At 73.5% G+C, this 55,156-nt stretch carries 56 protein-coding genes, 1 tRNA gene and 3 pseudogenes (1 of these 60 cut by a window edge); 35 read left to right on the top strand and 25 right to left on the bottom strand.

The features are described from left to right. The 3 genes in view from MUU72_RS27885 to MUU72_RS35945 are tightly spaced (at most 27 nt apart) and all read right to left on the bottom strand, a layout consistent with a single transcriptional unit that may run on beyond the window. On the bottom strand, window positions 1-2,691 hold the 5' portion of the coding sequence (locus MUU72_RS27885; RefSeq protein WP_248016176.1) for a putative T7SS-secreted protein. It extends 1,737 nt beyond the left edge of the window; the window shows 2,691 of its 4,428 coding nt (coding positions 1-2,691); it begins with the start codon at window positions 2,689-2,691; its stop codon lies beyond the left edge, outside the window. Between the two features lie 27 nt (window positions 2,692-2,718). Then, window positions 2,719-3,168 (bottom strand): WXG100 family type VII secretion target, encoded by a 450-nt coding sequence (locus tag MUU72_RS27880; protein ID WP_248016175.1) that lies wholly within the window; start codon window positions 3,166-3,168, stop codon window positions 2,719-2,721. Next, entirely contained in the window at window positions 3,168-3,554 is a 387-nt protein-coding gene (locus MUU72_RS35945; RefSeq protein WP_372503268.1) for an SseB family protein, read from the bottom strand. Before MUU72_RS35945 ends, MUU72_RS27880 begins: the two co-directional genes overlap by 1 nt. Before the next feature lie 1,046 nt (window positions 3,555-4,600). Between MUU72_RS35945 and MUU72_RS27875 the strand changes: the two genes are divergently transcribed. Continuing rightward, window positions 4,601-5,389 carry a GntR family transcriptional regulator gene (locus MUU72_RS27875; RefSeq protein ID WP_248016195.1) on the top strand — a complete coding sequence of 263 codons (789 nt, stop codon included), beginning with the start codon at window positions 4,601-4,603 and terminating at the stop codon, window positions 5,387-5,389. An 8-nt stretch (window positions 5,390-5,397) separates the two neighbouring features. Next, window positions 5,398-6,156, top strand: a complete 759-nt coding sequence (locus MUU72_RS27870; RefSeq protein ID WP_248016174.1) for a glycosyltransferase family 2 protein — start codon at window positions 5,398-5,400, stop codon at window positions 6,154-6,156. 60 nt (window positions 6,157-6,216) lie between these two features. On the opposite strand, the gene MUU72_RS27865 is transcribed toward MUU72_RS27870, so the two are convergent. Together MUU72_RS27865 and MUU72_RS27860 are read right to left on the bottom strand one after the other, a co-directional pair. Next, the gene (locus tag MUU72_RS27865; protein ID WP_248016173.1) at window positions 6,217-7,140 is read right to left on the bottom strand and encodes an FkbM family methyltransferase; all 924 of its coding nucleotides are present in this window, start codon (window positions 7,138-7,140) and stop codon (window positions 6,217-6,219) included. A 69-nt stretch (window positions 7,141-7,209) separates the two neighbouring features. Next, a complete protein-coding gene (locus MUU72_RS27860; RefSeq protein WP_248016194.1) occupies window positions 7,210-8,445 on the bottom strand; it encodes an amidohydrolase family protein in 1,236 nt (411 codons plus the stop codon). A 337-nt stretch (window positions 8,446-8,782) separates the two neighbouring features. On the opposite strand from MUU72_RS27860, the gene MUU72_RS27855 reads away from it, so the two are divergent. Further along, on the top strand, window positions 8,783-9,244 hold the full coding sequence (locus MUU72_RS27855; protein ID WP_248016172.1) for a DoxX family protein: 462 nt from the start codon (window positions 8,783-8,785) through the stop codon (window positions 9,242-9,244). Between the two features lie 51 nt (window positions 9,245-9,295). Here the strand turns inward: MUU72_RS27855 and MUU72_RS27850 are convergent, their stop codons facing one another. The 3 genes from MUU72_RS27850 to MUU72_RS27840 all read right to left on the bottom strand — a co-directional run bounded on the left by MUU72_RS27850 (window position 9,296) and on the right by MUU72_RS27840 (window position 12,572). Beyond that, a complete protein-coding gene (locus tag MUU72_RS27850; RefSeq protein ID WP_372503267.1) occupies window positions 9,296-11,212 on the bottom strand; it encodes an ABC transporter ATP-binding protein in 1,917 nt (638 codons plus the stop codon). 185 nt (window positions 11,213-11,397) lie between these two features. Next, window positions 11,398-11,574, bottom strand: coding sequence for a hypothetical protein (locus tag MUU72_RS27845; RefSeq protein WP_248016171.1), 177 nt, complete (start codon window positions 11,572-11,574; stop codon window positions 11,398-11,400). A 233-nt stretch (window positions 11,575-11,807) separates the two neighbouring features. Next, entirely contained in the window at window positions 11,808-12,572 is a 765-nt protein-coding gene (locus tag MUU72_RS27840) for an Lrp/AsnC family transcriptional regulator (RefSeq protein ID WP_248016170.1), read from the bottom strand. Window positions 12,573-12,578: 6 nt separating this feature from the next. Here MUU72_RS27840 and MUU72_RS35940 point away from each other — a divergent pair. Continuing rightward, window positions 12,579-13,211: pseudogene (locus MUU72_RS35940) on the top strand (MFS transporter); the annotation flags it as partial. A gap of 35 nt (window positions 13,212-13,246) precedes the next feature. Here MUU72_RS35940 and MUU72_RS27835 read toward each other — a convergent pair. Then, window positions 13,247-14,152, bottom strand: a complete 906-nt coding sequence (locus tag MUU72_RS27835) for a LysR family transcriptional regulator (protein ID WP_248016169.1) — start codon at window positions 14,150-14,152, stop codon at window positions 13,247-13,249. Window positions 14,153-14,275: 123 nt separating this feature from the next. Between MUU72_RS27835 and MUU72_RS27830 the strand changes: the two genes are divergently transcribed. Further along, complete coding sequence (locus MUU72_RS27830; protein WP_248016168.1) at window positions 14,276-14,782, top strand: nuclear transport factor 2 family protein; 507 nt, start codon at window positions 14,276-14,278, stop codon at window positions 14,780-14,782. A gap of 94 nt (window positions 14,783-14,876) precedes the next feature. After that, the gene (locus MUU72_RS27825; RefSeq protein ID WP_248016167.1) at window positions 14,877-15,611 is read left to right on the top strand and encodes an SDR family oxidoreductase; all 735 of its coding nucleotides are present in this window, start codon (window positions 14,877-14,879) and stop codon (window positions 15,609-15,611) included. A 39-nt stretch (window positions 15,612-15,650) separates the two neighbouring features. Here the strand turns inward: MUU72_RS27825 and MUU72_RS27820 are convergent, their stop codons facing one another. From MUU72_RS27820 to MUU72_RS27810, 3 genes are all read right to left on the bottom strand, one after another. Continuing rightward, a complete protein-coding gene (locus tag MUU72_RS27820) occupies window positions 15,651-18,296 on the bottom strand; it encodes a terpene synthase family protein (protein ID WP_248016166.1) in 2,646 nt (881 codons plus the stop codon). A gap of 201 nt (window positions 18,297-18,497) precedes the next feature. Further along, the gene (locus MUU72_RS27815; protein ID WP_248016165.1) at window positions 18,498-19,415 is read right to left on the bottom strand and encodes an ATP-grasp domain-containing protein; all 918 of its coding nucleotides are present in this window, start codon (window positions 19,413-19,415) and stop codon (window positions 18,498-18,500) included. Next, window positions 19,412-20,287, bottom strand: coding sequence for an ATP-grasp domain-containing protein (locus MUU72_RS27810; protein WP_248016192.1), 876 nt, complete (start codon window positions 20,285-20,287; stop codon window positions 19,412-19,414). The genes MUU72_RS27815 and MUU72_RS27810 overlap by 4 nt, the downstream gene beginning before the upstream one ends. Before the next feature lie 863 nt (window positions 20,288-21,150). Between MUU72_RS27810 and MUU72_RS27805 the strand changes: the two genes are divergently transcribed. Beyond that, complete coding sequence (locus MUU72_RS27805; protein ID WP_248016191.1) at window positions 21,151-22,440, top strand: amidohydrolase family protein; 1,290 nt, start codon at window positions 21,151-21,153, stop codon at window positions 22,438-22,440. A gap of 66 nt (window positions 22,441-22,506) precedes the next feature. Here the strand turns inward: MUU72_RS27805 and MUU72_RS27800 are convergent, their stop codons facing one another. From MUU72_RS27800 to MUU72_RS27790, 3 genes are all read right to left on the bottom strand, one after another. Further along, a complete protein-coding gene (locus tag MUU72_RS27800; protein WP_248016164.1) occupies window positions 22,507-23,025 on the bottom strand; it encodes an RICIN domain-containing protein in 519 nt (172 codons plus the stop codon). Between the two features lie 114 nt (window positions 23,026-23,139). Beyond that, complete coding sequence (locus tag MUU72_RS27795) at window positions 23,140-24,657, bottom strand: MFS transporter (protein WP_248016163.1); 1,518 nt, start codon at window positions 24,655-24,657, stop codon at window positions 23,140-23,142. Continuing rightward, complete coding sequence (locus tag MUU72_RS27790) at window positions 24,654-25,553, bottom strand: GntR family transcriptional regulator (protein ID WP_372503266.1); 900 nt, start codon at window positions 25,551-25,553, stop codon at window positions 24,654-24,656. The genes MUU72_RS27795 and MUU72_RS27790 overlap by 4 nt, the downstream gene beginning before the upstream one ends. Before the next feature lie 250 nt (window positions 25,554-25,803). Here MUU72_RS27790 and MUU72_RS27785 point away from each other — a divergent pair, with 250 nt between their 5' ends. From MUU72_RS27785 to rocD, 3 genes are all read left to right on the top strand, one after another. Beyond that, window positions 25,804-26,364: an Lrp/AsnC family transcriptional regulator gene (locus MUU72_RS27785; protein WP_248016162.1), complete on the top strand. Its 561-nt coding sequence runs from the start codon at window positions 25,804-25,806 to the stop codon at window positions 26,362-26,364. 159 nt (window positions 26,365-26,523) lie between these two features. Beyond that, on the top strand, window positions 26,524-27,492 hold the full coding sequence (locus MUU72_RS27780) for a dimethylarginine dimethylaminohydrolase family protein (protein ID WP_248016161.1): 969 nt from the start codon (window positions 26,524-26,526) through the stop codon (window positions 27,490-27,492). Continuing rightward, window positions 27,489-28,721, top strand: coding sequence for an ornithine--oxo-acid transaminase (rocD, locus tag MUU72_RS27775; protein ID WP_248016160.1), 1,233 nt, complete (start codon window positions 27,489-27,491; stop codon window positions 28,719-28,721). Before MUU72_RS27780 ends, rocD begins: the two co-directional genes overlap by 4 nt. Window positions 28,722-28,798: 77 nt before the next feature. On the opposite strand, the pseudogene MUU72_RS35720 reads toward rocD, so the two are convergent. The 4 genes and pseudogenes from MUU72_RS35720 to MUU72_RS27755 all read right to left on the bottom strand — a co-directional run. Further along, window positions 28,799-28,930: pseudogene (locus tag MUU72_RS35720) on the bottom strand (hypothetical protein); the annotation flags it as partial. A gap of 128 nt (window positions 28,931-29,058) precedes the next feature. Beyond that, the gene (locus tag MUU72_RS27765) at window positions 29,059-29,424 is read right to left on the bottom strand and encodes a hypothetical protein (RefSeq protein ID WP_248016159.1); all 366 of its coding nucleotides are present in this window, start codon (window positions 29,422-29,424) and stop codon (window positions 29,059-29,061) included. Then, window positions 29,424-29,705, bottom strand: a complete 282-nt coding sequence (locus MUU72_RS27760) for a hypothetical protein (RefSeq protein WP_248016158.1) — start codon at window positions 29,703-29,705, stop codon at window positions 29,424-29,426. Before MUU72_RS27760 ends, MUU72_RS27765 begins: the two co-directional genes overlap by 1 nt. Window positions 29,706-29,976: 271 nt before the next feature. Beyond that, window positions 29,977-30,579 (bottom strand): TetR/AcrR family transcriptional regulator, encoded by a 603-nt coding sequence (locus MUU72_RS27755; protein ID WP_248016157.1) that lies wholly within the window; start codon window positions 30,577-30,579, stop codon window positions 29,977-29,979. 114 nt (window positions 30,580-30,693) lie between these two features. Between MUU72_RS27755 and MUU72_RS27750 the strand changes: the two genes are divergently transcribed. Next, window positions 30,694-31,164 (top strand): nuclear transport factor 2 family protein, encoded by a 471-nt coding sequence (locus MUU72_RS27750; protein WP_248016156.1) that lies wholly within the window; start codon window positions 30,694-30,696, stop codon window positions 31,162-31,164. Window positions 31,165-31,242: 78 nt separating this feature from the next. On the opposite strand, the gene pdxR is transcribed toward MUU72_RS27750, so the two are convergent. Then, a complete protein-coding gene (gene pdxR / locus MUU72_RS27745; RefSeq protein WP_282504767.1) occupies window positions 31,243-32,739 on the bottom strand; it encodes a MocR-like pyridoxine biosynthesis transcription factor PdxR in 1,497 nt (498 codons plus the stop codon). Between the two features lie 265 nt (window positions 32,740-33,004). Here pdxR and MUU72_RS27740 point away from each other — a divergent pair, with 265 nt between their 5' ends. Beyond that, on the top strand, window positions 33,005-34,003 hold the full coding sequence (locus tag MUU72_RS27740) for a methyltransferase domain-containing protein (protein ID WP_248016155.1): 999 nt from the start codon (window positions 33,005-33,007) through the stop codon (window positions 34,001-34,003). Here the strand turns inward: MUU72_RS27740 and MUU72_RS27735 are convergent. Beyond that, window positions 33,898-34,719, bottom strand: coding sequence for a helix-turn-helix transcriptional regulator (locus tag MUU72_RS27735; RefSeq protein ID WP_248016154.1), 822 nt, complete (start codon window positions 34,717-34,719; stop codon window positions 33,898-33,900). The two genes, MUU72_RS27740 and MUU72_RS27735, sit on opposite strands and share 106 nt — an antisense overlap. 263 nt (window positions 34,720-34,982) lie before the next feature. Here MUU72_RS27735 and MUU72_RS27730 point away from each other — a divergent pair, with 263 nt between their 5' ends. From MUU72_RS27730 to MUU72_RS27720, 3 genes are all read left to right on the top strand, one after another. Beyond that, window positions 34,983-36,365, top strand: coding sequence for an MFS transporter (locus MUU72_RS27730; protein WP_282504776.1), 1,383 nt, complete (start codon window positions 34,983-34,985; stop codon window positions 36,363-36,365). Between the two features lie 176 nt (window positions 36,366-36,541). Further along, on the top strand, window positions 36,542-36,793 hold the full coding sequence (locus tag MUU72_RS27725) for an NfeD C-terminal domain-containing protein (RefSeq protein WP_248016152.1): 252 nt from the start codon (window positions 36,542-36,544) through the stop codon (window positions 36,791-36,793). Window positions 36,794-36,804: 11 nt separating this feature from the next. Beyond that, window positions 36,805-37,983, top strand: coding sequence for a flotillin family protein (locus MUU72_RS27720; protein ID WP_248016151.1), 1,179 nt, complete (start codon window positions 36,805-36,807; stop codon window positions 37,981-37,983). Window positions 37,984-38,004: 21 nt separating this feature from the next. Here MUU72_RS27720 and MUU72_RS27715 read toward each other — a convergent pair whose 3' ends face one another. After that, window positions 38,005-38,502: a MarR family winged helix-turn-helix transcriptional regulator gene (locus tag MUU72_RS27715; protein ID WP_248016150.1), complete on the bottom strand. Its 498-nt coding sequence runs from the start codon at window positions 38,500-38,502 to the stop codon at window positions 38,005-38,007. 195 nt (window positions 38,503-38,697) lie between these two features. Here MUU72_RS27715 and MUU72_RS27710 point away from each other — a divergent pair, with 195 nt between their 5' ends. The 10 genes from MUU72_RS27710 (at window position 38,698) to MUU72_RS27665 (ending at window position 45,277) form a co-directional block, all read left to right on the top strand. After that, entirely contained in the window at window positions 38,698-39,909 is a 1,212-nt protein-coding gene (locus tag MUU72_RS27710) for a cytochrome P450 (protein WP_248016149.1), read from the top strand. A 58-nt stretch (window positions 39,910-39,967) separates the two neighbouring features. Continuing rightward, entirely contained in the window at window positions 39,968-40,162 is a 195-nt protein-coding gene (locus MUU72_RS27705; RefSeq protein WP_248016148.1) for a ferredoxin, read from the top strand. Window positions 40,163-40,313: 151 nt separating this feature from the next. Further along, window positions 40,314-41,369 (top strand): NAD(P)-dependent alcohol dehydrogenase, encoded by a 1,056-nt coding sequence (locus MUU72_RS27700; protein ID WP_248016147.1) that lies wholly within the window; start codon window positions 40,314-40,316, stop codon window positions 41,367-41,369. Between the two features lie 201 nt (window positions 41,370-41,570). Continuing rightward, complete coding sequence (rpmF, locus tag MUU72_RS27695; protein ID WP_248016146.1) at window positions 41,571-41,741, top strand: 50S ribosomal protein L32; 171 nt, start codon at window positions 41,571-41,573, stop codon at window positions 41,739-41,741. Between the two features lie 166 nt (window positions 41,742-41,907). After that, the gene (locus MUU72_RS35715; RefSeq protein ID WP_248016145.1) at window positions 41,908-42,387 is read left to right on the top strand and encodes an LAETG motif-containing sortase-dependent surface protein; all 480 of its coding nucleotides are present in this window, start codon (window positions 41,908-41,910) and stop codon (window positions 42,385-42,387) included. Window positions 42,388-42,413: 26 nt separating this feature from the next. After that, on the top strand, window positions 42,414-43,112 hold the full coding sequence (locus tag MUU72_RS27685; RefSeq protein WP_248016144.1) for an RNA polymerase sigma factor: 699 nt from the start codon (window positions 42,414-42,416) through the stop codon (window positions 43,110-43,112). After that, entirely contained in the window at window positions 43,109-43,705 is a 597-nt protein-coding gene (locus MUU72_RS27680) for a hypothetical protein (RefSeq protein ID WP_248016143.1), read from the top strand. The genes MUU72_RS27685 and MUU72_RS27680 overlap by 4 nt, the downstream gene beginning before the upstream one ends. A 58-nt stretch (window positions 43,706-43,763) precedes the next feature. Further along, window positions 43,764-44,045: a hypothetical protein gene (locus MUU72_RS27675; protein ID WP_248016142.1), complete on the top strand. Its 282-nt coding sequence runs from the start codon at window positions 43,764-43,766 to the stop codon at window positions 44,043-44,045. 179 nt (window positions 44,046-44,224) lie between these two features. Further along, a complete protein-coding gene (locus tag MUU72_RS27670) occupies window positions 44,225-44,524 on the top strand; it encodes a type II toxin-antitoxin system VapB family antitoxin (protein ID WP_248016141.1) in 300 nt (99 codons plus the stop codon). 120 nt (window positions 44,525-44,644) lie between these two features. Next, window positions 44,645-45,277 carry a LytR C-terminal domain-containing protein gene (locus tag MUU72_RS27665; RefSeq protein ID WP_248016140.1) on the top strand — a complete coding sequence of 211 codons (633 nt, stop codon included), beginning with the start codon at window positions 44,645-44,647 and terminating at the stop codon, window positions 45,275-45,277. Window positions 45,278-45,350: 73 nt separating this feature from the next. Here the strand turns inward: MUU72_RS27665 and upp are convergent, their stop codons facing one another. Then, a complete protein-coding gene (gene upp / locus MUU72_RS27660) occupies window positions 45,351-45,986 on the bottom strand; it encodes a uracil phosphoribosyltransferase (RefSeq protein WP_248016139.1) in 636 nt (211 codons plus the stop codon). A gap of 220 nt (window positions 45,987-46,206) precedes the next feature. Here upp and MUU72_RS27655 point away from each other — a divergent pair, with 220 nt between their 5' ends. The 5 genes from MUU72_RS27655 (at window position 46,207) to MUU72_RS27635 (ending at window position 49,743) form a co-directional block, all read left to right on the top strand. Next, window positions 46,207-46,743, top strand: coding sequence for a tRNA adenosine deaminase-associated protein (locus tag MUU72_RS27655; RefSeq protein ID WP_248016138.1), 537 nt, complete (start codon window positions 46,207-46,209; stop codon window positions 46,741-46,743). Window positions 46,744-46,816: 73 nt separating this feature from the next. Beyond that, window positions 46,817-47,317, top strand: coding sequence for a tRNA adenosine(34) deaminase TadA (tadA, locus tag MUU72_RS27650; RefSeq protein WP_248016137.1), 501 nt, complete (start codon window positions 46,817-46,819; stop codon window positions 47,315-47,317). Between the two features lie 56 nt (window positions 47,318-47,373). Continuing rightward, a tRNA-Ser gene (locus tag MUU72_RS27645) sits at window positions 47,374-47,458 on the top strand. A gap of 473 nt (window positions 47,459-47,931) precedes the next feature. Further along, a complete protein-coding gene (locus MUU72_RS27640; RefSeq protein WP_248016136.1) occupies window positions 47,932-48,762 on the top strand; it encodes an SLATT domain-containing protein in 831 nt (276 codons plus the stop codon). A 231-nt stretch (window positions 48,763-48,993) separates the two neighbouring features. Further along, the gene (locus tag MUU72_RS27635; RefSeq protein ID WP_248016135.1) at window positions 48,994-49,743 is read left to right on the top strand and encodes a DUF4232 domain-containing protein; all 750 of its coding nucleotides are present in this window, start codon (window positions 48,994-48,996) and stop codon (window positions 49,741-49,743) included. Window positions 49,744-49,871: 128 nt separating this feature from the next. On the opposite strand, the gene MUU72_RS27630 is transcribed toward MUU72_RS27635, so the two are convergent. Both MUU72_RS27630 and MUU72_RS27625 read right to left on the bottom strand, forming a co-directional pair. Next, window positions 49,872-50,372: a hypothetical protein gene (locus tag MUU72_RS27630; RefSeq protein WP_248016134.1), complete on the bottom strand. Its 501-nt coding sequence runs from the start codon at window positions 50,370-50,372 to the stop codon at window positions 49,872-49,874. Window positions 50,373-50,401: 29 nt separating this feature from the next. Next, a complete protein-coding gene (locus MUU72_RS27625; protein ID WP_248016133.1) occupies window positions 50,402-51,181 on the bottom strand; it encodes a DUF2127 domain-containing protein in 780 nt (259 codons plus the stop codon). 661 nt (window positions 51,182-51,842) lie between these two features. On the opposite strand from MUU72_RS27625, the gene MUU72_RS27620 reads away from it, so the two are divergent. The 5 genes and pseudogenes from MUU72_RS27620 to MUU72_RS27600 all read left to right on the top strand — a co-directional run. Beyond that, window positions 51,843-52,007 carry a hypothetical protein gene (locus tag MUU72_RS27620; protein ID WP_248016132.1) on the top strand — a complete coding sequence of 55 codons (165 nt, stop codon included), beginning with the start codon at window positions 51,843-51,845 and terminating at the stop codon, window positions 52,005-52,007. A 55-nt stretch (window positions 52,008-52,062) separates the two neighbouring features. Further along, window positions 52,063-52,356, top strand: coding sequence for a Dabb family protein (locus tag MUU72_RS27615; RefSeq protein WP_248016131.1), 294 nt, complete (start codon window positions 52,063-52,065; stop codon window positions 52,354-52,356). 263 nt (window positions 52,357-52,619) lie between these two features. Beyond that, complete coding sequence (locus tag MUU72_RS27610) at window positions 52,620-53,429, top strand: RNA polymerase sigma factor SigF (protein ID WP_248016130.1); 810 nt, start codon at window positions 52,620-52,622, stop codon at window positions 53,427-53,429. Window positions 53,430-53,619: 190 nt separating this feature from the next. Then, entirely contained in the window at window positions 53,620-54,459 is an 840-nt protein-coding gene (locus tag MUU72_RS27605; RefSeq protein WP_248016129.1) for an RNA polymerase sigma factor SigF, read from the top strand. Window positions 54,460-54,705: 246 nt separating this feature from the next. After that, window positions 54,706-55,156 (top strand): annotated as a pseudogene (locus MUU72_RS27600) (hypothetical protein); the annotation flags it as partial.

The following is a 55,156-nucleotide window of genomic DNA, read 5'->3' as shown; positions in this document are numbered from 1 at the left end:
CGTTACTGTTTCGCCGGCGCCGTTCGTGCGGGCAACCAGCCGACCGGCGGCGTCGTGGCTGTACGTGAGAGTCCGGCCGTTGAAATCCGTTTCGGCTGTGAGGCGGCCCGCCGGATCGTATTCGTATGTCCAGGTCAGGCCCTGCGGATTAGTGACGCGGGTGAGCCTGAGTTCGGTGTCATACGAGAAAGTGTGAGTTCGCCCCTCAGCGTCCGTGCGCGTCGCGCGCTCGTCGAAGTGCGTATGGGTGTAGCGGGTGGCGTTCCCGGCCGGGTCGGTGTGGGAGACGAGATTGCCCTCGGCATCCCATTCCCAGCTCTCGCAGGTGCCGTCTGGGGCTTTGAGCCATGCCGGCTTTCCCTCCGGGGTCCAAGTCATGAAGGTGGTGCGCCCAAGTGGAGCGAAAATCGCTGTGGGTCGGCCGAACGCATCACGCTTCACGGTGGTGGCTTGACCGAGTGCGTCGGTCACCGTGGACGGCAGGCCAGCGGCGTTGTTCTGGATCCAGCGCGTGTTCCCGAGTGCATCCGTGACACCTGCCAAGTGGCCCTGAACGTCGTATGTGTAGCGCGTCTGGGCACCCATGGGATCGGTGACGGTAAGCCGGTTTCCGTATGGGCCGTACGTGTGTCGCCAGACGGCGCCACTCGGCTCCGTGATCCGCACGGGCTGGCCGTAGTGATCGTAGGCCGCGGAGGCGACAGAGCCGTCGGGGAGGGTGATACGGGTGACGTTGCCCTGCTCGTCGTGCTCGTAATGAGTGGTGTGGCCGAGCGGGTCGGTGACGGCTGCAATGGCGCCGCTTGTCATGTCGTAAGTGGTGTGAGTGGTGTGGCCCAATGAGTCAGACTCGGCGATGACCTTGGACGCTTGGTTGTAGCGGTAAGTCGTCGTGTGTCCGAGGGAGTCGGTGTAGACGGTGATGCGTTCGGCTTCGTCGTAGTGGAAGCTGCCGGACAGGATGCCGTTGTCCGGGCCGACGGTGTGCTTGACGCGGCCGCGGTGGTCGTAGAGGTAGCCGAAGCTGGTGCCATTGCGGTCGGTCCAGGACGTGATCCGGTCGGCCTCGTCATAGGTGAACTTCATCGGCAGGCCCGAGGAGTTGCGGACCTCCGTGAGGTTGCCCGTCTCGTCGTAGCCGTACGACATCACCAGCGTGCCTGGGGCTTGCGGGTCGGCCGGGTCCACGACGCGGAGGGCGGTGATGCGCGGCATCTCGGGGTGCGTTTCCAGAACTACTCGGTAGCCGCCGTGGTGGTGAATCTCGGTGGGTCGGCCGGTGCCCGAGTCGTAGAGAAAGTCGATGTGACGGCCAGCCCGGTCCTCAATCGCGACCAGAGGTATACCTGTCTCGCCGTCGTGGCCAGGACGCGGCGTGAAGATAAGAGTGCGGCCGGTGGGCAGGTCGGTGGTGATGGCGTAGGTGCCCTCGGCCGGATCATGGGTCAGAGGCCAGCGCGGTCCTGCCTGCGGGTATGCCACGGTGCCGGGCTCGGGGTGGGGGTAGGCCAGGAGAATGCCGTCCTCGCCGGCGAACACAACGCCCTCTTCGTCGATTTCCAGGTGCTGATCGAGGGTGGCGGCCCAACTCGGACCGAACCAGCCGCCCGCGGTGTAGGCAGACAGGTGCGTGCGTTCCAGGACCAGGGGGAGAGAGCCGGGCAGGGTGAGGTCGGTCTCGGGGAGCATCATCTCGCCGTTGACTGGGTTCACTGGCTCACCACACGTGGGCCGCTTTTTTACTGGCTCACCGTTCTCTTCCAGACGGCTGGCGACCTTCTTACGTCCCGCCAAGCCGTCACGAAGCCGGGAAAGCCGGCGAGCGGCCCGGCTGCCCTTCCCGCCAGCGGCAGCGGCACCACCGCCCCCGGTGAGCAGGTCCAGCACGATGTCGGGAGCAAGCTGGCCGGCAGCGCGGGCGGGCTGCTGGGCCCACATATCCCAGTTCACCAGCCCCTTGGCGAACTCCTTGGGGTGCTGAACGCCGTAGCCGATGCCATCTAGGGTGGTAGCGATGGTCATCGCGTTCTTCTCGATGTTCCACGGCTGGGTGACCACAGAGGCAAGGTCCATCATGGCGTCGGCACCTTCGTAGACGCCCTGGAGGAACTCACGGCCCTTGTCGAACAGGTTCTCGAAGAAGCCCGGCTCATCCGGTGCTGCGTCGGCCGCGTCCCGCAACTTGCGTGCACAGTCACGCGCAGCCTCGGCGACCTCTTCGCGAAGGTGATTGAGGCGCTCCACGCAGTGGTTCATCGCCGTAGCGCCGGGATCGGTTTCCGGCGGTCGTTGCGGAAGTTGTTCGGCTTCGGCGTCGACGGCGTTGTTGTAGTCGTCGACCTGCTGCTGGTATTTGCGAGAAGCGGCGCGCGCCTCGGCCGCATCCTCGATGATCGGTCCGGCCTTGGCTTGTGCGAAGCGCAGGATGTCGGCGTAGTAGGCCAAAGCGTGGGCGGCTTTGCCAAATTCCTCGTGTGCAGAGGCCAGAGTGGTGGGCAGTTTCCTGACGGCCTTGCGGAATTCGATGGCCGCGGTGCCGCTCCACTCGGCTTCGTCGACCTTCTTCAGGTTCCTTTGCGAGTCCCCGAACGCCTGAGCGTAGGTGTTCAGAATGTGGACAAGATCGGCCACCGCTTCCGGATCCCCCGGGATCAGGTCCTTCTTACTCGCATCTGCCGATATGCCGCTCATGCTCGTGCTTCCCCGAGGTTTTCCACGTTATCCAAATGCCCAGTCTTCAAAGTCCCGTTGGGCGTCATCGATGCCGCTGGGCGCGTCCGATGGCGGCTTGTCCCCGCGCATAAGCTGCTGACCTTGGAAGACCTTCTTTCCCAGGCCCTCGCTCGGCATCATCGACAGATTGTCTTCGCTCGGCTTGAAACCCTTGACGCCGTACTGCTCCGCCGCCTCGTACGCCTCGATCGTCTGGTTTAGTTTCGTCACGATCTCCTCGGCGTACTGCGCCAGCTGACCCATGCCATAGCCCCACTGCTCCAGGAATGTCTGCCCGCTGTCGCGCACGTCTTCCGCGCCCGGGTCCTTAAGGTATGCCTGAAGCTCGTCCTTCTCGTTCTTGATGCGCTTGGCCGCTGCCACCGAGTCGACCAGCGGGATAAGCACTCGCGCCAAGGAATCGATCTCAACCTTGTAGTCCGCACCGTCGCCCATCAGGCCCCCTGTTGGCTACCGCGAGGAGTTCCCGGTGCGGGGTCGAAGAACTGCGGGTGCGGTCCCATCGCATCCAATATGAACCGGTATCCGGAAGGCGCCAGCTCGGCCAGATCTGCGCCCGGTGCGGAAGCCCATGCGCACACACCGGCGTAACGGGCCAACTCCACAAGAGAGGAGAAGACCGGAATCACGCCTCCATCGCCTCCGGTGGGGTCAGCGACAGCAAGGAAGCCGGGCCGCTCCGGCCGTTGGAAGAACAGCTCAGCCCGTGAGAATGCCGCGGCGAACTCTGCACTCGTACACTCCCCGGCAGCGAACTCAGCCGCCTTCTCCGGCAAAGATGCGCTGGTCGCGCTAGGTGTTCCGCCCCCGTCTACATGCATGATCTGGACCCTTACACAGGGCAACAGCAGCATGCAACATGCATCTCAGACAGCTGCTGACCGTCCTTGCACTGCGGCGAGGTCAGACAGGCAGCGACAGGCGAATAGACGAGACGCGAGGGCGGAAGTTCGACTGGGTGGCTGGCCCTGCTCCGGAGGTGTGGTCCGGTGTGTCGAAGCCCCAGCTGCTACGGGCAACAGAAGGCAACACCGACAGAGTGGCCACCTGCTGCTGCCATCATCTGCGATGCCTTCTCGAAAGCCACCGCGTCGAAACGCCAGGTCAGCTGTCTTGCCGTGCGTGAGCGATGCGTGAGCGGACGCCCCCCGAAGGGGCGTCCGCAGATGGATCACGGAGCATGACCGCCTCTGCCCAACCGGTGGAAAAAAGGCAACGAAGCACCAATCATCACGACTCATCATGCTCCGGGTAGGGCTTTTAAGCCACCGGCGCGGGATCTGAGGCGCATCAGACCCGCAAGCTGCGGCGAAAGACACCGTCACCACCAGCCTGAAAGGCTCGCCGGTTCATGACAGCACCAGCGAACTCTCCGGTCCCCTACCGACCCAGAGAGCACGACATAGCTGGTCCGCCAGCCGCTCCCGGCTGAGGTCTCGCGGGCCGTCCAAGGGGCGCTGACCAGCGACGACCGGCGGATCTCTGGTCTCAGTTCTGGTCTCATTCGCCCCCGTCCAGCCCTGTTCGACATGCTCTCCCCCAAGCAAGAAGCCACAGGTCAGAACACCCACGTCCCGCCCCGAACCCCCGTACGAACATTTGGAAAGCGTGTTGGGGGCAACCCCTCACGAGTTCGAATCTCGTATCCTCCGCCGGTCCAGAGGGCCGGACCGCGACAGCGGTCCGGCCCTCTGGCGTTTCTCCGGCCTGATCGACCGCTCGGCGAAGCGGCGGCCCGGAGCCTTGGCGCACAACGGTGGTCGCAGGGGTGAGACGGGCGTCACCCGGCCGTGCGGCAATCATCAGGTCCTCTTGAGGAGTCGGCCCTATGCTGGCAGCGTGTCCGGACGGGAGCGGTGAGCACCAGATGGGTAAGGCGTACGAGAAGATCGCGAACTCACTGCGAGCGGCCATCCGGGCCGGTCACCTGGGGCCGGGCGACCGGCTCCCGGCCGAGACCGCCTTGGCGGAGCAGCACGGGAAGAGCGTTCCGACCGTCCGCGAGGCGCTGCGGCTCCTGCGGGACGAAGGGCTGATCGAGAAGCAGCACGGCCGCGGCACCTTCGTCCGGAGACCGCGCACCCGGGTACGCCGCGCGAACCTGCGCTACCAGTGGGAGAAGGACCGGGCTCACGAGACCGAGTGGACGCGTCTGCAATCCGGGGCCACGGAGCACGACACCGGCCTCCAGGTGGACGATCTGGTCTTCCGCATCTCCTACGGTGAGGCCACGGCGGACGCGTCCCTGGCGGAGGCGTTCGGCGTCCCCGAGGGCACGCCCCTCGTCGAGCGCGTCTACCGGACGCGGTACGCGGCGGAGACCGCTCCCTTCGCCCTCGTCAGCTCCTATCTGGTGCGCGAGACGGTCGCGGTGAACCCGGACCTGCTGGACGAGGCGAAGGAGCCCTGGCCCGGAGGCACCCAGAACCAGCTCCTGACGATAGGGATCGAACTCGATCGCATCGAGGAGCGCATCACCGCGCGTCCGCCGACGCCCGAAGAGGCAGAGGAGCTGGAGCTGCCGCCCGGGACGTCGGTCATCGTCCTCCGCAAGATCTCCTACGACACCGACGACCGCGCCGTGGAGATCTCCGACGTGACGCTGGCCGGCGATCGCACGGAACTGTTCTTCACCACTCCCCTGGAAAGGTGGTGAGTGCTGTCGTGAGCCGGCGCATCATCGTCGTCACCGCAGTGCACGCGCCGTCGGCGCGTTTCCTGCCGGAGGCGTACGAGTCGCTGTGCGCGCAGCGGCTTCCCGCCGGATGGGAGTGGCGCTGGGTCGTCCAGGAGGACGGCAAGACCGACCAGGTCGCTCCGTTCGTCCCGGACGACGAGCGGGTGACATTCCGCCAGGGGCGGCCGGGTGGGCCCGGCACCGCGCGCATGATGGCCATGGCCCACGCGGACGGCGACTACGTCAAGGTGCTGGACGCCGACGACCAGCTGGCTCCCGGAGTGCTGGCCCGTGATCTGGCCGCACTCGAAGCCGACGCGTCGATCGGATGGGCGACCTCGCGCGTGCTCGACCTGCTGCCGGACGGGTCGACCGCCGGCTTCCCGGGTGACCCGGAGCCCGGCGCGATCGAGCGCGGTACGGTCCTGGAGTACTGGAAGGCGCACGGCTTCCGCGCCCCGGTGCACCCGGCGACGCTCTTCGTCCGCAAGGGCCTGCTCCTCGCCCTGGGCGGCTGGATGGCGCTGCCGGCGTCAGAGGACACCGGGCTGCTGATGGCCCTGGATGCGACGAGCCGCGGCTGGTTCTCCGCCGAAGTGGGGTTGCTGTACCGCAAGTGGCCCGGGCAGGTCACTAGTCAGCCGTCGCACTCGGAGGCCGCCGAGCGCGACGCGCGCACGGCGGTCGTCCAGGCCCGGGCCGAGGCACTGGCAGCCCTCCCCTGGCACTACCCCGCCGGCGGCTGAACGGGGGCTCGCGGCCGGGCCGGGCCGCTCCGGGGCTGGGGAGTGGGTCCGGGGAGCACGTCAGGGCAGGCTGTCCGCGTCGATCTTCGAGAAGACCAGATCGTTCTCGCCCGTGACGGGGCCCCTCAGCCGCTCCGGCACCCGGGCCGTGCCGCGGAGCGCTGCCGCATAGCTCTCGGGCGTGTAGGCGTTGACGAGCCGGTACGCGTGGAAGCCGTGGGCCCGCATCGTTTCCATGAGCTCCCCGGCGGAGTCACCGAGCCGCGCCATCCGCGCGGGGGCGACCTCCACCGTGATCTCGGCGTCCGGGCGGAGCCGGGGAAGCATCGGCCTCATGCCGCGCACCACGCTCCCCTCGGCCCCTTCGACATCGATCTTGATCACGCGGGCCCGTGTGATCTCTCCCTCCGCGAGGAGAGCCGGCAGCGGCCGTGCCGCGATGTCGAACGCCGCCTCGGCCGGCCCGACGTACGGGACGATGCTGTTCGCGCCCGTGTTCGCGGAACTCGCGAGCACGAACGACAGGATTTCGTCGGTGTCCGAGACGGCGCGGTTGACTGCGCGGACGTTGCGGAACTCGTTGAGCGCGACGTTCCGCAGGAGGTGCCGGTGGAGTGCCGGCGATGCCTCGATGGCGACCACATGGCCTCCCTCCCCTACGAGGTGGGCGGCGAGGAGGGTGTGGTAGCCGATGTTGGCACCCACGTCGACGTACGTGTCCCCGGGGCGCAGACGCCGCCGGAGCCAGCGGGTCATATGCGGCTCCCAGACCCCGAACAGGTAGAGGTACCGCTGGATGAGGTCACGGGTGTCGACGGCGACCCGGACGCCGAAGCGCGTTCCGGTCACCCGCCGGCGGGGGTGCTCCCTCAGGCGCGGGGACAGCACGCGGCCCGCGAGCAGGGCCTTGCCGACCGGCACGGGGGCGCCCCGTACGTACCGGCGCCCGAGGGTCACCAGGGCCTCCACCACGGGAGCGGACATCCGCCTGCCTCTCCGGGAGCTGTCGGAACCGCAGTGGTCCACCGCGAGCCGGGCACTGCGCGGAGCGGGTCACCGCCCGCGGTCGAACGGCAGGTCCAGCATGCGGATGGCGTTGCCGCGGAGGAGTTTGTAGGCCGTGTCCGCCGGGAGGTGGCCGACGTGGTCGGCCGCCACCTGCGCGGTGTGCGGCCAGGTCGAGTCGACGTGCGGGTAGTCGGTCTCGAAGGTGGCGTTGTCCACGCCGACGGTCTCGATGGCCTCGATGCCGTGCCGGTCCCGGAAGAAGCAGCAGAAGATCTGGCGGTAGTAGTAGGTGGAGGGCGGTTCGGGGACCAGGTCCTTGACCCCGCCCCAGGCGCGGTGCTCCGCCCAGACGTCGTCGGCCCGCTCCAGCGCGTACGGGATCCAGCCCATCTGGCCCTCGCTGTAGGCGAGTTTGAGCCGCGGGAACCGCACCAGCACCCCGCTGAAGAGGAAGTCCATCATCGAGGCCATGGCGTTGTTGAAGCTCAGCGACGCCTGGACGGCGGGCGGGGCGTCCGGGGAGGCGGCCGGCATCTGCGACGACGACCCGATGTGCATGTTCACCACCGTCCCGGTCTCCTCGCAGGCCGCGAAGAACGGGTCCCAGTAGCCGGAGTGGATCGACGGCAGCCCCAGGTAGGTGGGGATCTCGCTGAAGGTGACCGCGCGGACGCCGCGGGCGGCGTTGCGGCGGATCTCCGCGACCGCGAGCCCGACGTCCCACAGCGGGATCAGGCACAGCGGGATCAGCCGGCCGCCGCTGTCCCCGCACCACTCCTCCACCATCCAGTCGTTGTACGCCCGCACGCAGGCCAGCGCGACCTCCTTGTCGTCGGCCTCGGCGAAGGTCTGGCCGCAGAAGCGCGGGAAGGTCGGGAAGCAGAGGGACGCCTCGACGTGGTTGACGTCCATGTCCGCCAGGCGCGCCGCCGGGTCCCAGCAGCCGCGGCGCATCTGCTCCCGGGTGATGCCGTCGAGCGTCATCTCGTCGCGGGAGAAGCCGACGGCGGCGATGATGCGCTTGTACGGGAAGAGCAGCCCCTCGTACTCCCACCAGTCGGTGATCTGGCCTTCCGGGTCGGTGGTGAAGCGGTACTTCCCGCCCACGTAGGCCAGTTCGCCGATGCCGGCGGTGAACGGCTTCGGGCCGCGGTCCCGGTACTTGCGCGGCAGCCAGGTCTCGAAGAGGTGGGCCGGCTCGATCACGTGGTCGTCCACGCTGATGATCTTCGGGAGCCCGGCGGCCTCCGGATGCCCGGTCCTCTCCGGAGGCTCGGTGATCTCCGGGCGCTCGGCGGTGCCGCTGGTGCTGGTGTTGCCGCTGGTCACGCTGTACCCCCAACTGCCGTGCCGGTGCGTCACGCCGGTACCGAATGAAGCTGACGGGCCATCAGTTCTTACGTGCGGAGGGTAGGAGTTCACCCTTGCGACCACAAGGGAAGGAGGGGCGGAAAGTCGGCGCGGGGCGCCCCCCCACGGCACTCCCTGCCGCCCCTTCCCTCATCCGCCCCCCTCCCCCTCCCCGGCCCCTTGCGCCGCTCGGGTGCGTCCGCTGAACTGACGGTCCATCAGATTTGTGCGGGCCGGCGGACGACGCCGGGACGAGAGGGGCAGCGGTATGCACACGATCTGGCTCACCGGCGCCGAGTGGGCCGCCGTCCTCCGCATCGGCCTCGGGCTGTGGTGGCTGGAGAGCTGGCGGCACAAGGACAAGAAGACCTGGTTCGCCGGCGGGGGGATCCGGTGGGCCGCGGGGATCGCGGCGGAACACCGCTGGCCGGTGGTGCGGACGGGCTTCGACCGGATCGTCCGGCCCCGGCCGCGGCTGATGGCGCACGTCGTCGCCCATGCGGAGCTGGCGCTGGGGCTCGGCCTGGTCACCGGACTGCTGACGCCGGTCGCCCTGGCCGCGGGGCTGGTGCTCAACCTGATCTACCTGGCGCTGATGATCCACGACTGGGCGGAGCAGGGCCAGAACCTGATGATGGCGCTGATATCCGCGGTCGGCTTCGCCACGGTGAGCTGGCAGAACTGGTCGCTGGACGCGGTTCTGGGGGTGTTCGGGGCGGCGGCGGGGTGAGCGGCAGGGGGAGGGGGCAGGGCGGCCCAGGGGCACCCCCGGCCTCCGCCCCTACGCCCCACCCTCGAAGAGTTCCGCATAGAGCCCGCCGCGGGCGAGGAGCTGGGGGTGGGTGCCGGATTCGGTGAGGTGGCCTTCGTCGAGGACGAGGATGCGGTCGGCGGTGGTGGCCAGGTCGAGGTCGTGGGTGATGACGAGGGTGGTGCGGCCGGCGGCGAGGCGGTGGAGTGGGGCCAGGATGCGCTGGGCGGCGAGGGTGTCGAGGCCGGTGGTGGGCTCGTCGAGGAGGAGGACGGGGGCGTCGCGGAGCATCGCGCGGGCGATGGCGACGCGCTGGAGCTGGCCGCCGGAGAGGGCGGCGGTGGCGGGGGCGATGACCGTGTCGTAGCCGTCCGGGAGGGCGGAGACGAAGGTGTGGGCGTCGGCGGCCTGTGCGGCGCGGACGACCTCGTGGTGGGTGGGGGCGGGGTCCTCGCGGCCGCAGGCGATGTTGCGCTCGATGGTGTCGTGCAGGACGAGCGTCTCCTGGGGCAGGAGGGTGATGTTGCGGCGCAGGTCGGCCAGGGAGAGGCGGTCGAGCGGGATGCCGTCGAGGCGGAGGGTGCCGGCGTCGGGGTCGTAGAAGCGCAGCAGGAGCGCGGCGAGGGTGGACTTGCCGGCGCCGCTGGGGCCGGTGATGACCAGGAACTGGCCCGGTTCGGCGGTGAAGGACAGGGAGGTGAGGGCGGGGTGGGGGGAGCCGGGGTAGCGGAAGGTGACCTGGCGGGCCTCCAGGGCGCCGAGGGCGCGGTGCGGGAAGGGGGTGGTGCGGGACGGCGGCGGGTCGGCGACGGCCGGGCGGGCGTCGAGGATCTCCAGCAGGCGGTCGGCGGCGGCGGTCGCGGCGGTGGCGGTCAGGCCCAGGCGGCCCAGGGAGCGGATCGGCGGGTACAGGTAGCCGATGAAGGCGGCGAACGCCAGGAGCTGGCCCAGGGACATCCGGCCGGCCGAGATCTCCCAGGCGCCCAGGCCGATGATGGCCAGCACGCACAGGGTCTCCAGGATCTCGATGAGCTGGTCGTAGAGGGCGTTGAGGCGGGCGCTGGCCACGGAGGCGCGCAGCCACCGGAGGGCCTCCCGGCCCAGGCGCTCCTCCTCGTCGCGCTGGCGGTTGTACGCCTGGGTGAGGACGACGTTGACGAGGGTTTCCTCGACGACGGAGGTGAGTGCGCCGTCGGCGGCGCGCTGGCGGCGGGAGACCTCGCGCAGCCGGCCGGTGAAGCGGCGGGTGGCGGCGAAGAAGAGGGGGGCGGCGACGAAGGTGGCCAGCGCCAGTTCCCAGCGGATCCACAGGGCGGCGGCGCCGTAGAAGAGGGTGGCGAAGAGGGCCGCGCAGGCGCCCACCAGGCCGCTGACCACGAGGCGTTCGATGGCGTCGACGTCGCCGGTGAGCCGTTCGACGAGGTCGCCGCGGCGGTTGCGCTGGAAGAAGTGCGGCGGCAGCGTCTGGAGGTGGGTGAAGACGCGGGCGCGCAGGCGCAGCAGGAAGCGTTCGGCGGTCCAGGCGGCGAGGGAGTTGCCGAGGTAGCCGACGAGGGCGCCGATGACGGCGACCGCGAGCCACTTGCCGGCCGGGGACCAGAAGGCGCTGACCGAGCCCTCCTTGAGGGCGTGGTCGGTGAGTTGGGCGAAGAGCAGGATCGCGGCGGTCTCGGCCAGGGCCGCCACGACGGCGCACAGGCCGACCAGCAGCATCCAGCGGCGGTCGCCGCGGGTCAGCGGCCAGAAGCGGTGGAACGCCTCCACGGGGCCGACGTGGCGGGTCAGGATCGGCGTGTCGGCGGGCAGCGGGGCGGCAGGGGAAGAGGCTGCGGGGGCCGGGAGTTGGCGGGGGGCCGGCGCCCGTGGCGCCTGGTCCGCCGGCGGGGGCGGGGCGGTGCGGGTGGCCGGGTCCGGGCCGCGGTTGCGGCGGCTGCTGCGCAGGTCCATGGTCGTCAGGAACGGACCTGCCCACGAGGCGGTTCGCGCTTGGCTGCGCGGCGCCCCGCTGTGTGGGTCAGGTCCGTATCAGGGGTCGGTGATGTCTGATGGTTTCGGCGCCGCGTGAGGCGCCTTCGGACGGAGGGACGCGTCCGGCCGGCGAGGGCCGGCACGTCACGGACCGTCAACGGAGGTCAGAACCTGCCGATGATGACGAAGTCGCCACGTCCGCCACGGCCACCGTAGTCGCCTCCGCGGCCGCCGTAGTCGTCCCCGTGTCCGTGCCCGTAGTCGCCGTCGCCCCAGTCGCCACCACCGTGGCGGCTGCGGTCGTTCCTGCGGCTGCGGGGGAAGAACACCTTGAAGGTCATCTTCTCCTCCTGCTGTATCGGGCTTCGCCGCGGTCTTCTCCGGACCGTTCTCCGGTGGCGATTCGGTGTGCCCGTCCGGCCGCTCCTGGTGGGGCGTGTCGGCGGACCGGAAACCACGGCAATTCCGACCCTACGACGGGCACATGAGACCAACAAGGGGTTTGCGTGAAAATTCAGGCAAAACGGACAGGTCACCGTGGGTGCGCCACCGGTCGCCGGCGGTCCCGGCCCGCTCACCTGATCGCGGTCTCCCCCGCCGCACCGGCCGGACCCGCCGGATACGGCGGCCGGGACACCCCGCCCGGCTCCGCCGCCACCCCCGCCCGCTTGTACGTCCGCAGCAGCAGGGCCGCCTCCGCGCCGGTGACACCGTCGAGTCGGGCGAAGACCCGGGCGGTGAACGCGTGCAGCTCCTGGGCGGAGCGGTGGCTGGAATAGCCCTGCACATTGCTGGGGCCGGTGGTGACGACGAGGTGGCGGGCCTCCGGTTCCCCGGCCAGCCGGCGCACCGCGGCGTCCAGGCAGCGGTGCGCGACGGTGAGCCGGAAGCGGGCCTCGACCGGGAAGCCCAGGACCGCCGGTTCGGCGTACAGCCGCAGGTGCAGGACGTGCGAGTCCATCAGCCGGGCGAGCCGGCGGCGGGCGGTGGTCTCGCCGACGCACAGCTCCTGGGCGAGCCGGGTCATGGGGGCGCGGGCGTCGCGCTCCAGCAGGGCCACCAGGCGCCGGTCGAGGTCGTCGACCGGGGGCACCGGGGGCGGCGGGCCGCCCTCCGCGACCCGCCGCCGGGCTGGCGTGGGCTCGCCGCCGTACGGGTCCCAGTCGTTGGCGGTCAGCAGCAGCCGCAGCACCACCGCGGTGTGGATGCCGGTGACGCCGGGGATGCGGGCGATCGGCCCGTCGACGAGGGAGAGCAGCTGGTCGGGGCCGGGCACGATCATCTCGGCGACCGCCTCTTCACCCCCGTCCTGTCCCGGCTCGGCGATCTGCACGGGCACCGGCGGGTGCTGCGCTGGAACCTCGCCCTGGTCCTCGCCGGCTCGGTCCTGGTCGGCGTCAGCCGCTCCTTCGGGCTGCTGCTGGCCGGCTCGGTGCTCCAGGGCGCGTTCGCCGGCTTCTTCCCGCTGCTGGTGGGCATCCTGCGCAACCGCGGGAGTGCCGGGCAGAACCGCCGCGGGATCAGCGTGATGGTCGCGGCACTGGTCGCCGGGCTCGCGCTCGGTACGGTCGCCAGCGGGCTGATCGCCCAGTTCGTGGCCCGGCCCACCGCCGCCCTGTGGGTCCCGGCCTGCGCGGTGGCGCTCGCCCTGGCGGCCACCTGGCCGCTGCTGCCGGAGAGCGGCGAGCGCCCCGGCGGCCGCACCGACTGGCTGGGCGCGCTGCTGCTGTGCACCGGGCTGGTCGCCGTCATGCTCGCACTGGGCCAGGGCGGCTCGCCGGGCTGGGCGTGGACGTCGTCCCGGACGCTCGGCAGCCTCCTCGGCGGCCTCGCCGTCACCGCGGTCTGGGTACGGGTCGAACTCCGCACCGCCGAGCCGGTGATGGACGTCCGGCTCTTCCGCCGCCGCAACGTCGTGGTGGTCTCCGCCGTCACCCTCACCTTCAGCTCGTGCATGCTCGGCCTGCTGGTCGCCAACCCGGTCTTCCTGGGCACCTCCCCCGCCGAGGCCGGCTACGGGGCCGGTGCGGTCTCCTGGACCAGGCCGAGTGCCGCCTCACCGAAGGCGCGGACCCGGGCCGTCGCGCCGTCGGCGGGCCACACCAGGCTCCATTCCACCGGCGCGGCGTCCTCGAAAGGGACATAGGCGACGTCGGGACGGGCGAAGTAGCGCCGTGCGTGGGCGCCGACGGCGAAGACGCCTTCCCCGGCGCCCACGCGCGTGAGCACCTCGTTGAACGTCATGGCCGGCGGACCGGGGGTGAGGGGCCACCCCGCGGCCGTCCGGCGCGGCGTGCGGTCCTCGTGCGGGGATTCCGGCGGCGTCCCGGGAATCCGCAGCACGGTCACCCGGGCCAGGTCCTTCACGGAGACGGTGGTACGGCGGGCGAACGGGTGCCCGGCCGGTACCGCGAGCATCCGCGCCTCGCGTACCAGGACCGGCCCCCGCACGGTGCCCTCCTCGTCCCTCGGCTGGCAGGTCAGCGCGATGTCCACCTCGCCCTCGCGCAGCCACGGCAGGATGTCCGGCAGGCGTGCTTCCTGGAGTCTGACCTCGCAGTCGGGGTGCCGGGCGCGGAACGCCTGCGCGGCCCCGACCAGCAACTGGCCCGCGGCCGGCCCGTGGAAAGCGACCCGCAGCAGCCCGGTCAGACCCCGCCCGGCGTCGACCGCCCGCTCGACCGCGTCGGTGATCCGGGACCAGGCGGGGCGTATCTCCTCGTACAGCTGCCGGCCCACCAGGGACAGCTCCACCCTGCGGCTGGTGCGGTGGAACAGCGGGACGCCGACGCGGCGCTCCAGTTTGGCGATGGTCTGGCTGATCCGGGCCGTGGACACGTGCAGCCGCCCGGCGGTGCGGCCGAAATGCAGCTCCTCGGCGAGCGTCAGGAACGCCTCCAGCTCGTGTCGCTCCAGCATCCCGCCCCTCCCTTCGTTAACCGACGCTTAACGGCCGTTGCCCGGAAGCGCGTTGATGCCCCCTCCGGGCCGCAGCAGGATCGAAGCCATCGGGAAACCGCCTCACCTGCACAGGAGGACATCATGTACGTCACCCACGACCGCGCCCTGGCCGCCCCCGCGCACGACACCGCCGCGGTCGCCGCGGAACTCCGGGACCGGGCGGAGATCACCGATGCCCTGTACCGCTTCGGACTGGGCCAGGACCTCAAGGACCAGGAGCTGTTCGCCTCGGCCTTCGCCCCCGACGCCGAACTGGACTTCCGCCCGGCCGCCGCCAAGTGGGGGGCCCGGCCGCCGCTGATGACCGGGCGGGACACCATCGTCACCACCATCCTGGCCATGTTCACCGGCCGGGTGGACACCACCCACCAGATCACCAACACCCGGATCGCCGTCGACGGCGACACCGCCCGGCTCACCGCCCTGGTGGAGGCCCAGCACCTGCTCATCGCCGACCCCGCCACCCACGCGCTGCTGAAGAACCCCTACGCCGTCGATCTGGTCCGCGACGGCGACCGCTGGGTCATCCGCCGGCTCCGCATCGACAACACCTGGTACACCGGCGACCCCACCGCGATCTTCGGCTGATCTCCGCCCGCGGGACCACACCAGGGCCCTCCCGCCGCCCATCCGACCACCGGCCCTGGAGATCCCCTCCCTCCCCCGAAAGGCCCGACTCGACATGAAATGCGCTGTGCTCGGCGGCACCGGACTGATCGGCGCCCGGATCGTGGCGGCCCTCACGGCGGCCGGCCACGACGCGACACCCCACGCGCGCTCCACCGGCGTGGACCTCCTGACAGGCGAGGGCCTCGCCCCGGCACTCGCCGGCGCCGACACCGTCATCGACGCGACCCAGTCACCCACCGCCGACGACGCCTCCGCCGACTTCTTCCGGACGGCCACCGGCAACCTCCTCGCCGCCGCCCGGGACGCCGGCGTCCGCCACGCCGTCCTGCTGTCCATCGTCGGCGTGGACCGGGTGCCCGGCCTCGGCTACTACCGGGCCAAGGTCCTCCAGGAGGAGCTGTACGCGACCGGGCCGGTCCCGTACTCCCTCGTCCGCGCCACCCAGTTCTTCGAGTACGTCGACGAGATCATGTCCTGGACGACGGAGCGCGGCACCGTCCGGCTGCCCACCACGCTGCTTCAGCCCGTGGCCGCCGACGACGCCGCCCGCGCGGTCGCCGCCCTCGCCGCCGGCCGCCCCCTCCATGGCGTCCGCGACATCGCCGGCCCCGAGGTCTTCCCCCTGGACGACCTCGCCAGGATCACCCTCGCCGCCCGTGGCGACCGCCGCACCGTCCGCACCGACCCCACCGCGGGCCCCTTCGCCACCGCCCCCGCCAACGCCCTCACCGCGAGGGACGGCACGCACCTCACCCGCACGCGCTACCGCGACTGGCTCACCGGCTGATCCAGCGGGGCCGAGGGCCCGCGCGCCGGCCCCCGCCGGCTACCCACCCGCCCGCCGCCCGCCACCTCTCTCACGGCCCGCCACCGCGCCCGCCCGGTCAACCCGCCGGCCAGCCGCCGCGCGTCCGCCCCGATCGCCCGCGCCGCCCGCGCCGGGCTGTCCACCGCGAGCGTCGCCCACGACGCGACGGCGTCCGCGTCCGCGTCCGGCGACCGGTACACCACCCGCTCCCACCAGACCCCCGGCGTCCCGAGCGCCGGCCCCCGCGTCACGCCGCCACCTCCAGCCCCGCAGCGACCGGCCGCGCCACCACCGCGTACGCGCACCCTTGCAGCGGCGGCCCCGGTTTTCCAGCCGGCCGGGGCCGCCCGCCCCTACCGCCCCGCCACCCCGGAGCCCCGCGACCCCGAGCGAGGCCGTGCCCAGCCCCGTCGGGCCCGGGAGCCAGCCCGGGGTGCCGGGCTGGTGGCGGAGGTACTGGGTGCGGTAGCGGCGGCATTCACGGTGCCAGGTGAGGATGCCGGCGAGCCAGTTCTCCAGTTCGCGCACGTAGCCGTCGAGGGTGGCGCGGGCGTCGGCGGCGAGCTTGAAGTCGTCGTAGAGGATGGGGAGTTGGGTGGCAGCGACGTGCTGGAACTCGCGCATGCGGGAGGTCATCAGGTCGTGGACGATGCCCAGCGCGGCCGGGTAGTCGCAGTCGAAGAAGTTCTGCACGACCAGGAGGGCGTTGTGCACCTCGCCCTCGTACTCGATCTCCTTCTGGTACGAGAAGACGTCGTTGAGCAGGCAGGCGTAGTCGGCGGCGGCGTTCTCCAGGGAGCGCATCGGGCCGCTGCGGTAGATCTCCGGCGGGACCCGGCGGCCGTGGCCGAGCCGGCTCAGGCTCATGGTCAGGTCGGAGCCGAAGGTGGCGCGGCGCATCTCGACGTAGTCGACCGGGTCCGGGATGCGGTGCTGGACCTGGTTGTCCAGCTCCCAGAGCCAGCTGGCGGTCATGGTGTCCACGGCCTGCTTGAAGGACCGGCGGGCGTCCGGGGCCAGCGGGCCGGACGTCCGGGCCCAGAGGTCGGCCAGGGCGCGTTCGAGGGCGTTGGCCGGCTCCGGGGCCGGGGTGGCGGCGTCCAGCGGCATCAGGGTGGACAGCCGCTTGGTGGTGGCCACCGCGCCCGGCACGTCCCGGGTCCGGCCGAAGACCGCCGGGTAGTAGTCGTCGGCGTAGGTGCCCCAGGTCAGCCACTGGGTGCTCAGGTCGAGCTGGTCGGGGGTGGCGTCCGGCTGGAGGCCGGCCGCGCACAGCGCGAAGTCGAAGCGGATCAGCGCGTCCTCGTCCCAGATGTCGGAGAGCGGTACGCCCGGCTGCGGGCGCAGCATGCCCATCCGGTGCGCCCAGGTGACGACGTTGCGGCGGGCCGCCGCGAGGTGGGGGCTGAGGGTGGTGGTGAACGGCATGGGGAAGGGCGGAAGTCGGGACGGGCCGACCTTCCGGTGGGGGACGTGGGTGCGGCGGCGGAGCCGCTGGCGGGTGCCGGTGGCCAGGAGGGACGGCAGGTCCGCGGCCGAGGTGCCCAGGCCCGGCACCCCGGTGGCCAGGGCGGCCAGGCCCCCGGTGCCCGGGCCGCCGAAGGCCGTCGGTGACCAGGCGGCCGTGGCGGCGCCGGGCGCGCCCGCACCGCCGCCGTTCATGTAGCGGCTGGAGCGCATGTGCCACTCGTGGCCGCCGGACTGCCAGTCCTGGAGGCCCTTGGCGTAGGCGAGCACCGCGGCGCAGCCGGCCGGGTCCAGGCCGGTGTCGGCGAAGAGCGCCGGCAGCTCGGTCAGGACGGTGTCCTCGAACTGCTGGAGCCGGGAGGTGATCAGGTCGTTGACCGCGTCCGCGGCCTGCTGGGTGGTGCAGTCCAGGAACGTCTCCAGCACCAGCACGCCGTTGCTCAGCTCGCCCTCGTCCTCGGTCTCCCGCTGGTAGGAGAAGAGGTCGTTCCGCAGGTGGACGCCGTCGGAGAAGGTGTCCTTCAGGACGCGGAGCGGGCGGGAGGCGGCGACCGCGGCCGGGACCTCGGCGCCGGTGGCGTACTCGACCAGCCCGGCCGACCAGGGCGCGCCGCCCACCTTCCGGCGCATCTCGATGTACTCGACGGGGTTGGGGATGCGGTTGATGTTGATGTTGGAGAGTTCCCAGAGGGACTCGTTGAGCAGGTGCTCGGTGCTCTCCGCGAAACGGGCGCGCCAGTCCGGCGACATCGCGGGCACGGTGCGCGCCCACAGGTCGGCGAGCCCGGCCTCCACCTGGTTGACCGGCTCCGGGACGGGCGTGGACAGGTCCATCGGCATGAACGCCGGCAGCCGGTCGAGGTACGCCTTGCCGCCCTCCCGGTCCAGGGTGCGCTTGAACGTCTCCAGGAAGTGGTCGTCGAAGAAGAAGACCCAGACGTACCAGTCGGTGACGAGGTTGAGCGCCTCCTCGGAGGCGTCGGGGTGGGTGTAGGCGCAGAGCAGCGCGTAGTCGTGGGCGTCGAGGTCGCGCTCCTCCCAGATGCCGGAGCCCTCCAGCATGCCCATCTTCCGGGCCCACTGCCTGGAGTGCGTCCGGGCGGCCTCCAGGTGCGGGTTCAGCCGGGCCGGATGCGGCAGGTAGAAGTGCGGCAGGGTGAAGGGCTGCGCTGCGGACTGCGATCGTGACTGCGTCACCGTTGGTGGGCCTCTCCCGGTACCGATGCCTCCCGTACGGACCGTCGGTACGGAAGGAGGGCGCGCCGAAGCACCCCCTTTGACGGCGCAGCCCTACCCCGGGGCCCGCGGCCGTAGGCTCATCCGGTCGCACCGCCCCTGAACTGGCACCCTTTCGGGTTGAGTTGACGGGGAAGGGGTGCGGGGCGCGGGGCGTTCGGGTTATGGGCGGGCGGGTGCGGGCCGTGCGGCGGCGCGGCGCAGGGCCAGGGCCGCCAGTGCCTCCGGGGCGCCGGCCTGGCCGCGGATGCCGGGGAAGGCGTTGACGTCCACGATCAGCGGGGTGCCGTCGCCGGCGTCGAGCAGGTCCACCCCGTAGACGTCCAGGCCGAAGGCCGCGCCGGTGCGCAGGGCGGTGGCGGCCCAGCCGGCGGGGAGGCCGGCGGCGGGCAGGGGGAGGTTCGGGCCGCGGCCGCCGGGGGAGAGTTCGGAGCGGCGGCGGGCGGCGAAGAGCTGTCCGCCGACGACCCACAGCTTGTGGTCCCAGCCGTCGTTGGCGGTGAACTCCTGGACGATCACCGGCTCGCCGGGGTGGGCGGCGGCCAGCCCGGCCAGCCGGCCGGGGGTGTCGACGCGGGCCACCAAGTCGCCGCGGCGGCTGTGCCGGCTCTTGAGGACGAAGGGGAAGCGGGTGTCCGGCGCCGGGGCCCAGGGCTCGCCGAGGACGGCCTGGCGGACGGTCGCGGCGAACGGCAGACCGGCCGCGCGGGCGGTCTCCGCCATCGCCACCCGGTCCTGGCAACGGGCCGTCGCGGCGGCCGGATTGACGACCGGCGCGCCGGCGGCCTCCAGGCGGGCGGCCAGGGCCAGGGCCCGCGGCGTACGGGCCTTGAGGAGGTAGACGTCGGCGAGCGGTGCGCCGGACGGGCGCGGGGAGCCCGGGGCGTCCCGGGAGAGCGGGGCGTGCGGCCCGCCGGCGCCGCCGTCCGGTCCCGTGCGGTCCGCCGCCTCCGTACCGTCCTCCGGCCCGAGGAAGAAGACCCGGTGGCCGCGTCCGCGCAGCACCCCGGCGGTCGCGGCGAGCAGCGGGTGCCCGGGGTCGGCGCTGATGATCCCGATCCGCGCCGCCCGGCCCGTCACAGCGCGCCCCCGACCGCCTCCGCCGCCGGGCGGAGCCCGCGCTGGTGGCCGATGAACGGCAGGGCCGGCACGGCGCCGTGGTCGCTGCCGCCGCGCGCCAGCCGCAGGACGGCGGCGGAGACCCGGGCGACCGCGTCCGGGACCTGCCGGAAGCTCGGGAAGTCGTTGATGTCGACCACCACCGGGCCGTCCGGCCCCAGCAGCACATCGACGCCGTACAGGTCGAGGCCGAAGACCGCGCCGACCTCGGTGGCGATCCGGGCGACCTCGCGCGGCAGCGGCACCTGCCGCTCCCGTACCGCCTGCCCGGGGTGGAGCGGCGAACTGCGCTCGGTGGCGTAGAGCTCACCGGCGACGCAGTAGACCTTCAGGTCGGTACCGGAGTTGGGGACGTAGGGCTGCGCGATCAGCATGCCGCTGCCGGCGGCCTCCGGCGGTGCCCCGCCGGCCGCGGCGGTCAGCTGCCCCGGCCGCTCCACCAGCCGCACCGCCCGCCCGGAGCTGCCGTCGGCCGGCTTCACCACCAGCGGGAACTCCGTCTCCGGCAGCGCCGCGAACTCCTCGGCGCGCACCGCCGCGTAGGTCATCGGCACCGGCAGCCCGCCGGCCCGGGCGATCGCCGCGGCGAGCGCCTTGTCCCGTACGCCGCGGATCGCCCGGATGTCGTTGACCGTGGTCAGCCCGGCGGTGGCGGCGGCCTCCAGGAGGGTCAGCCCGGGCCCGCCGGAGACGGTCTTGAGGACCCACGCGGCGTGGCCGCCGGTCCGCACCGCCTCGGCCAGTTCGGACATCCGGATCAGGGAGCGGCCGGGCCACAGGACGTCCACCCGGTGGCCCCAGGCGCGGAGTTGGCCGATCACGTCCCGCGGCATGCCGTCGTGCCGGTACTGCTCCTCGACCAGGAAGCAGAGTCTCGTCGTCGCACTCGTGTATCGCCGCACGTCCACCTGTATCGCCAGCCCCGCCCGCCACCGCCGGCGGGCGTCCACCCCGTGCCGCCGTACGGGCCTGTCCGCCCGGCGGGAATCTGACGCACCAGGATCCCATGCGGGGTCCGGGGCGCCTGCCGTGGCCCGGACCGCCGCCCGGATGCGGTGTTTCGGCGACGTTACGCCACCTGGCCGGGCCTGCGCACAGGCCGTGAGCTGGGACGCGGAACGGGCCGCCCGGGGTTGCGCCACCCGGCCCGCCACCGTGCCGAATCCCGCATGTCGAAAGGCTTGTTCCGCTTAGTGGGTGGTCCTAGGGTTCGGGCCACCCAGCGCGGCCGGCCCGGTTCCGGGCCCGGCCGCGGCTATGTATGCGGCGACGGAAGCAGGCGATCGGGTTGGCGAACGAGCGGCGGGGTCAGGAGGCCGGGTCGTCCCGGGGCGGGTGTCCGGGCGGCGGGCGGCCGGGATCCGCGGAGGCGGGCGGCGCGGGAGTGGGCGGCGCCCCGGAGGGCACCCCGGTGGGTGGCCTCCCGGTGGACGGCGGCCAGGCGGGCGGCGGGCCGGGCGCGGCGGGCCCGGAGGCCGGGCGCGGCGCCCCCGCGGCGGGCTCCGGCTTCGGGCGGCGCGGCTTCCTGGCCGGCGTGGCCGGGCTCACCGGCGCCGGCGCGAGCGGCCTGCTCGGCGGTCCGGCCGCCGGCCCCGCGTACGCCGCCGGCAGCGGGTACACCGCGGCCCGCGGAACCGGCCCCGGTTCCGCGGCCCACCGGCCGCCCCGGCCCGACCAGTTCGGCGGCGACCGGCAGCTGCTCCTGCCCGAGGTGGTGCTGCTGCCGGACGGCCCGGTGCGCGACCACGCGGTCCTCGTCGAGCGCGGCACCTTCCGGGAGGTCGGCCCGGCCGCCCGCCTCCTGGCCGCGCACCGCAACGGCCCCGCGCCGGTCCGCCTCGACGGCCACCTGCTGATGCCGGGCTTCGTCGACACGCACCACCACCTCACCCAGAGCTTCGGCAAGGCCCAGTCGTTCGGCCAGCCGTCGGAGATCTTCAAGACCGTCTGGGAACCGCTGGAGCACGCGCTCGACGAGGAGACCGCCTACCTGTCCGCGAAGCTCGCCGCGCTGGAGGCGCTGCGCGGCGGCTTCACCACCGTCGCCGACGCCGGGACCCGCGCGCCGGTCGACGTCGCGGCGGTCGCCAAGGGCACCGAGGAGGCCGGGATCCGCTGCGTCCTGGGGAAGATCGTCTCGGACGGGACCGGCGGCCCGGCCCACCTGGCGCGCTGGGACGGCCACCCGCTGGTCCACCCGTCGCTGGCCATCGCCGTCCCCGAGGACGCCACCGGCACCGTCCTGAAGCGGACCGCCGACCTCTGCGCCGAGGCCGAGGCGGTCTTCCAGATCCACGTCAACGAGCACCTGGCCTCCGTGGAGCGCTCGTTGAAGAGCGTCGGCCGCCGCCCGGTGGAGCACCTCCACCACCTCGGCGCCCTCGGCCCGTACACCCTGGGCGCGCACGCCACCCTGCTCACCCCCACCGAGATGCGGCAGCTGGCCGACAGCGGCGCGGCGATCAGCTACAACCCGGTGGCCAGCGCCTGGAAGGGCAACGCCGTCGCGCACGCCACCATGCTGGCCGCGCTCGGCGTCCGCTTCGGCACCGGTACGGACGGCACCCGCGGCGACGGCTTCCGGCTGGTCGACGCGGCCGAGACGGCGCAGCGGCTGGCGTACGGGCTGGCCTCGGGCGACTCGGTGTGCGGCGCCGGGCGCCTGTGGCTGGAGCACGCCACGGCGGGCGGCGCCGACGCCCTCGGGCTGGGCCGCGTCACCGGGCAGGTCGCCGCCGGCAAGGCCGCCGACTACCTCCTGGTGGACCTGGCCGTCCCCGAGCTGACCCCCTCCTACGACCTGCGCTGGGAACTCGTCCGGCTCGCCAACCGCGACCAGATCCGCGCCGTGGTGGTGGGCGGCCGCCTCCGCCTCTGGGAGGGCTGGCCGACCGACTGGGACGCGCACGCGCTGGTCGCCCGCGCGGCCGAGGTCGGCCCGCGGGTGGTCGAGCGCGCCAGGATCCAGCGGGTGGAGCCGCGATAGGAGCGGGCGGGGCACGTCGCCGGGGCGGTGGGGCGCGCCCGCTCCGGCCGGGCGCGCCCCGCCCCGTCACTCCCCGACGCGCACGAACCGCCACCGCTGGGAGGCCGCGCCGTTCGCCGGCTCCACGTGGAGCTGCTCCCGCCCCGACTCGTTCAGGGTGGCCACCGCGTCCTCGTTGGGCGAGTGGATCCGGTACGTCCCCTCACCCGCCGGCTCGATGGCGAACTGGCTCCGGCTGCCCTCGGAGGCGACGATGGTGTCCCCGCGACGGGACCAGGCCGCGTCCGGGTGGGTCGTGGAGTTGATGGTGAAGGCGCCGTTGCCGGCCGGCCTCACCGTCCACTGCTCCTTGAGGTCCTTGTTGTGTGAGCCGACGATGAAGAAGATCGGCGGGTAGACCGGGATCGTGAGGGGCGAGAAGTCCAGCTTCCCGGCCTCGGGATTCTCATTGACGATCAGGTACCGGCCCTCCTGCATCCGCGCGGCGGCCGCGTCCGGTCTGGCGGCCTGGGCCGAACCGGTCAGCGGCGCCAGGGCCAGCAGCGCGGCGGCGGCAGCGGCGAGCACGGCGTTGCGACGGCGCATGGGGTCCCCTCCTGGTTCCTCGTGGTCCTCCCGGCCCTTCCGGAAGGCCGCCCTCCGATCTGTCCGCGGCACGCCGGCCCCACTCCCGGCGCCCGCCCGATTACCTCGTGTGGGTTAGACGTTCGGGCGTCGCCCGGGCACCCGTACGCCCTCCGCCTCCCGCGGCATCCACCGGAAGACCGCCCCGGCCGCCACCGCCACCCCCGCCGCCAGCACCAGCGTCGCGACATGCAGCCCGTCCGTGAACGCGGTCACCACCGCCGTCCGCAGCCCGGCCCCGCCACCCGGCAGCCCCCGCAGCGCCGCCTGGGCCGCCGCGACGGTCGTGGGCGCGTCCGGCCCGGCCAGCGGCTCCGGGAGCCGGGCGGTGAACACCGCGGCGGTCAGCGTCCCGGTCACCGCGATCCCCAGCGCGCTGCCCGACTCCCGGGTCAGGCTCTGGAGTCCGGAGCCCACCCCGGCCTGCTCCGGCGGAAGCGCGGCCATCATCGCGTGCGAGAGCAGCGGGGTCGCGGTCCCGCAGCCCAGCGCGGTCAGCCCGGCCCCGGCGGCGTACAGCGCGTACGGCGTGGTGGCGTCGGCCGCCGAGACGGTGGCCAGCCCGGCGGCCAGGACGAGCATCCCGCCCGCCACCGCGCCCCGCCGCCCGCACCACCGCTCCAGCAGCAGCCCGCACCGAGGCCCCGCCAGCAGCGCCGCCGCCATCGGCAGCAGCCGCACCCCGGCCCCGAACGGCCCGTAGCCCTTGGCGTACTGGAGGTACTGCCCGTTGAGGTAGAACAGCCCGAACATGCCGAGGAACAGCACCGCCATCCCGGCCGCCCCCGCCCGCACGGCGGGCCGGGCGAACACCCGGGGGTCCAGCAGCGGCCGCGCGGACCGCAGTTCGCGCCGGGCCCAGCCGGCCAGCAGCAGCCCGGCCGCCGCCAGCGAACCGAGCACCCACGGGCTCAGCCAGCCGTCCTGCGGTCCGCTGACGATCCCGTTCAGCAGCGCCAGGAACCCCCCGGTGAACAGGACCGCGGCCACCGGCGCCACCGGCCCCGGATGCCGTGCCGCCCGCGGCGCGACCACCGCGACCAGCACCAGCGCCCCCAGGGCCACCGGCACCACGCACACGAACAGCGCCCGCCAGCTCCCGTACTGGATGGCCGCGCCGCCGCCCACGTTGCCCAGCACCGCGGCGAGCCCGGTCATCGCCGCCCAGACGGCGATCGCCCGCCGCCGCGGCCCGTCCGCCAGCCCGTCCACCAGCAGCGCCAGGGTGCTGGGCAGCACCGCCGCCGCCCCCACCCCGCTCAGCATCCGCCCCGCGATCAGCACCCCGACGTGCGGCGCCGCCGCGCACACCGCCGAACCGGCGACGAAGACCGCCATCCCGCACAGCAGCACGCCCTTGCGCCCGCGCCGGTCGGCCACCGCCCCGGCCGGCACCAGCAGGCAGGCGAAGACCACCACATAGCCGTCCACCACCCACACCACGGCACCGGCGGACGGGTGCAGCGGCCCCGCGGACAGGTCCGGAATGGCCAGGTTGACCGCCGAGACCATCCCGACCACCAGCGTCACGCACAGGCACATCGCGCAGGTCACCAGCGCCCGCGGACGCCCCGGCGGCGGCCCGCCGTTCACCCGGGCTCACCGTCCCGGACCCGGTCCAGCCGCGCCCGCAGCGTCAGCCGGTCCCCGCGCAGGTGGAGGAACTCCAGGTCGGCCGGCCGCCCGTCCGCCAGCCGCGTCAGCCGGTCCACCGCCAGCACCGCGCCGCCGGCCGGCATCGCCAGCACCCCGCAGGTCGCCGGGTCCGCGACCACCGCCCGCACGGACACCTCCGCCGAACCCAGCGGCATCCCGGCCGCGTTCTCGATCAGTTCGAACACATCGCGGTTCTCCAGCCGCGCCCGCCCCAGCGCCAGCAGCGGCTCGCCCACTTCCGGGATGAGGTACGTGCAGTCCAGCGAGAGCGGCGTCCCGTCCACCCGCCGCAGCCGCTCCAGGTAGACCGCCGGGCTGCCCTCCGGCAGGCCCAGCCGCCGCGCCACCGATGCCGGCGGCCGCACCGGGCGCGCCGCCCGCACCTCGTTGACCACCGTCCCGTACCGCTGGAGCACCTCGGCCAGCCCGGCCAGCTCGCCCAGCGGATGCTCGTACGCCCGCCCGACGACGACCGTGCCCACCCCGCGCCGCCGCTCCACCAGCCCCTCGTCGCGCAGCAGGCCCAGCGCCTCCCGGACGGTGTTCCGCGAGGTGGCGAACTCCGCGATCAGCGCCCGCTCGTCGGGCAGCACCCCGCCGGGGAACGCCCCGCGCAGCACCTGCCCCCGCAGCACGTGCGCCACCCGCCGCGCCCGGTCGGCCCGGGTGGAGCCGTCGTCGGCGGGGCGGGGGCGGGCGGCGGCGGACCGGGGGCGGGGGCCGGCGGGGCGGGCGCCGGTCCGGGCGGCGCGGCCCGTCCCGCCCGCGTCCGCCACGTCCCCGCCCGCGACCGGTACCTGCCCGTCCCCGCCCCCGTCCCTCTCCGCTGCCACGTCCGCCTCCTCGTTCACCGCCGGTCCCCCGCCGCACCGTTGCGGCCGGTCCCCGACGCTAGGTGAGTGGCGTTACACCCGCGTTACGCCACCCACCCTGACCTGCGCAGATATCTGACCTGCGGATTTCCGCCGGTGCGCCGGGGCTGCGCCACCGCCGCCCGCGCGCACCACCACCGCGCCCCGTTACCGTGACTCCATCCCGGGCCCGCTGGAGGGACGGAGCGCAGGTCGGAAGAGAGGGCCGCCCATGAGCACCAAGTCCGCGCCGTTCGACGAGCTGGACCGCAAGATCGTCGCCGCGCTGATCGAGAACGCCCGGGCGAGCTACGCGGAGATCGGCACCGCCATCGGCCTCTCCCCCACCGCCGTCAAACGCCGGGTGGACCGGCTGCGCGAGAACAACGTCATCACCGGCTTCTCCGCCACCGTCCGCCCGGCCGCGCTGGGCTGGCTGACCGAGGCGTACGTGGAGGTGTACTGCGACAGCGCGGCCCCGCCCCGCCGGCTGGCCGAAGTGGTCCGCAACCACCCGGAGATCGCCGCCGCGATGACCGTCACCGGCGGCGCGGACGCCCTGCTGCACGTCCGGGCCACCGACGTCGAGCACTTCGAGGAGGTCCTCGAACGCATCCGCACCGAGCCGTTCATCCGCAAGACGATCAGCTACATGGTCCTGTCCCACCTGCTCCCCGACAGCCCCGAGGCCGGCGCCCGCCACCCCTCCGACCGCGCCCCCGCCACCGCCCGGCCCGCCGACCGCGCCCGCAGCCTGCCCCACCCGCAGAGGCGCGCAGCGAACCAGCGGTAACCGGCCCGTACAGGCAGCATTCCTGCGTATCCGCGCAGCATTCATTTCTTGTGGCCAGAATCGGCCGCTCCGTACCGTGAATTGCCCCCGGTGACGACCGATGACGGTCCGTCACCCGCGGGCAGTGGAAACGGATCCCAGGAAGCGGAGGCCCTTTCTGTGCCCACCACCCAGCCCGGCGGCGCGCTCCTGAGCACGGCGCACCGCACCGCCCGCGCCCGGCGCTACCTCCTGTGCCACCCCACCCACTTCGCCGTCGAGTACGCCATCAACCCCTGGATGCACGAAGGCGCCGAGGTCGATCCGGCCCTCGCCCTGCACCAGTGGGAGAACCTGCTCCGCGCCTACCGCGACCACGGCCACACCACCGAGACCATCGAGCCGGCGCCCGGCCTGCCCGACATGGTCTTCGCCGCCAACTCCGCCGTCGTCGTGGGCGGCCGCGCCTTCGGCTCGCTCTTCCACGCGCCGCAGCGCCGCCCGGAGTCCCGCGAGTACGAGATCTGGTTCAAGGCCGCCGGCTACGACATCTACCGGCCGGAATCGGTGTGCGAGGGCGAGGGCGACCTCGTCCCGGTCGGCGGCCACCTGCTCGCCGGCACCGGCTTCCGCACCTCGCGCGCGGCGCACGCCGAGGTGCAGGAGTTCTTCGGCACCCCGGTGATCGGCCTCCAGCTCACCGACCCGCACTTCTACCACCTCGACACCGCCCTCTTCGTCCTCGACGACGGTCTGGCGGCCGGCGGGAGCGACCGGACCGGCGGGGGCAACGGGATCGACGGGGCCGGCGGGGCCGTCGGGGCCCGGCCCGCCGGCAGCCACCCCGCACCGCCCCCGCCCCCACCCGCGCCCCCCAACATCGCCTACTACCCCGAGGCGTTCTCCCCCGGCAGCCGCCAGGTCCTCCGCCGCCTCTTCCCCGACGCCGTCCTCGCCACCCGCGACGACGCCCTCGCCTTCGGCCTCAACTCCGTCTCCGACGGCCGCCACGTCTTCATCGCACCCCGGGCGACGCACCTCATCGACCAGCTCGCCGCCCGCGGTTACGTCCCCGTCCCCGTCGACCTCTCCGAGTTCCACAAGGCCGGCGGCGGCATCAAGTGCTGCACCCAGGAGCTCCGCCCATGACCGCGCCCACCGGTACCCGCCCCGCCGCCACCCGTTCCTCGGCCTCCCTCATCAAGGCCGAGGCCCCGGTCCTGGCCCACAACTACCACCCCCTCCCCGTCGTCATCTCCCGCGCCGAGGGCGTCTGGGTCGAGGACGTCGAGGGCCGCCGCTACCTCGACATGCTGGCCGGCTACTCGGCGCTCAATTTCGGCCACCGCCACCCGGCCCTCATCGAGGCCGCCCACCGCCAGCTGGACGCCCTCACCCTCACCTCGCGGGCCTTCCACCACGACCGCCTGGCCGGTTTCGCCGCCGCGCTGGCCGACCTCACCGGCCTGGACATGGTCCTCCCGATGAACACCGGCGCCGAGGCCGTCGAGAGCGGCATCAAGATCGCCCGCAAATGGGCCTACGACGTCAAGGGCGTCCCCGCCGACCGGGCCACCATCGTCGTGGCCGGCGGCAACTTCCACGGCCGCACCACCACCATCGTCAGCTTCTCCGACGACAAGGACGCCCGCGCCGGATTCGGTCCGTACACCCCCGGCTTCCGCACCGTCCCGTACAACGACCTGCCCGCCCTCGAAGCCGCCCTCGACGAGACGACCGCCGCCGTCCTTATCGAACCCATCCAGGGCGAGGCGGGCGTCCTCATCCCCGACGACGGCTACCTCGCCGGCGTCCGCGCCGCCACCACCCGCGCGGGCTGCCTCTTCATCGCCGACGAGATCCAGTCCGGCCTGGGCCGCACCGGCACCACCCTCGCCGTCGACCACGAAGGCGTCCTCCCGGACCTGCTCCTCCTCGGCAAGGCCCTCGGCGGCGGCATCATCCCGGTCTCCGCCGTCGTGGGACGCCGCGACGTCATGTCCGTCCTCGGCCCCGGCCAGCACGGCTCCACCTTCGGCGGCAACCCCCTTGCCGCGGCGGTCGGTTCAGCGGTGATCGACCTCCTGGCCACCGGCGAGTACCAGTCCCGCGCCACCGACCTCGGCAAGGTCCTCCACGCCGGCCTCACCGACCTCCTCGGCAACGGCGTCACCGCCTTCCGCGCCCGCGGCCTCTGGGCCGGCATCGACATCGACCCCGCCCTCGGCACCGGCCGCACCCTCAGCGAACGCCTCCTGTCCGAAGGCATCCTCGTCAAGGACACCCACGGCTCCACCATCCGCCTCGCCCCACCCCTGACGATCACGGAGGCCGAACTGACATCGGCCCTGTCCTCCTTGCGACGCGTACTGGGCTGACGGCACCCGAACACGCCGCCCTTCACGACGTCCACGAACGCGCTCCAAGACCCCGCCACCACAACGACCTCCGGGCCGTGCGGGGTCTTGGATTCGCGGACAGGTATGCCGTGGGAATGACTGTCGAGCCTCCCGACGCAAGTACCACTGCACCGCTGTATGACGGCTTGCGCGAGCCACTCGGCGCCGTGGCGTCCGGGCTGATGCACTCAGTCGTGGCGTCCAAATTCCTTCGCCATCGCCGCATCAGGGCACTCCTCGGCGAAAGTTAAATTATCCTGCAAGGATATCGCTTCATTACACGCGAGTCGCCACCCCCGGAACACCCAGGAAACACTCACCCGAGTTCAATTTTGGATTTCTCACGCCGGTATACGTCAACTGCCCACGGCTCGCCGTCCATCACACCCTCCCAGAAGCCCAGTTCATTCCAGGGTTCAGGGCAGACCGAAACCCCGCCATGCTCGTTAATGAAAACCTTCCACGCCTTCGGGACGCCGGAATCCACAACATCGAAAAGTCGCGAATCGAACAGCCCGGGAAGTTTCCCAGGGGCGCTTTCTACGCGCAGCAAGTTTTGCCCATCGGCCTGCGAATAAATCTCCAGGACCACATATTCTTTCCCTTGCCTCAGCGAACTGGCACCCTGCGTCACCACATCACCCCAGGAACCCTCACCGACAAACCGAACCTTCATCGCCATCAACCTCCAAACTTGATCTTGTAGTCAAACAGGAGGATCTCCCCCGTGACCTTGTTGCGATAGAAATGAACCTCGAAAGGCTCTTGAGGGCTGGCATACCGCTCACTTGCATACTTACCCCAATCGGCGACATTTCCTCCATTCTCGCGGAACAAGCCACCCACACCCCCCTCACCTACCAATATTGGATTACCCATCTTGTCCACGGTTTGAATGACTTCAGAAAAGCGGATCGCCTCATCCGTCAGAAAACCATCTTCCCGGAACGGCGAACTGGCCAACTCACGACGCAGCTGATCCGCAAGTCGACGACCGGGAGTATCACGGCCGTGCGCCGGAATTCACCGATCAGCGCGGCCGGATTCAATCGCCCTTCGTGGAACGCCGCCAGCTCGTCCGCCAAAGACATGGCGAGCCCTCCCCCGTTTCCGTTTCCCCCGGCCCGGCTCGGACCGGCTCCTCTCCCCTGCGCTGGATCCACTTTCGCATACGGCACTGACAATGCCGTCGGGCGAGCTCCGCCAATAAACCGGCCGGGAGTTACTTTTTCGTTCAAGGGTGAGGGATCGGCCGCGGTGCGGCGAGGAGGGTTTCGACTGCTGTGCGGGCGGTGGTGGCGGCGGACGGATCGCCGGATACCGCGGCGTCGGTGAGGGCACCGTCGATCAGGAGGGCGAGCTGCGCGGCGAGTTGGGCGGGGTGGGGGTGGCCCAAGGGGCGTACGAGGTCGGTGAGGTAGGAGCGGAGGGCTTGTTTGTGGGCGCGGGCGGCCCGGGCGATGTCCGGGGAGACGGCGCCCAGTTCACCGTGGGCGTTGAGGAAGGCGCAGCCGCGGTAGTCCGGGGTGGCGAACCAGGCGGCCAGCCAGTCGAAGACGGCCCGTATGCGGGCGGTGGCGGCCTCCGGAGCGGGTGCGTCCCGCGGGGTGTGGGCGTCGACGTAGGTGGCCAGGTCGGCGCGCCAGCGGGTGTCGCGGCGGTGCAGATACGCGGTGACGAGGTCCTGTTTGGCGGGGAACGTGGCGTAGAGGCGCTTGAGGGAGACGCCGGCGGCGGTGCGGAGCCGGTCCATGCCGACGGCCTGGATGCCGCGCTCGTAGAAAAGCTTCTCGGCCGCGTCGAGGATGCGCGCGCGTACGTCGTCGTGGTCCGTCACGGGGGCCGCCTTCCGGGGAGAACGATCGTTCTCTACGATAGCCGGGGGCGGGAGAACGATCGTTCTCCCGGTGTTCCCGCGTCCCTGCCCCACCCCGCAGTCAGGAGTCGTGCCATGTCAGCGCCCCGCCCCCCGTTCCCGCCGTTCGACGAGCCCGGCGCGCGGCAGAAGGTCCAGGCCGCGGAGGACGCCTGGAACACCCGGGACCCCGAGCGCGTCGCCCTCGCCTACACCGAGGACTCGGTCTGGCGGAACCGCGACACCTTCCTCACCGGCCGCGCCGAGATCGTGGCGTTCCTGCGGCAGAAGTGGGCGCGGGAGCTGGACTACGCGCTGCGCAAGGAGCTGTGGTCGTACTCCGGGAACCGCATCGCGGTGCGGTTCCAGTACGAGAGCCGGGACGTGGCGGGCCAGTGGTGGCGGAGTTACGGGAACGAGCTGTGGGAGTTCGACGCGTCGGGGCTGATGCGGCGGCGGGAGGCGGGCATCCACGACGTGCGGATCGGGGCCGGTGAGCGGCGGATCTTCGGGCCGCGGGAGAAGGGGGCGGGAGGGGCGGGAGGGGACGGGGTCCCCTTCCGGTGAGGGTCCGGTGAGGTGGCCCCGGTTCCCTTCCGGTGAGGGTCCGGTGAGGGGGGTGGCGGTCGGTGGCCGGCGCGGCCGTTACGCCGTGGGCCCCGCCCCCGTCCCCGCCTCCCTCAGGGCCTCGCCGAGCAGGGCGACGCCGTCCGCCAGTTCGCCGGGGGTGCGGGCCGCGTAGCCGAGGACCAGGCCGGGGCGCCCGTAGGGGCGCTGGGTGTGCCAGGTGAGGGGGTGGGTCTTGACGCCGCGGGCCAGGGCGGCGGCGGCCAGTGCGGTGTCGGGCGGGGCGGTCGGCGGGAAGGAGATCATCAGGTGCAGGCCGGCCGCCGCCCCGTGCACCGTGGCCTGCGGGAGGTGCCGTCGCACGGCCGCGGTCACGGCGTCCCGGCGGACCCGGTGGCGCCGGCGCACCTGGCGGACGAGGCGCTCCAGTTCACCGGACTCCATCAAGTGGGCCAGGACGAGCTGCGGCAGCACCGCGTTGCCGAGGTCGGCGAACCGTTTGGCGTCCACCAGGGCGTCCCGGTAGCGGGGCGGGGCGAGCAGCCAGCCCACCCGCAGGGCGGGCGCGAGCAGTTTGGAGACGCTGCCCGCGTACCAGACCCGGTCGGCGAGGAGGGAGCGCAGGGCCGGGACCGGCGGCCGGTCGTAGCGGTGCTCGGCGTCGTAGTCGTCCTCGATGATCAGGCCGCCGGTCGCGGCCGCCCAGCCGAGCAGCGCGCGACGGCGGGACCCGCCGAGCACCACCCCGGTCGGGAACTGGTGGGCCGGGGTGAGCAGGACGGCCCGCGCGCCGCTCGCCCGCAGCGCGTCGACCCGTATGCCGTCCGCGTCCACCGGGACCGGCGGGGTGTCCGCCCCCCAGTGCCGGAGGTGCTGGCGGGCGCCGAGCGAACCGGGGTCCTCCACGGCGATCCCGGTGATGCCGGCGCGGTGCAGGACCTGGGTGATCAGGCCGAGCGCCTGGGCCGTACCGGCGACGATCACGACGTCGTCGGGGGCGGCCCGGATACCGCGGTTGCGGGCCAGCCAGTGGACGACGGCCTGGCGCAGTTCCGGCGTGCCCCGCGGGTCGCCGTAGCCGAGGGACGCGGCGGGGAGCGCGCCCAGGACGGCGCGTTCGGCGCGCAGCCAGGCGGCGCGCGGGAACGAGGCCAGGTCGGGCAGGCCGGGCGAGAGGTCGATCCGTGCGGGGGCCGCGCGCAGGGTGTCGTAGAGGTCGCTGCCGGGAGGGGTGGTGAAGGGAACGGCCAGCGGGACGGGTGGGGCAGGGGGCGGGGTGGCCGGTGGGGCGGGAGGGGCCACCGGGGCGCGCCCTCCCCCCGGCCCCGGTCCCGCCGTCACCGGCGCCGCGACCACCACCGTTCCGCCCCGCCCCCGGCCGGCCACCTGCCCGTCCTCGCGGAGCCGTTGGTACGCCTCGGTGACCAGGCCGCGCGAGACCCGCAGGTCGGCGGCGAGCACCCGGGTCGCGGGCAGCCGGCTGCCGACCGGCAGCCGGCCGTCGGCGATCGCCCGCCGCAGCTCACCGGCCAGCCAGTCCGACCGTCCGCCGGGAGGCGCGTCCGCGATCCTCAACTGGAGGAAGTCCGAGCCGGAAGCGGAAGCTGGATCGGAAGCCGAAGCAGAAGCGGAAGCTATTTCGGAAGCGAAAGCCGGGTCAGAAGGGCAAGCCGAAGTGGAAGCTGACCCCGAAGCCAAACCCGAACCCGACCCCGCACCCGCCCCGGAACCGGAAAGCGAAACGGAAGCGCTCGTCGCCCCGGCCCGGCCCCGAATGGACCCCTCGGCCGGACCGTCTTTGGACCTGTCCACCGAGCCATTCTCCCGCCACCGTTGTCCCATGAACACGCACCAGCCGACCCCACCCCCGGCACCGGCCCGATCACCCCGTCCCTCTTCCCCCGTCTACCTCCACGGCTACGCGCCCCACGAGGCGCGCCGCCTCGGCGATCAGGCCGACACGCTCGCCGCGCTGCTGCACGCCGGGACCGCCTACCCGCCCGGGAGCCGGGTGCTGGAGGCCGGCTGCGGCGTCGGGGCGCAGACCGTGCACCTGGTGGCGAGCAGTCCGGGCGCCCGGATCGTCGCCGTGGACCGTGCGGCGGACTCCCTCGCGCAGGCTCGCGGCCGGCTGAACGCGCAGGTCCCGCACGCCGGGGACGCCGTCCGCTGGCAGTGCGCCGATCTGCGGCGCCTCCCCTTCTCCGACGCCTCCTTCGACCACGTCTTCGTGTGCTTCGTCCTGGAGCACCTCGCCGAACCGGCGCGCGTACTGGCCGAGTTGCGCCGCGTGCTGCGGCCCGGCGGCACCCTCACCGCCATCGAGGGCGACCACGGCTCGGTGGTCTTCCACCCGGACAGCCCGGCGGCCCGCGCGCTCGTCGGGCACCAGATCCGGCTCCAGGCGGCGGCCGGCGGAAACGCGCTGGTGGGACGGGAGTTGTACGCGCTGCTCCGGGCGGCGGGGTATGCGGAGGTCGACGTCCGGCCGCGCACCGTCTACGCCGACGGGAGCCGCCCCGGGCTCGTCGACGGGTTCACCCGGCGCACCTTCATCGCCATGGTCGAGTCCCTGCGGGACGAGGCGCTGGCCGCCGGACTGACCACCCCCGGCGGCTGGGACCGCGGCCTGGCCGACCTACGGCGCGCCGCGGAGCCCGGCGGCAGCTTCCACTACACGTTCTTCAAGGCCGTTGCCGTGGCGCCGCACCCCGGCCCCGAACGCCCCGCCCCTCACTCCGCCACCAGCGTCCCCAGCCGCGCCCGCGTCCCCGGGTCGGCCGGCATGCAGGCGAAGAGTTTGACGCCGGGGGCGTCCAGGGCGGCGAGCTTGACGTAGTCGAAGGTCAGGTCGCCGGCCCGGGGGTGGTGGAAGGTGCGCCGGGTGCCGGTGAGCGCGGCGAGGTGGTGGGCCCGCCACCAGGCGTCGAACTCCGGGCTGCGGGCGGCCAGTTCGCGGGTGAGGCGGTGGCGCCGCGGGTCGTCGAACCGCTCGCCGGCGTCGGCGCGGAACTGGGCGACGAGGTCCCGCGCCTGCCCCTCCCAGTCGGCCAGCAGCGTCCGCATCGCGGGGTCGGTGAAGACCAGCCACAGCAGGTTGCGCTCGCCGGGGGCCAGCAGGGCCGGGTCGCCGATCAGACCGGCCTCGGCGCGGTTCCAGGCGACGAGGTCCCAGTTGGCGTCGAGGAGGTAGGCCGGGTGCGGGTCGAGCGCGTCCACGAGGCGCTGGAGGGCCGGGCCGGGGCCGGGGCCGGGCGGCTGCGCCGGGGGGAGTTCGCCGGCGAGCGCGTACAGGTGGCGCTGTTCGACGGAGCTGAGCATCAGGGCGCGGGCCAGTGCGGCCAGCACCTGGCGGCTGACGCCGATGTCGCGGGCCTGTTCCAACCAGGTGTACCAGGTGACGCTGACACCGGAGAGCTGGGCGACCTCCTCGCGGCGCAGCCCCGGGGTCCGCCGCCGGGGGCCGGGCAGGATGCCGGCGTCCTGCGGGGTGACGCGTTCGCGGCGCGCGCGCAGGAACTCCGCGAGGGCGCGCCGCCGGTCCTGGTCGGCCATGGACTCTCCCGGTGGCGGCGTCCGCGGGCGGCCGGGCGCGCGGTCGGTGGTAGCGGAAACACCAGCATAAGCGGTCTCTGTACGGGCGTTGGGGCCTGCGCGAGCGTGGCCGCATGGCTCAGACATCGCGACCGTCGCGTCCTTCCGGGGCGGCGCGGACCGCTCCGGCCCCGCGTCCCGCCGCCCCTCCGCCCCCGCTCCCCGGCCCGTCCGCCGCGCCCCCCGGAGGCGCCGGTCCGGCACCCGCGGCCCCCCGGGGCGCCCTGGCGCTGATCCTCACCGGGGCCTTCATGGCGGTCCTGGACACCTTCGTCGTCCTGGTCGCGGCGCCCGCCGTCCAGGCGGACCTGCACGCCTCCGACGCCGACGTCCAGCTGGTCCTGGCCGGCTACCAGCTCACCTACGCCATCGCCCTGGTCACCGGCGCCCGGCTCGGCGACCGCTACGGCCGCAAGCGGCTGTTCCAGTACGGGATGGCGCTGTTCACGGTCGCCTCCGCGGGCTGTGCGCTGGCGCCCGGGGCGGGCGCGCTGATCGCCGCCCGGCTGGTCCAGGGGCTCGCCGCCGCGGCGATGTTCCCGCAGGTCCTGGCGCTGCTGCGGGTGCTGGTACCGGAGCCGCGGCGGGCCCGGGCGTTCGGCGTGCTGGGCGCGGTCATCGGGGTCGCCGGGGCGGCCGGGCAGCTGCTCGGCGGCGTCCTGGTCGCCGCGGACCTCTTCGGGTCGTCCTGGCGGCCGGTGTTCTGGATCAACGTGCCGGTGGGCGCGGCGGCGGTCGCGCTCACCGCCCGGTACGTGCCCGAGTCGCGCGCCCCGCAGGCGCACCGGCCCGATCTGGCCGGTGCCGGGGTGCTGACCGTGGCGCTCGGCCTGCTGGTGGTGCCCCTGGTGGAGGGCCGGTCCGCGGGCTGGCCCTGGTGGGCGTGGGCCGGCCTGGCCGCCGTGGTGCCGGCGCTGTGGGCGTTCGCCCTCGTGGAGCGGCGGGTGGCGGCGGCCGGCGGGGCGCCGCTGGTGCGGCTGCGGCTGTTCCGCACCCGGCCGGTCGCGGTCGGCACGGTCCTGGTGCTGCTGGCCTACGGGGGCATCAACTCCTTCTTCCTGGTCTTCTCGCTCACCCTCCAGGACGGGCTCGGCCAGGACGCGCTCGGTGCCGGGCTGTTCTACACGCCGTTCGCGGTGGTGTTCCTCGCCGCGAGCCTGCTGGCCGGGCGGCTGGCCCGGTACGGGCGGCGGGTCCTCCAGGCCGGCGCCCTGCTCGTCCTCCTCGGGTTCGGCGCGACCGCGGTGCTGGCCGCCGGGGCCGGGCCCGCGCTGACCGCCTGGGACCTGGTGGGCACCCTGGTCCTGGTCGGCGCCGGCAACGGCCTGCTGGTCACCCCGCTGCTGAACGCGGTCCTCGCCGCCGTCCGGCCCGAGGACGCCGGTATGGCCTCCGGTGTGCTCGCCACCTGCCAGCAGGTCGGGGGCGCGGTCGGGGTGGCCGTCGTCGGCGCCGTCTTCTACGGCGCCCTGGGCCCGGCCGGGCACCACGGCGTGGCCGCCTACGGGCACGCGCTGGCCTGCGCCCTGACCGCGACCGGCGGGCTGGCCGCGCTGGTCGCCGCGGCGCTGCCGTTCCTCCCCGACCCGGCGGCCCGGCGCGGCTGAGGCACCGGCGCCGCGCTCCCGGGGGCCGCCCGGCCGGGGCCCCGCGCGGGCCCCGGCCGGGTCCGCCGGGCACCACCCCGGCGGCACGCCAACTCGCCGTCCTCCCGGCGTAGGCCCCCGCGCGCCGGAGCGCTATGGTCGGATCCCAGGAACGCAACGGGGGAGGGCAGCGGTCGATGGCCCGGGATGACGCTGTGGTCGGCTGCACCGGTGTGCTGCTGATCGGTACGCGCGGCGCTGCCGGACCCGGTGAGGTCCTGGTGCGGATCCGGGGTGGCTCGGAGGCCTTCCTCGCCTGGTCCGCCGAGCCCCTTCCGGTGGGGGCGACCGTGCTCGTGATCGACTCCCGGGGCACGCGTCAGGTCGACGTCATGGAGTGGGCTGATCCGTTGGACGCGCCGCCCGGCGATGCCGGCGACGCCGGTTGAGGAGACAGACGATGTTGGGTTACCGCGTTCCCGCCCCCGATCAGGCCATGCTGATCTCGGGTGGCAGGCGTGGCCACGGCGGCGCACCGTTCCGCGTGGTCACCGGCCATGGCAAGTTCGTGCTCCCGGTCTTCCGCAAGGTCCGCTTCCTGACCCTGGCGATGTGCGAGGCGGAGGTCGCCGAGACCTGCGTGACCCGCCAGGGCATCGCGCTGACGGTCCGCGCGGTGATCGCGTTCAAGGTCGGCAACGACACCGAGAGCGTGGTCAACGCCGCGCAGCGGTTCCTCTCCGACCAGGACCAGATGTCGGTGCTGACCGGCCGGATCTTCGCCGGCCACCTGCGGTCCATCATCGGCTCGATGACGGTCGAGGAGATCGTCACCGAGCGGCAGAAGCTGGCCACCGAGGTGCTGGAGACGTCCAAGACCGAGATGGCCAAGATCGGCCTGATCGTGGACTCGTTGCAGATCCAGTCCATCGACGACGGCGACACCGGCTACATCGAGGCGATGTCCGCCCCGCACAAGGCCGCCATCCAGCGCCAGGCCCAGATCGCCCAGGCGCAGGCCACCCAGGCGGCCGTCGAGGCCCAGCAGGAGGCCGCCCGCAACCAGGCCGAGTACCAGCGGCAGACCGCCGTCGTGCAGGCCGAGTACTCCGCCGAGGTGGACCGCGCCCAGGCCCAGGCGTCCCAGGCCGGCCCGCTCGCCCAGGCCCACGCCCAGCAGGAAGTCCTCGCCGCGCAGACCGAGTTGGCCGAGCGGCGGGCCCGGCTGCGCCAGCAGGAGCTGGTCGCCGAGGTGGTCAAGCCCGCGGAGGCGGAGTCCGAGCGGATCCGGCTGCTGGCGCTGGCCGAGGCCGAGCGGATGAAGATCCAGGCCGAGGCGGCCGCCTCGTACGACCGGGTGGCGCTGGACCGGATGCTGATCGACCAGCTCCCGCAGATCGTCAAGGAGGCCGCGGCCGGCCTCTCCGGCGCGAACGTCAACGTCCTCAACGGCACCGACGGCCTGGGCGAGATCGCCGCCGGCCTGGTCGGGCAGGGCCTGACGATCCTGGACTCGGTCCGCCGCAACCTCGGCACCCCGCCGCCCGGTTCCGCCGACGGCGCGGCCGGCTCCGCCGGGTCGCCGGCCGGCGGCAACGGCTCCGGTGCGGCCCGCGGCGGCCGCGTCGAGATCGAGTAACGGCGCCCGGGGGCGCGGGGGTTACGCTCCCCGCCCCCGTCCGCGCGGCACCTCGGCGTGTTTGTCGCGGACGTAGCGCACCAGGCGGTCCAGGACGGCCCGGGTGGTGTGCAGTTCGGCCTCGTCGAAGTCGCTCAGGGCCTGCCGCAGACCGGCCAGCCGGGCCTCCTGGAAGCTCTCCAGGACGGCCTTGCCGTGCGGGGTGATCGCGACCCGGCGGGCCCGCCGGTCCAGTTCGTCCGGGGTCCGCTCGACCAGGTCCTGGGCCTCCAACTGGCCGATCTGCCGGGTGACGTGGGGCGGTTCGACCATCATCTGGGCCGCCAGGTCGCCGACCCGGCTGACCCCGCCGCTGTCCTCCAGCGCCATCAGGAGGTAGAGGTCGGAACGGCCGGCCGTGATGCCCGCCTGGCTGGCCTGGTGCTCGTGCGCCCGCGAGCGGGTGAGCAGATAGGACAGCGTGGCCAGCACTTTGTGCAGTGCGGCGGTGGCGTCCTGGTCGGGTACGGGGTCCGGCATGGGGGAACTGTAGCGGGCGGTACTCCCCGGATCGGCCGCGCTCCGTACCAGGATCCGACGCGCCCGCGCCCCGTTCGGTTTGAGCCAACCTCCGGGCGGCCGGGCTCCGCCCTTCCCTCCTCCGCCGCAACTGCGTTAGCGTGCATGTTAGTTGCTTAAGTTAGGTAACTAAACGCAGGCGGAAGGACCGGCCGCATGACGACCGCACAACGCACCGCACCCCCCACCCCCCTCACCCTCCCGGCCACCCGCGCCCCGGGCTGCCCCTTCGACCCGGCTCCCGGCATCACCGATGCCGCCCGCGGCGAACCGGTCACCCGCGCAACCTTGTGGGACGGCACCTCCTGCTGGCTGGTGACCCGCCACGAGGACGTCCGCGCGGTCCTCGGCGACCCGCGCTTCAGCGCCGACGCCCAGCGCCCCGGCTTCCCGTTCCTGACCGCCGGGGCCCGCGAGGTGGTCGCCGGGAAGCCGACCTTCCTGCGCATGGACGACCCGCAGCACGCCCGGCTGCGCCGGATGCTGACCGCCGACTTCATGGTCAAGAAGGTCGAGGCGATGCGCCCCGAGGTGCAGCGCCTGGCCGATGACCTGCTCGACCGGATGACCGCCGGCCGCACCTCCGCCGACCTGGTCACCGACTTCGCCCTGCCGCTGCCGTCCCTGGTGATCTGCCTGCTGCTCGGCGTGCCCTACGACGACCACGACTTCTTCCAGGAGCGCAGCCGGATCCTGCTCTCGCTGCGCTCCACGCCCGAGGAGGTCCGGGCCGCCCAGGACGAGCTGCTGGAGTACCTGACCCGGCTGGCCCGGGCCAAGCGGGAGACGCCGGACGACGGCATCGTCAGCCGCCTGGTCGCCCGCGGCGAACTGGCCGACGGTGACATCGCCACGATGGGCCGCCTGCTGCTGATCGCCGGGCACGAGACCACCGCCAACATGACCGCGCTGTCCACCCTCGCGCTGCTGCGCAACCCCGCCCAGCTCGCCCGGCTGCGCGCCGAGCCCGCGCTCGTCAAGGGCGCCGTCGAGGAGCTGCTGCGGTATCTGACGATCGTGCACAACGGCGTCCCGCGCCTCGCCACCGAGGACGTGGTCGTCGGCGACCGCACCATCCGGGCCGGCGAGGGCGTGCTGTGCATGATCGGCCACGCCAACCGCGACGACGCGGTCTTCCCCGGCGGCGACGCCCTCGACGTGGCCCGGGACGCCCGCCGCCACGTCGCGTTCGGCTTCGGCGTCCACCAGTGCCTGGGCCAGCCGCTGGCCCGGGTGGAGCTCCAGATCGCCGTCGAGACCCTCTTCCGCCGGCTGCCGGACCTGCGGCTGGCGGTGCCCTACGAGGAGATCCCGTTCCGCGGCGACATGGCGATCTACGGGGTGCACTCCCTGCCGGTCGCCTGGTAGAACCGCGAGCACCACCGGGCACACAACCCCCTTACGTACCGCACCCCTTGGGAGAACCATGCGCATCCAGGCCGACCAGGAGAAGTGCTGCGGCGCCGGCAGCTGCGTGCTGGCCGCACCGGACGTCTTCGACCAGCGGGAGGAGGACGGCATCGTGGTCGTCCTCGACCCCGAGCCGCCCGCCGCGCTCCACGACGCGGTCCGCGAGGCGGCGGCCATCTGCCCCGCCGCCGCGATAACGGTCGCCGACTGACCGGCCCCCGGCATCCCGCGGCCCGGCCCCGCACTCCCCGCGGGGCCGGGCCGCGCCGCGTTCGAAGGTGGTCCCGCCAGTGGTAGGCACAGCGGTCATAGGTTGAAGAGAGACCTGGTCAGGCGGGGTGCGAGGACGCATCCTCGGGAGCATGACCCACACCTCTGTCGCCGCGTACGCCGCGCCCGCACCGAAGGCACCGCTGGAGCGGACCACGATCCCGCGCCGCGAGCTGGGTGCTCACGACATCCTGATCGACATCAAGTTCTCCGGCATCTGCCACTCCGACATCCACACCGTGCGCGCCGAGTGGGGCGACGGCGGGAACTTCCCGATCGTCCCCGGCCACGAGATAGCCGGTGTGGTGGCCGCGACCGGCCCCGAGGTCACCCGCTACGCGGTGGGCGACCGGGTCGGCGTCGGCTGCTTCGTCGACTCCTGCCGCACCTGCGGCAACTGCCGGGCCGGCCTGGAGCAGTTCTGCACCGGCGAGCCCGGCACCGTCAACACGTACAACGACACCGACCGGTACGGCGAGCCCACCCACGGCGGCTACGCCAGCCACTTCGTCGTCGACGAGAACTACGCGCTGCGCATCCCCGACGCGCTGCCGCTGGACGCCGCGGCCCCGCTGCTGTGCGCCGGCATCACCCTCTACTCCCCGCTCGCCCACTGGAAGGCCGGCCCCGGCAAGAAGGTCGCGGTGGTCGGCCTGGGCGGCCTGGGCCACATGGGCGTCAAGATCGCGCACGCCATGGGCGCCGAGGTCACCGTCCTGAGCCAGTCGCTCCGCAAGAAGGACGACGGGCTGCGGCTGGGCGCCGACCACTACTACGCGACGAGCGACCCGGCCACCTTCGAGACGCTGGCCGGCACCTTCGACCTGATCGTCAACACCGTCTCGGCCAACCTGGACCTGAACGCCTACCTCGGGCTGCTGCGCACCGACGGCACCCTGGTCCAGCTCGGCGTCCCGGAGAACCCGCTGCCCATCGCGCCGTTCGCGCTGATCGGCGGCCGCCGGTCGTTCGCCGGCTCGCTGATCGGCGGCATCGCCGAGACCCAGGAGATGCTCGACTTCTGCGCCGAGCACGGCCTGACCGCGGACATCGAGGTGATCAGCGCGGACCGGATCAACGAGGCGTACGAGCGGGTGCTCGCCAGCGACGTGCGCTACCGCTTCGTGATCGACGCGTCGACGATCTGACCACCGGCGCCCGCGCACCGGCGGCGCCGGACCGCGCGCCGGGGCCGAGGTGACGCCCGGGGCCGCCCCCACTGGCTGCCCCGGGCGTTTGGCGTGCCGTGACCCCAGGCACTGCGCCGCACTCTACTTGGAAATGGAAGCCATTTCCAGATAGCCTCCGTGCCGTCCGGCACCCACCCGACCCACGGAAGGCCCGCCACCATGGCCGTACCCAAGCGCAAGCTCTCCCGCAGCAACACCCGGCACCGCCGCGCCCGGTGGAAGGCCACCGCGCCCCGGCTGGTCCCGGTCACGCTGGACGGCACGGTGTACCGGGTCCCCCAGCACCTGGTGCAGGCGTACCGGCGCGGGCTGCTCGCCCCGGAGGACTGACCCTCCGGGGCGGCCGGCGGGGCGCTCGGCGGGGGGTGGCCGGCGGGCGCGCGGGCGGGCCGGGAAAAATTTCCCGGAGCGGGCGGCAACCCCCGCCCGGGCCGCACGTCGTCTCGGGTGAGGGCGCTTACGGGCGCCACCCGTCGACGAACTGGAGCAGCCGACCGTGAACCCGTCCCGCACCGCCCGCACCACCCGCCTGCGCCGCCCGGCCGGCGCCGGCCTGCTCGCCGCGATAGCGCTGACCGCCGCCGCGTCGGCCGGCACCGCCTACGCCTCCGACTCCACCCCGGCCCCGGCCGGGGCCCACAGCGCCACCCCGTCCCCCGCCCCCTCCCAGCCCGGCCACCGCCCCACGGCCACGCCCAGCACCCCGCCGCACAGCGCCACCCCCGCACCGACCCAGCCGCCCGGCGGGCAGCCCACCCCGGTGCCCTCCCGGCCCGGCCACCAGCCCACCCCCGTGCCGTCCCTGCCCGGTGCCCACCCGGCCCCCGCGCAGAGCCCGGCGGACGCGGCCGACCGCAAGCAGCTCGCCAAGACCGGCGCCTCCCCGGCGACCACCTTCGCCCTGGCCGGCGGCGCGGCCGTGCTGCTCGCCGCGGGCGGCGGCACGGTCTACGCGGTCCGCCGCCACCGCGCCTGAGTCCGCCGGGCACGCCCGAGGGAACGATGGCCACCACCACCTTCCGCCCGGCCCCGGCAGGGTTCGCCCTGCCGGGGCCGCGGCCCCTGTCCTGGCGCCGCCTGCTGCGCGCCGTCCGCCGGGCCGCGCACCCGCCCCGCCTGACGCGCACCGGGAGCCGGCCGGCGTACGGGGCCGGGCCGGCGCGCGCGGAGCGGGACGGCGCGGTGCGCGCGGGCGCACCGCCGGAGCCGTCCGCGCCGCCCACCATCACCGAGCTGTACCACGCCCACCGGCTCGCCATGGTCCGGCTCGCACTGCTCCTGGTCGACGACCGGGCCACCGCCGAGGACGTCGTCCAGGACGCCTTCGCCGCGCTCTACAAGCGCCACGGCGAACGGCTCGACGAGGTCGACAACGCCCTGGCCTACCTGCGCACCGCCGTCGTCAACGCCGCCCGCTCGGTGCTGCGCCGCCGCCGCACCGCCCGCGCCTACACCCCGCCGCACGAGGCCGACGCGCCGTCCGCCGAGGAGCGGGTGGTCCTCGGCGAGGAGCACCGGGAGGTGATCGCCGCACTGGGCCGGCTGACCGCGCGCCGCCGCGAGGTGCTGGTCCTGCGCTACTGGGGCAACCTCAGCGAGGCGGAGATCGCGGCGACCCTGGGCATCAGCCGCGGCGCGGTGAAGTCCCTGGCCAGCCGCGCCCTGGACGCCCTGGAGAAGATGCTGGAGGAACGGCGATGAGCCCGCGCGAGACCGCCCCCTGGGAGACCGTCGCGGAACGGCCCGTCGAGGACCGGCTGCGCCGGGCCCTGGCCGCCCGGGCCGCCACCGTCGGGCCCCGCGACCTGCGCCCGGCCGCGCCCCCGCACCCGCACCCCGGCCGCCCCCGCCGGTCCCTGCGCGCCGCCCTCGCCCGGCTCCGGGCGCCCCGCGTGGTGCTGCCGCTGGCCGCCGCGGCGGCCGCCGCCGCGCTCGCCCTCGCCGCCCACCTCGCCACCGCCCCCGGCCCGCCCCCCGGCCGCCCGCTGCCCGCGTCCCCGCCGAGCCGCGCCCCGCACCCGCCCGGGACCACCACCCCGGTGCCGTCCCCGTCGCCGTCCGTCCCCGGGGCCGTCCGCACTCCCCGCGGCGCCGACCCCGTGCCCCCCGGCTCCCCCACCGGACGCCCGCCGCACCGCGGCCTGTCGCCCACCCCGACCGCCCGGCCGACCGGCGGCCCCGGCTCCGGACCCACCGGCGGTGCCACCGGCCGCGCGCTGCCCGGCGCCACCCCGACGCCGTCCGGCGCCGCCGCGCCGCCGCCGAGCGGGCGGGCGTCGCCCTCCGCGCGCTGACGGCCCCCTTGCCCGGCGCTGCCCCCTGCTGCACTTCGGCGGCCCGCACCGCGCCGCCGTGCCGCCGCTCGCACCGAGCCGGCCGCCCGCCCCGGTCGTCCTGCCGCCCGGCGGCACCGGGTACGCCGTCGTGCGCACCGCCGCGGCCCCCGGCGGCCCGCCCGGCCGGAGCGCCCCGGGCAGCACGGCCGAAAAGATGTCCCCATCCGGGATCGCGCCGGCCGAGCGCACACCCCCCGCGCAGGTCGGCGTGGACGGCCGCGACCCGGTCCGGGTGGACCCGGCCTCCGCCGCGGTCACCTACTGGCTGCCGGCCCCGGCGGACACCGGGGCGTGGTGACCGGGCGCGCCGCCGCGCACCGCCCGGACGGCCGGTGGGCGGACGAGCGAGCGCTAGCCCGTTCGTGCCGTATCAGCCAGCTCATCACCTCCCAATGATCCAATTTTGCCGCTATTGATCGGCTTTGCTCCGTGGCTTCCTGGCTGCGCCCGGTGCCCGGTGCCCGGTAGGCTTTCCGTGTGATCTTCAAGCGCATCGGAAATGGGCGGCCGTACCCCGACCACGGCCGGGAGAGCACCCGCCAGTGGGCGGACGTCGCCCCGCGCCCGGTACGCCTCGACCAGTTGGTGACCACCAAGCAGCAGCTCGACCTCGAAACGCTGCTCGCCGAGGACTCCACGTTCTACGGCGACCTCTTCGCCCACGTCGTGAAGTGGGAGGGCGACCTCTATCTGGAGGACGGCCTGCACCGCGCCGTCCGCGCGGCGCTCCAGCAGCGCCAGGTGCTGCACGCCCGGGTCCTCGAACTGGACGCCTGACGTCCGGCCGCCGCCCCCCGAAGGCCCCGGCCGCCGCCGAATTGGCCCATGCGGGTTTCCCTCCCACAACGCACTGATCATCTAGTAGGCACGGCACCCGCCCGGCACTACGCTGCGGCCATGAGCATGCTGACGCCTCCAGGCATGGGCGGTAAGTACCGCATCACAGGCGACAGGTACCCGCGGATGCGCCGCCCGCGCCACCGACGCCGCATCATCCTCGGCCTCGTGGCGGGCGCCTGCGCCCTCGGGCTGGTCGGCTGGGGGTCCTTGCAGCTCATCGATGTCTTCGGCGGCCGCGGCAGCACCGCGCAGGCCGCGCAGGAGAAGAGACCGTGCCCCACCGGCCACCCGCAGGCGGCTCCGCCCGCGGCCCGGGTGCCCGCCCCGGCGTCCCTGACCGTCAACGTCTACAACGCCACCCCGCGCTCCGGCCTGGCCAAGCGCACCGCCGACGAACTGCGCAAGCGCGGTTTCCGGATCGGGAACGTGGGCAACGCCCCGGCCGCCTACGACAAGAAGGTCGGCGGCCCCGGGATACTGCTCGGCCCGCGCGCCGCGCTCAGCGGCCCGCTGAAGGTGCTCGCCACCCAGCTCGCCGGGGCCCAGCTGAAGACCGACGACCGCAAGGGCAGCGACCTCGACCTGGTCATCGGCACCGGTTTCAGCCGGCTCACCGCCCCGCAGGACGCCGCCCGGGCCCTGGACCGGCTGTCCCGCCCGGCCCGGACCCCGGCCCCCGCCACCTGCTGACCGCACCGGCGGCCGACGCACCGCGGCCCCGCACCGCACCGGTGCGGGGCCGCGGCGTGCGCGCGGGCGCCGGTCAGCCGGCCGTGCCGTACATCCGGTCGCCCGCGTCGCCCAGGCCCGGGACGATGTAGCGGTCCGCGTTCAGCCGCTCGTCGACCGCGGCGGTGACCACCGTGACCGGCGTGCCGGCCAGCTCGCGCTCCATGACCGCGACGCCCTCCGGCGCGGCCAGCAGGCAGATCGCGGTGACGTCGTCCGCACCGCGCTTGATCAGCTCCTTGATCGCGGCGACCAGCGTGCCGCCGGTGGCCAGCATCGGGTCGACCACGTACACCTGCCGGCCCGACAGGTCGTCCGGCATCCGCGTGGCGTAGGTGTGCGCCTCGTACGTCTCCTCGTTGCGCACCATGCCCATGAAGCCGACCTCGGCGGTGGGCAGCAGCCGGACCATGCCGTCGAGCATCCCCAGCCCGGCCCGCAGGATCGGGACGACCATGGGCCGCGGGTGGGACAGCCGCACGCCGGTGGTCGCCGTCACCGGCGTCTCGATGTCGACCTGCTCGGTGCGCACATCACGGGTGGCCTCGTAGGCGAGCAGGGTGACCAGCTCGTCGGCGAGCCGCCGGAAAGTCGGGGAGTCGGTGCGCTTGTCGCGCAAAGTGGTGAGTTTGTGCGCCACCAGCGGGTGGTCGACGACGTGGATCCGCATGACATCGACAGTAACCGAGCCGGAAGGCCCCGGCGGCCGCCCGGCCCCGCCCGCGATCCGGCACGTGAGCGACATCTCTCACAACGTCCGCACGACGCAGCGTCGAAGACCCCGCGCGGACGCGATGTTTCTGCCACGATTCCGAAAGGGGCGGGGAGCAAGCGGCGTGCAGCGCCGCCCCGCCCGACCCGGCACGCCTCTGACCAGTGGGAGAGTCACGGTGTACTTCGCCGCACTGCTCGCGCGCACCGAAGACGGGTGGGAAGCGAGCGATACGGAGCTCGATACTGTGGAAACGCTGACCGACCTGGCCGATCTGGCCCGGGAGGCGGCTCTGGACGACGACACGGTGGTGGTCCTCATCGAGCAGGAGGAGGCATGGTTCGGCGTCATCCGGATCGACGGGGAGGATGACCCGCGGCTCTTCGTCTCCGACGCCGCGGCGGCCGCCAGGAGCTCGTACGGCGCGCTGCTGACCGACGAGATCCTCGGCCGCGACGACAGCGCGGACGACCTCGACGTCCTCGACCTGGACGGCACCGAGGACGGCGAGCCCGGCGACACCGGGGCGGACGAGGCCGACGACGACGGCCCGTCCGGCGCCGACTCCGCGGTCCCGCACGGCCCGCTCGGCGACGCCGCCCTGCTCGCCGACCTCGGCGTCGGCGAGAAGGACCTGCTGACCCTCGAAGGTGACGCGCTCGGCGAGATCGCCGACGCCCTGGGCTGCTCCGAGCTCCTGGAGACCGTCCGCTGACCCCGCCGGGCCCGCGCACCACCGGGCCCGGCCCCCTCCGACCCGACCTCCCGCCGTCCCCGACACTGGGGACATGACCGTGCCCCCCGCCGCCCCCTCGCCCTCCGCCGCGCCCGACCCGCTGCGCGATCCCTGGACCGCGCCGATGCGCCGGGCCCTGGCGGAGGCCGCCCGCGCCCCCGGGACCGGTGACGTCCCGGTGGGCGCCGTCGTGCTGTCCGCCGACGGCACGGTCCTGGGCACCGGCCGCAACGAACGCGAGGCCACCGGCGACCCCACCGCGCACGCCGAGGTCCTCGCCCTGCGCGCGGCCGCCCGGACCACCGGCGCGTGGCGGCTCACCGGCTGCACCCTCGTCGTCACCCTCGAACCGTGCACGATGTGCGCCGGCGCGATCGTCCTCTCCCGCGTCGACCGGGTCGTCTACGGCGCCCGCGACGCCAAGGCCGGGGCCGCCGGCTCCCTGTGGGACGTGGTCCGCGACCGCCGCCTCAACCACCGCCCCGAGGTCATCACCGGCGTCCTGGAGCCCGACTGCGCCGCGCTCCTGACCGCCTTCTTCCGCGACCGCTGACGCCCGCCGGCCCTCCGATTTCGGCGCACGGGGCCCTTTGGGCTAAGCTCTCTCTCGGTAGCGTGTCCGAGCGGCCGAAGGAGCTCGCCTCGAAAGCGAGTGTGGCGCAAGTCACCGAGGGTTCAAATCCCTCCGCTACCGCTTATAACACCCCCCTGAACTGCGGAAACGCAGGTCAGGGGGGTGTTGTGCGTGGTGCCGCGGCAGCGTGGTGGCCCGCGCGCCTCCGCCATCTTCCGCGCGGGCCGGACCCGGGCCGATTCCCCCTCGCCGGGAGGCGCGCTCAACTAACCTGGCGAGGAGGGAGGTTGACGGCCAGGAGCAGACCGGCCGGCGAAGCCGAAGCCTGATCGCACACCACGGGGAAGGTCTTGGAAGCCGCGTATCCCCTCCTCGCCGCTGTCGGCGCGGGGGCCTTGCTCATGCTTGCCGGGGTGGCCGCCGGAGGCTTCCTGGTCATCGCGGCGCAACGCAGCGCACGTCCCCTGCCGCGTGGCAGAGAGGCCGAGGCGCTCCCGGGCGACACGGTGGCGCACGCATCGGAAAGCCGCAGGCAGGCTCCCGCGCCCTCCCCTCCTGTGGAGGCCCCCCAATCCCCGAGGAAAGAAAGGCCGGTGACCGTGGAGGTGACGCCACAGGGCACGGCAGCCAGGGTCGAAGCCCTGATCAGGCACAAGAAGCACATCGCGGAGATTCGCGCGGCCCTGCGGATCAGGTCCCTACAGACGGCCACCCGTTGGATATCCGGCACCCTTGCCGTCTTCCTGCTCTTCGGCTTCGTCATTGCCAATGTGGCGGTCGGGTGGTCCTCCCTCGCCCTCGCCAACAAAATCGCCCTTCCGGTCGTCGTGCTCAGTGCCGGTACGTTCCTCGCGGTCGGGGCCATGGAGGAAAAGGCGAAGGGCCACTACACGAAGACGGCGCGCGAGCTGAAGATCGAGTTGGAGGCGGCGGAAGAACTCCGCCTTCTCGACGCCGCCCGGCTCGGCCTCCCGGTGGCCGACCGCCAGTACTCCTACAAGGACGCCATCCCCGCGGAGCTGGACAGCCTGCGAAAGGACGGCCGGAAGTACCGGAGGAAGCACAACCTCGCCCAATCGGTCATCATCCTGGGATCACTGGCCGGGACCGCTCTGTCCGGCCTCGCCGATACGCCCGCCCCCCTCAAGTACTGGATCATGGGGATCACGTTCGCGGTGGGTGCGGCCGCAGGATTCACCGGGTACTACAAGTGGCGCGAGAGGGCCTTTTACCTCCAGCAGACCGCGGACGATATCGAACGCCATGCGACCGCCTTCGAATTGGGCATTTATCCCTACGACGACCCCGACGAGAACGACAGACTGGCGAAACTCGCCAAGGAAATCGAGTTGCTCAGGGTCGAGCAGCGCAAGCGCGAGCAGCAGCTCGACCAGCCGCACGAAGGGAGTGCGGAGGTCGTCTAGTACGTCAGCCGGTACGTCAGCGCTGCGCGGGGCGCCCGGCGCCGTCGCCGCCGGGTCAGGCGGTGGTGAGCTCGTCGCCGAGGAACACGGCGCGGACGGCCTGCGCCGGGGGCGCGGCGGCGGAGGCGTTAGCCGGGTATTAGCGGCGCGGCAGTCCGGCGACAGGGGGGCCGAGCAGAGTAGGCGGCGTACCGAGGAAGTCCACGGCACCGATTCCTGGGGGAACCCGACATGCGCTCGAACACCGTTCGCACCGCCACCGTCCGCCGCCGCACCCTGCGGGTCACCGCCGCGGCGCTCACCGCGGCCGCCGGCCTGACCCTCACCGCCTGCTCCGGCACGGACGCCGGCGGCACGAAGGCCGCCGGTCCCGCGGGGGCGACGGTGGCCGCCGCGCACCCGGAGGGCAAGGACCCCGAGGGCGCGGGCTCCGCCACCGCGGCGCAGGGCGCCGAGCCGGAGGCGGCGTCCGGGGCGAAGGGCGCCAAGGCGGGGACCGCGGGCAAGCAGGAGGGCACGCCCTCCGCCGCCCGGGGCGGGAAGGCGGGCTCGGGGATCCAGCGCTGCCACACCTCCGGTCTGCGGGCGGCGTTCGCCACGGGTGAGGACGCGGCCCCGGACCCGAACGCGGGCGGCTCGACGACCACCAGCATCGTGCTGACCAACAAGGGCAGCCGCGCCTGCGTGATCGGCGGTTTCGCGGGCGTGGACCTCAAGTCCGAGAACGGCGGTCAGGTCTGGTCGCTGGTCCGCTCGTCGGCCAGGCACGGCTCGATCACCCTGGGCCCCGGTGACAGCACCGATTTCACGCTCAACCTCGCGCTGGCCCAGAAGGACGAGGCGCACCCCTGGATGCCCGCCTTCGTGGCCGTCACCCCGCCGAACGAGACCACCTCGCTGACGCTGAAGTGGCCCTGGGGCGCGCTCGTCGACCAGTCCGGCGCCACCCACCCGGCCACCTTCGTCAACCCCATCGGCTGACCGCCGGGCCCCCTGGGCGCCGGCCGTCCCCTACGGGCGCGGGGACGGAAAAAAGGGGGCGGCCGGAGTCCGATGCGGACTCCGGCCGCCCCGCCGTGCGCGGTCGGCGCGCCCCATGGCGCGACCCGTCAGCCCCGGCGGCGGAACGCCTTCCGGATGAAGTGCACGATCAGCCAGATCAGCAGGATCACGATCACGATGACGACCACGATGATCACGATCAGGAAGATGCCGAGCTTCTTGAAGAAGCCCATCTTCTTTTTCTTCGGCTTGTCGTGCGACGAGGCCAGCGACGTCTGGTGGGTGACGTGGTGGTAGGTGCTGCCGCTGTGCGCGCTGTGCCGCCACCGCATCGGGGCCGCGGGGGCCGCGGCGGCCCGGGCGGCCGCCTCGTCGGCGGTGGTCCGCGCGCCCGGCGCGGTCTGCGGGGCCGCCGCGACGGTGATCCCGGGCGCGGGCCGGACCTCGGCGCCGGACAGCCCGGCGGCGGCCGCCGGACCGGCCGCGGCGGCCAGCAGGCCGAACAGCAGGGCCAGCACGGCGAGCGGACGGCGCATAAGGGCCCGGCGGGCCGGTGTGCGCGGCGAACCGGACGGCCGGCGGACGGAGTTCGGGTTCTCAGGTGGCATGGGTGGGTCTTCCCCCTCGTACGGTGCGTTCAGCCATTATGGGCGGGTGCGGGCGTCCCGGCGGGTGCCCCGGCCTCCAGCAGCGAGGCGCTCTGCCGCTCCGCGTCGAAGGCCGCGCGGCCGCCCCGCAGCCCGAAGAGCCGCTTGGCGAACGCGATGTAGAGCACCGCCAGGATATTGATGACCAGCGTGGCGATCTTCAGCCAGCTGACCTTCTCGGTCAGCTCGTAGATCTCCAGCGGCAGGAACGCGGCGGTCGCCACCACGGTCAGGTATTCCGCCCAGCGCCTGGCCCGCCAGAGGCCGACCCCCTCGACGATCTCCACCAGCGCGTACACCAGCAGCAGCGCGGCCACCAGCACCAGCGTGGAGTGGCGGTAGCCGAAGGTCTTGCGGATGGTGTCGACGACCGGGGAGTGGTCCAGGTCGTAGTGGAAGTGGACGGCCACCGGGCGGACCACGTCGAGGTTCTTGTCGAAGAACTGGCGGACCGCGTCCTGGCTGTTGCTGAACTGCCAGACCGCGATCGCCGCCAGCACGATGAACACCCCGCGCACCGCCCGCTCGACGGCCAGGAAGCGCAGGATGAACAGGTCCCGCAGCACCGTGCCGCGCGGGACCGCCGGGGCGTCGGCGGCCGGCCCGGAGCCGTGCGGCGCGCCCAGGGTGAAGTCGCCGCAGCGCAGGCAGCGCCAGGCGTCGCCCGCGGCGGTGGTGGCCCGCAGCGTGGCCCGGAGGTGTTCCTCGTGCGGGTGGTAGGTGATGTGTCCGCGCCGCGCACAGGTGCGCCGGTTCCAGTCGATTCCCATCGTGGGAGCCCCGTGTTCCTCTCGTCGTCCCGCGGGCCCGCGCTCCGCGCCGCGCGATTGTCGCGTACATGAGGCGACCGCGCGGCGTACGGGGATGCCTTACGGGGAGAGGGACGAGAACGGCGCCGCGGAGGTTGCCGCACGGAGGCGGGACGGCGCGGGCGGCGGACGGCGCGCGGGGGCGTACGGGACGGGGGCGTACCCGGCAGGGGGCTCAAGGGGCCGGGGCGTACAGGGGTGCTTCCGGGGCCTCGGGAGCCGTTGCCCGGGGGAGGCGGGCCTGAGGGACGGACCGCCTCCCCCGAGGAGGACCGGCCCCCCGCGTCCGGGCCGCGCGGTCAGGGAGCGCACGGCCCCGGACCCCGCAGCGGGGTCCCGGTCCCGGGCCCCGCGGATTCCTGCCGGAGCCGCCGGGCCCGCTGTCCATACTGCCGCGCCCGGGCCGCCCAACGGGCGGGCGAAGGACCCCCCTTGGCGGGCCTTCGGTCCACCGGCCCGGCGGCCGGGACGGGGCCGGACGGGCCCTTCCCCCTCCCCGGTCGAACGCCTGTGGTTACACTCGCCCGACCGCACCGGGCATCGGGGCGGCCACCGGGGGCCGGGCGCCCCGGGGGAGCGCCGACAGGAGCGCACGGGTCCTGCGCAGGGGGAGACGGAACTGATGGCCGCAGCGAAGAAGATCGCGTTGTACGTGATCGCCGTCTTCGTACTCTGGACGATCATCGCCACCCCCAAGCGGGCCGGCGGCCTGGTCCAGATAGGCTTCGACGGCATCTCGTCCGCCGCGCACAGCGTCGGCGAGTTCATGACCCAGCTGGTCAGCTAGGTCCCAGCCGGGCCGCCGGGCCGGCTGCGCATCGTCCCGCCGCACGGAGGCCGCTGTGATCCGCCACCTGGTCCTGTTCAAGCTCAACGAGGGCGTCTCCCGCGACGAGGAGCGGGTGCAGGCCGGCGCCCGCGCCTTCGCCGAGCTGGCGCAGCAGATCCCGGAGCTGACGTTCTGGGAGTGCGCCTGGAACATCACCGACCGGCCGATCGCCTACGACTTCGCGATCAACTCGGCGGTCGCCGACACCGACGCCCTCAAGCGGTACATCGAGCATCCGGCCCACCAGGCGGCTGCCGCCCAGTGGCGCGAATTCGCCACCTGGGTGATCGCCGACTACCCGTTCTGAGCCCGCCGGCGCCGCCCGCGCCGCCGGACCCGCCCGAAGCCCCCCGCCCCCGCAGGCGGGGGGCTTCGCCACGTCCGGGGCCCCCTCCGCCCGCCCGCCGCCGCGCCGCCCCGGCACCGCCGACTCCCCCGCCAACTCTCTCTTCAACACGGCGTTATGAGGTGCTTGCACACAGTGCACATGTCTTGTGATGCTATGACCGCTTTTGCCGGATACATGCGATACGCGATACATGCTGCGATACCTCCACTGTGAAGGGTGGCGTGACCGTGACGGCCCGTACTGCGCCCAAGGCTCCGGCCCGCGAGAGCCGTAGCGCGGACACCCGGGCGCTGACACAGGTGCTCTTCGCCGAACTGGCCGGCCTGGAGCCCGGCACCCCCGAGCACTCCCGCGTCCGGGCCGCGCTCATCGAGGCCAACCTGCCCCTGGTCCGCTACGCCGCGGCCCGCTTCCGCAGCCGCAACGAGCCGATGGAGGACGTGGTCCAGGTCGGCACGATCGGCCTGATCAACGCCATCGACCGGTTCGACCCGGAGCGCGGCGTGCAGTTCCCGACCTTCGCGATGCCCACCGTCGTCGGCGAGATCAAGCGGTACTTCCGGGACAACGTCCGCACCGTCCACGTCCCGCGCCGCCTCCACGAGCTGTGGGTGCAGGTCAACGGCGCCACCGAGGACCTGACCGTGCTGCACGGCCGCTCCCCCACCACCGCCGAGATCGCCGAGCGGCTGAAGATCGGCGAGGACGAGGTGCTGGCCTGCCTGGAGGCCGGCCGCTCGTACCACGCCACCTCGCTGGAGGCCGCCCAGGAGGGCGACGGCCTGCCCGGCCTGCTGGACCGGCTCGGCTACGAGGACCCCGAGCTGGCCGGCGTCGAGCACCGGGACCTCGTCCGGCACCTGCTCGTCCAGCTGCCCGAGCGCGAGCAGCGCATCCTGCTGCTCCGTTACTACAGCAATCTGACGCAGTCCCAGATCAGCGCGGAGCTCGGGGTTTCGCAGATGCACGTGTCCCGGCTACTGTCACGGAGCTTCGCCCGACTGCGATCCGCAAACAGGATCGACGCCTAACCGGCACGGGCGACCCGTTCCTGCACGGATATGTCGACAAGACGCTACAGCGTGTTGCCGACATGTGACATTCTGCGGGAACCGCGTTTGCCGTGGTGCTGCCTCCGGTATTCAGGTGGAGGTATCCCTCCTCGGTCCGCCCTGGGCCGGGGACGCCGCAGCGACCCGTCCGCGACCTCAAGGGGGTGGCATGTCCGTAGAACTGGGCAGCTCAAAGGTGCTTCCAGCGATTCCCGCGCCGGCACCACACGTGCATGACGACGTCGACGCCATCAACACCCGCTCGCTCTCCCGGTCCCTGTTCCTGCGGCTCGCCACGCTCGACAAGGACTCCGCCGAGCGGGCCTACGTGCGCGACACGCTCATCGAGCTCAACCTCCCGCTCGTGCGCTACGCGGCCGCGCGCTTCCGCAGCCGCAACGAGCCGATGGAGGACATCGTCCAGGTCGGCACCATCGGCCTGATCAAGGCCATCGACCGTTTCGACTGCGAACGCGGCGTGGAATTCCCGACGTTCGCGATGCCGACGGTGGTCGGCGAGATCAAGCGCTTCTTCCGCGACACGTCCTGGTCGGTGCGCGTCCCGCGCCGCCTCCAGGAGCTCCGGCTGGCCCTCACCAAGGCCAGCGACGAGCTCTCCCAGAAGCTCGACCGCTCGCCGACGGTGCCCGAACTCGCCCTGTGCCTGGGGGTGTCGGAGGAGGACGTCGTCGACGGCCTGGCGGTCGGCAACGCCTACACCGCCTCCTCGCTCGACTCCCCCTCCCCCGAGGACGACGGCGGCGAGGGCTCCCTCGCGGACCGCCTGGGCTACGAGGACAGCGCCCTGGAAGGCGTGGAGTACCGCGAGTCGCTCAAGCCGCTGCTGGCCAAACTCCCGCCCCGGGAGCGCCAGATCATCATGCTGCGCTTCTTCGCCAACATGACCCAGTCCCAGATCGGCGAGGAGGTCGGCATCTCCCAGATGCACGTCTCGCGACTGCTGACCCGTACGCTGGCGCAGCTGCGGGAAGGGCTCATCTCGGATTGAGGAACGGTCCGCCGAGGGACGTCCGGCGCCCAGCCGGTCGGGGTCGCTCGGCGGACAGCACGGGAGAACGCGCCGCCGCCCTCCGCGGAGACCGGCACCCTCCCCCTCCACCCGCCGCGCCGTGACCCCGCCCCGCGCCGCGCCGGCCGGCGCACCCGCGCCGTGCTCACCCGGCGCCGCACCCTTCCTACCTGACGCTCCGTCAGCGACACTGTGCCCCAGCCACCGCTGGGAGGTGTCCGCACGATGCGACCGACCACGACCGTTGCCGCCGCCTCGGCGGCCGTGCTCTGCCTGGGCGCCCTGCTCACCGGCTGCGGCAGCGCGGCCGGATCCCCTTACGCCGCGGTGGGCGCGGCAGGCCCCGCCGACCGCACCGCCCCGGTCCCCCCGCGCGGCGGCGTCGAACTCACCCCCCTGGACGGCAACGGCTCCCCCGGCCCCTCCGGCACCCCGGACGGCTCCGGCGCCACCACGGGCTCCCCGACGGGCCGCGGCCGCACACCGGATTCCGGCGGCCCCGACGGCTCCTCCGGCAGCGCGGCCGGCCCGAGCGCACCCGGCCACTCGGGCTCCCCCAGCACCAACCACCCCTCCCCGCCCGGCGGTTCCGGCACCCCCGGCGGCCCGGGAGGCCCCGGCGGGGACCACCCCCGCCCCGGCGGCTCCCCCGCTCCCACCCCGCCCTCCCCCACCC

It is taken from the genome of Streptomyces rhizoryzae, assembly GCF_023155275.1.
GTDB classification, from domain to species: domain Bacteria; phylum Actinomycetota; class Actinomycetes; order Streptomycetales; family Streptomycetaceae; genus Streptomyces; species Streptomyces rhizoryzae.
The sequence above is the reverse complement of the archived record's forward strand: the minus strand, read 5'-3'. Positions and strand labels throughout refer to the sequence as shown.

Bases quoted from the DNA above. Each gene is read 5' to 3' on its own strand.
- MUU72_RS27705 (WP_248016148.1), top strand. From the start codon at position 39,968: ATGCGCATCCAGGCCGACCAGGAGAAGTGCTGCGGCGCCGGCAGCTGC.
- MUU72_RS27630 (WP_248016134.1), bottom strand. From the start codon at position 50,372: ATGCCACCTGAGAACCCGAACTCCGTCCGCCGGCCGTCCGGTTCGCCG.
- MUU72_RS27725 (WP_248016152.1), top strand. From the start codon at position 36,542: ATGGCCCGGGATGACGCTGTGGTCGGCTGCACCGGTGTGCTGCTGATC.
- MUU72_RS27810 (WP_248016192.1), bottom strand. From the start codon at position 20,287: ATGCCGCGGGACGTGATCGGCCAACTCCGCGCCTGGGGCCACCGGGTG.
- MUU72_RS27665 (WP_248016140.1), top strand. From the start codon at position 44,645: ATGAGCATGCTGACGCCTCCAGGCATGGGCGGTAAGTACCGCATCACA.
- MUU72_RS27750 (WP_248016156.1), top strand. From the start codon at position 30,694: ATGTCAGCGCCCCGCCCCCCGTTCCCGCCGTTCGACGAGCCCGGCGCG.
- MUU72_RS27635 (WP_248016135.1), top strand. From the start codon at position 48,994: ATGCGCTCGAACACCGTTCGCACCGCCACCGTCCGCCGCCGCACCCTG.
- MUU72_RS27700 (WP_248016147.1), top strand. From the start codon at position 40,314: ATGACCCACACCTCTGTCGCCGCGTACGCCGCGCCCGCACCGAAGGCA.
- MUU72_RS27875 (WP_248016195.1), top strand. From the start codon at position 4,601: ATGGGTAAGGCGTACGAGAAGATCGCGAACTCACTGCGAGCGGCCATC.
- MUU72_RS27710 (WP_248016149.1), top strand. From the start codon at position 38,698: ATGACGACCGCACAACGCACCGCACCCCCCACCCCCCTCACCCTCCCG.
- upp (WP_248016139.1), bottom strand. From the start codon at position 45,986: ATGCGGATCCACGTCGTCGACCACCCGCTGGTGGCGCACAAACTCACC.
- MUU72_RS27855 (WP_248016172.1), top strand. From the start codon at position 8,783: ATGCACACGATCTGGCTCACCGGCGCCGAGTGGGCCGCCGTCCTCCGC.
- MUU72_RS27865 (WP_248016173.1), bottom strand. From the start codon at position 7,140: ATGTCCGCTCCCGTGGTGGAGGCCCTGGTGACCCTCGGGCGCCGGTAC.
- MUU72_RS27625 (WP_248016133.1), bottom strand. From the start codon at position 51,181: ATGGGAATCGACTGGAACCGGCGCACCTGTGCGCGGCGCGGACACATC.
- MUU72_RS27680 (WP_248016143.1), top strand. From the start codon at position 43,109: ATGAGCCCGCGCGAGACCGCCCCCTGGGAGACCGTCGCGGAACGGCCC.
- MUU72_RS27850 (WP_372503267.1), bottom strand. From the start codon at position 11,212: ATGGACCTGCGCAGCAGCCGCCGCAACCGCGGCCCGGACCCGGCCACC.
- MUU72_RS27685 (WP_248016144.1), top strand. From the start codon at position 42,414: ATGGCCACCACCACCTTCCGCCCGGCCCCGGCAGGGTTCGCCCTGCCG.
- MUU72_RS27880 (WP_248016175.1), bottom strand. From the start codon at position 3,168: ATGGGCGACGGTGCGGACTACAAGGTTGAGATCGATTCCTTGGCGCGA.
- MUU72_RS27785 (WP_248016162.1), top strand. From the start codon at position 25,804: ATGAGCACCAAGTCCGCGCCGTTCGACGAGCTGGACCGCAAGATCGTC.
- MUU72_RS27715 (WP_248016150.1), bottom strand. From the start codon at position 38,502: ATGCCGGACCCCGTACCCGACCAGGACGCCACCGCCGCACTGCACAAA.
- MUU72_RS27800 (WP_248016164.1), bottom strand. From the start codon at position 23,025: ATGCGCCGTCGCAACGCCGTGCTCGCCGCTGCCGCCGCCGCGCTGCTG.
- tadA (WP_248016137.1), top strand. From the start codon at position 46,817: ATGACCGTGCCCCCCGCCGCCCCCTCGCCCTCCGCCGCGCCCGACCCG.
- MUU72_RS27735 (WP_248016154.1), bottom strand. From the start codon at position 34,719: ATGGCCGACCAGGACCGGCGGCGCGCCCTCGCGGAGTTCCTGCGCGCG.
- MUU72_RS27605 (WP_248016129.1), top strand. From the start codon at position 53,620: ATGTCCGTAGAACTGGGCAGCTCAAAGGTGCTTCCAGCGATTCCCGCG.
- MUU72_RS27765 (WP_248016159.1), bottom strand. From the start codon at position 29,424: ATGGCGATGAAGGTTCGGTTTGTCGGTGAGGGTTCCTGGGGTGATGTG.
- MUU72_RS27720 (WP_248016151.1), top strand. From the start codon at position 36,805: ATGTTGGGTTACCGCGTTCCCGCCCCCGATCAGGCCATGCTGATCTCG.
- MUU72_RS27740 (WP_248016155.1), top strand. From the start codon at position 33,005: ATGAACACGCACCAGCCGACCCCACCCCCGGCACCGGCCCGATCACCC.
- MUU72_RS27620 (WP_248016132.1), top strand. From the start codon at position 51,843: ATGGCCGCAGCGAAGAAGATCGCGTTGTACGTGATCGCCGTCTTCGTA.
- MUU72_RS27835 (WP_248016169.1), bottom strand. From the start codon at position 14,152: ATGCTGGAGCGACACGAGCTGGAGGCGTTCCTGACGCTCGCCGAGGAG.
- MUU72_RS27845 (WP_248016171.1), bottom strand. From the start codon at position 11,574: ATGACCTTCAAGGTGTTCTTCCCCCGCAGCCGCAGGAACGACCGCAGC.
- MUU72_RS35945 (WP_372503268.1), bottom strand. From the start codon at position 3,554: ATGCATGTAGACGGGGGCGGAACACCTAGCGCGACCAGCGCATCTTTG.
- MUU72_RS27830 (WP_248016168.1), top strand. From the start codon at position 14,276: ATGTACGTCACCCACGACCGCGCCCTGGCCGCCCCCGCGCACGACACC.
- rocD (WP_248016160.1), top strand. From the start codon at position 27,489: ATGACCGCGCCCACCGGTACCCGCCCCGCCGCCACCCGTTCCTCGGCC.
- rpmF (WP_248016146.1), top strand. From the start codon at position 41,571: ATGGCCGTACCCAAGCGCAAGCTCTCCCGCAGCAACACCCGGCACCGC.
- MUU72_RS27825 (WP_248016167.1), top strand. From the start codon at position 14,877: ATGAAATGCGCTGTGCTCGGCGGCACCGGACTGATCGGCGCCCGGATC.